This window comes from Niallia sp. MER 6, assembly GCF_023714395.1.
Classification (GTDB): domain Bacteria; phylum Bacillota; class Bacilli; order Bacillales; family Cytobacillaceae; genus Niallia.
The window spans coordinates 115,343-169,887 of the sequence record NZ_JAMAUK010000004.1 but is presented as its reverse complement, the minus strand read 5'-3'; the positions used below and the strand labels follow the sequence as shown (position 1 = coordinate 169,887).

Here is a 54,545-nt window from a genome sequence, read left to right as displayed (position 1 = left end):
CTTCATCCGATTTTTGAATATTGAGGTCAGCTCTGCTTTTAATAAATTTTGTTTCATTGAAAACCACTCCATTTTACTGACCGTTTTGTTCATTTGGTCATTTTTATTTCTAAAAAAAGAGGACTATCTAGTAGACAATCCCTTTAATAAGGACCTTTCAACAGTTAAGGCGATCTCCTCTGACTGAAGGGGGGGATGGTTTTTTTCCCAATCAAAAATTAAGGAGATATACATTTTAAAGATAATAAATGAAGTCAGCTCAGGGTCACAAGGCTGTATTTCTCCTTTGCTGATAGCTTCTTGTACATGTCCCTTCATATAGCTAAGAATAGCGTTTTCCAGGCGGTTAAGTACTTCCTTCACTTCTAATGTTCCCATTTCCTTTTGCTCTTCAAACAACTTTATCGTAAGCTGATGCTCTTTTCTGTATTCAAGCATCCGAATTAGTGTCCGATGAACATTGTCCATAAAGCTAGAACCTGGATCAAAGGAGGCGTCTGCCTCTGCCTTCATTTCCAAAATAAGCCCTGTGATAATCTCATCAAAAAGCTGTTCCTTATTTTTGAAAAACGTATAAATAGTTCCTTTGCCGACATTTGCTATTTTCGCCACTTGGTCCATCGTTGTTGCTTTATAGCCAAACATAGAAAAGGACTTCGCAGCAGCTTCCAGTATCATCTTCTTCCGATCCATAGCCAAAATGCTTCACCTCAAGTCATGAAAAATAAGTCTGTATTTCTATTAAAAACTAAAAATGACCAAATGAGAAATTTGGTCATTTAGTACAGTTATGAATATAACATATCAAAAAAACTAGTGCAACAAGAAGCGGCTGAATTTTTCTAAGAAAAATATCAGCCGCTAAAAAATTACTTATTTAGAGTGAACAGACAAGCTGTTTAAAACAACCGTTGCCAGCGCATCAATAAATTCAGGCTGTGCATTCGGCATTTCTGGTCTGTAGTAAGACGCACCGATATCTTTTGTAACAACAAGGCACTCATAGTCATTATCATAAAGCACTTCAAGGTGGTCTGCCACAAAACCGACTGGCGTATAAACAAATGCTTTATATCCATGTTTTTCATAAAGATCTCTTGTTAAATCTTGAACATCTGGGCCAAGCCAAGGGTCTGGTGTGTTACCAGCACTTTGCCAGCCGATATAATAATTAGAAACACCAGCAGATTTTGCAATCAAATCAGCTGTTTCTTTCAATTGATCTGGATAAGGATCACCGTATTGAAGAATCTTTTCAGGCAAGCTGTGCGCTGAAACAATTAAAGCAGCATTGCTTCTTTCTTCTTCTGACATTTTGCTGAAAGTCTCCTGAACCTTTTTAGACCAATACTCGATGAACTTCGGCTCATCATACCAGCTTTCAACACTGTGAATAGTTAACCCGCCAAGCTCTTCGGCTGCTTGTTTCGCTCTGCCGTTATATGACTTAATGCTGAATGTGGAGAAATGTGGTGCTAATACAATACTTACCGCTTCCGTGATTCCGTCAGCATGCATGCTTTTAACAGCATCTTCGACAAATGGTTCAATATGCTTCAAACCGATGTACATCTTAAATTCAATATCTTCTTGAATGGAATTAAGATGGGCTTCGAGTCGTTCAGCCTGCTCCTGCGTAATTTTTGCCAGCGGAGAAATTCCACCTATTGCTTCATAGCGGCTTCTCAAGTCTTCCAACATCTCATCAGTTGGTCTTCTGCCATGTCTAATATGTGTATAGTATCTTTCGATATCTTCTTCTTTATATGGAGTTCCGTAGGCCATTACTAACAGCCCCATTTTTTTTCTGCTCATTTATTATCACTCATTTCTATAGTTTGATTGTCTATTAGGCTTTTTTTGCAGCTGAATACTCATGCACAAAGCTTGTCAGTTTTTTCAAGACAGCCGGGTCTACTTCCGGGAATACACCATGACCGAGATTAAAGATAAATCCGTCCTGCTGCATGCCTTGATCCAGTATTTCCTTCACTCTCTCTTCAATGACATTCCATGGTGCCAGTAGTACCGCTGGGTCAAGATTGCCTTGAACTGCTTTCGTCACTCCTAAGTCCCGCGCTTCTTTAATAGGCAGTCGCCAATCAAGCCCTACAACATCTAACGGGAGGCTGTTCCATTCAAGGGCAAGATGGCTAGCACCAACACCGTGCATAATAAGCGGTGTGTTTTCGCTTCTTAAATCAGTAAATATCTTTTCCATGACTGGCTTAATGAAAGTACGGTAATCCGCTACATTCAGTGCACCTACCCATGAATCAAAGATTTGAATAGCACTTGCTCCTGCATTTATCTGGGATTTTGCATATGTAACGACCATGCTTCCCAGCTTTTCCATCAATAAAGCCCAAGCCTCTGGCTGTGAGTACATAAAAGCTTTTGTCTTATGATAGTTTTTTGAAGGTCCGCCTTCAATCATATAGCTGGCAAGTGTAAATGGCGCTCCTGAAAAGCCGATTAACGGTACATCCAGCTGCTCTTCTGTCAATAATTTAATTGTGTCCAGCACATATTTAATATCTTGCTCAGGGTTTAACACACCGAGCTTTGCTACGTCTTCCATTGATATAATAGGATTATCAATAACAGGGCCAATACCTGATTTAATCTCCACATCAACGCCGATTGCAGGAAGAGGTGTCATAATATCCTTGTATAGTACCGCCGCATCGACATTGTACTGATCGACAGGCAGCTTTGTAACATATGCACAAAGTTCTGGCTGATGGGTTATTTCAAAAAGAGAATACTTTTCTTTAATCGCTCTGTATTCTGGTTGGGAACGCCCAGCTTGACGCATATACCAGACAGGTACGAAGTCCGTTTTTTCCCCTTTTGCCGCCTTAATGAATGTATCTTTCAATTCCTTGCTCATTCTTAATATGTCCACCTTTCCATTGCTTATGTTTTCCATTGTAATATATAAATCATAAATTCAAAAATAATTTAACTGTAATCATTATTAGATTATAATATTTATAAATAAAAAAGCAATAAAAAAGAATGTCTTTTTACAGACACTCACTATTTCCTTTTAATCTACAGTACTTTTGGATGTATAAATTAAATATATAACTTTTTCACTATCGTTGTATACAAAACTTGATAAATTGTCACAAAATAGACTAATTTACATCTTCTATCTTATTCCCATTTCGCTCTTGACCCAAACGCCACCAAGTAAATTTTGCGTATATTTCTTTTTTAGTCAGCCATTATAAAAAAGTATTACACCAATACAATTAAATTCCAAGGGAGCTTACAAATGAGAATAGCCGCACATGAAGCAAATGCATTGAATGAATTAACATTGAGCTGTGTCAACAGCATCACAAATATGGGCTATATGCTGCAGCATGTCCAAGATCCAGAGTTTAAATCCATCCTGCAAAGGCATTTCCCGCTTCATATTCGCGATTATAATATGAAGGTTGAATTCCTCAATAAAAGAGAAGGTGCAACGAAGGAGCTTCCTTTATTAAAGGAAGAAGCGAAGATGAATCAATTTACAGAAATGATTGCCCCGCAAGCTCCTCCTGTTCAGCCGAGAACGCTTGTAGAGAATATGAATGACAGAGAAATGGCCACTGCCTACCTGCTTACTTTAAAGCGTGCCGGCAGAGAATATGCTTGGAATGCAATGGAAATGGCAAATCCAGAAATACGCTCTTTTTGCCAGACAGCTTTCATGATGAGCTGCTCCCATGCCTATGACATGTGGCAGTATATGGTTAAAAAGGGCTATTATGTATTAGAACCAGCAGATGAAATGGCTGTTCAAAAAATGGGATCAATGTACTTGCTTGTCCCAGAAACAGACCAGCAAATGAACGGGTATATGATGAACCAAAATCCAACTGCAGGCCAAAGCAACCAACTGTACCAATAATACGAAGACAAGGCTGTTTGCAACTACAAGCAAACAGCCCTTGCTTTTTTGTTTCTTTAACATGCGAACTATAGTATCCTTGAAGCATGAAAACGCACTTTTCAAAAGGAAACTCACGAAGGAGGCTGCCATGAATATTTATTTAGCAAGCGGGACGTATGATTTTTTAGTAAAGAAATACGCTGCCAAAATTGATCAGCAATCTCTGATTGCGATGCAGGTACTAGGCAGTGACAGCGCTTTATTAGTGCATGAAACTTTGTCATCGTCTATCTTTGCTGCCCCGAGAAAATATGAGACAGCAGGAAGCAACGGAGATTTTTCCGGGAAAAGATTTGCCGTTATGAATCATATTCCTGTCACAGATGAGCATAAGCCATTATTTGAGCAGAATATGAAGCGGTCATTAGAACAAATGGGACAGCAAATAAGTGCATACCGGTTGCTGCGCCCTGTAAAAGGAGATACCTATATCATCCTGTCACTTTGGGCAGAAAGACGTGACTTTATCGTCTGGAAGCAGAAACATCAGAATCCTGATTCACCTATCACAGGCGATCCGACAAACGGCGGAATCCTCCAGCATACTATGTTCAACGGCAAGGCCTATTTGCTCGAGCTTACGATTGCCGAAAAAGGAGCAGTTTAGCTCCTTTTTTTGATAACTCCATTCCTGTTAGCATAAACAGCTGCCTGTGTTCTGTCGGATACATTTAGCTTTGCAAGAATATTGCTTACATGTGTTTTCACGGTTTTAACCCCAATGTAAAGCTCCTCACTGATTTCTTGGTTTGTCATTCCTTCTCCAAGACACATCAGCACCTCAAGCTCCCGCTCTGTTAAATCATCATGCCGTTTCTTTTCACTCGGCCGCAGCTTTTTCAGCATAACACTTGCTACTTTCGGTTCAATAACTGTTTCTCCGGCAACTGCTTTACGAATTGCCTGGACAATCTCATGAGCACTTGCTGTTTTTAAAAGATAACTGAACGCCCCTGCTTCAATGGCTGGAATAACTTGTGCCTCATCATAATAGCTTGTAATAATGATTATTTTGCAGCCAGGATATTCCTTCAGTATCCCTTTTGTCGCTTCAATTCCATTTCCTTTTTCCATTAATAAATCCATCAAAACGACATCCGGCTTTTTCATCACTGCAAGCTTGACTGCTTCCTGTCCGCCAGTCGCTTCAAAGACAAGCTCTATTTCCTTTTCTGTCTGCAAATACGAAATCAAACCTTTTCTTACCATATCATGATCATCTACTACAGCTACCTTAATCATGCTTTCCCCCCTTTTAAAGGAACACGAATGTCAATATATGTCCCGCTCCCAACTTTAGATCGTATTTCCATGACACCGCCGATTTCTTCACATCTTTCACGCATAGTTTTCAAACCATAGGAAGTGATTTTTTCTACAGAAAGATCAAAGCCATGTCCATTATCACTAATATGTAAGTAAGCGTAGTTGCTTTTGTCTTCCAAGATAATTTGCACCTTGCTTGCATGGGAATGGCGCAGCACATTTGACAGCGCCTCCTGCACTATGCGAAAGAGATGCTCCTGCCCGGCAGTCGACAAATCATCTATTTCATCAATGCTTGCTGCAAACTGTAAACTCGTTTTTCCCTTCAGCTCTTGTATCAGCTTTATAATACCGTCACATAAGCTGTCATTGCTAAGTTCAATCGGCCGTAAGTGCAGCAATAATGCCCGCATCTCCCCTTGTGCCTTGCCCGCAATTCCGATGATTTCCTCCAGCTGTTTCTTAGCAAGCGCCGGATTAGAATCAAAAACTTTGAAGGCAGCTGATGACATCATGTTTAGTGCAAACAACTGCTGGCTGACTACATCATGAAGATCCCTTGCTAACCGCTGTCTTTCCTCCATGACGGCAGCGGTATGAGCAGTCTGTGCCAAGTTTATTTTTTCATCAGCAAGGCGTTGCAGAGAATTTGCTTGTTCACTCATATGAACTGCCAATCGGTTAAGTTCACCCCTTATATCTTCTGGCATACCGTTTTCTTCAGCCGCTATCCTTTCCGTATACTTTCCTCTGCTTAATGCTGACACAAACAATAGGATATTTGCACACTCTTTATTAATGATGCTGTTTGCTTTAATAGAGAAATAAATGCCGACTGCAGTAGTAAAGGTGAAACTGCACGCGAATATAAGCAGTATAACGGTCGTAGAAAACGGAGCTTGCGGGTTTAAAAATAAATAGAGCTGCATACCAATAAACAGCAGCAAAGAACTAATAACACTAGTCATAAAATAGCTGTAAAACTGCCCGTACAGAAAACCTTTTCTTTCTCTCCACATCAGATTAGCACCTCTACACTTTCTTTACTGTTACATCGCCGATATTTAAATAAATATGCAAGCTGAGTTTTCTAACAGCCTCATCATAATCAGGAGACTTGTAGACTAGTTTATTTCCTAAGCCATCCTTGCTTTGCTCCAAGATTTGTAAGTCACCGATTTTCACTTCCCCTTCAATCCGCACTGGCAGATTATCAGGAATAATAATCTTAACATCGCCTATCCATCCGCTGATTTCTATATGTGTTTCTTTATCTGGTATATATGCCTTGCTGAAATCAATAAAGTAATTACCGATTGTATTATGCATTGTCATCGGCTCAGCAGGCCAATTTTCTGTATTGATTTTGACGTCTCCTACTAGAGAAAAAGCTCTTTTTTTCTTTCCTTCCGGCTTTTGCTTGATATGGATTGATGGTTTTCCGAAAACCTTATCCTCTTTCGCCCAATTTACATTAGTGACAACAAGAAATTTTGACTTCTTAAACATCATACTTAAAGCAGCAATGATCATTATAAGCGGCCACAGCTTCCAAAAGTCCATAAAAGCAAATGTAAATAAGTGCAGCCGGTCAAGGCATAATAACCCGGCAAAAACAAGGATGAAAATGGCCAGAAAAGTATTAGTCGCTCTTTTTCTTATACCGCTGATTAACAATACAACTCCGTAAACAAGCAGCAGAAATGGGTATAATACGACAAAAAGCTGTTTTATTTCCAAGGAAATGACACCAAGGTTAACAAGAAGAAGGACTATGCCGACAACAAGCAAGCAGAATGAAAACATGATTTGTGCTAAAGATTTCCCCATATGTACCCTACCTTCTATATTGAAACTAGCAAATAACTGCTAGTTTTTAAGAAATTTTTCCAGTCAATAGCATTATTGTACTACTAATCTCTCTTTAATTGTTCAATCCTGCGGCGTTTTTTTCTCCAACTAGAGAAGGAGATTTTAGAGATACCATTTTCTTCCTATAAAAGAAAATGATTCTCTAATCACCCAATCCTATCCTCCTTCATAATCTGTAATTAAATCCGGTCTTAGTCATTTGCCTAAGCTTCATGTCGGATTAGAAGGGAGTCTTCGTCAATGGGTATAGAATTAACGGCACTTCATTGGATTTACGTTTTATTTATTCTATTCATTATAGGCTTCATGATAATGAGAAGAGACACTACAATCGTGTGCATTGTCGGAATTTTTTTATTGGCACTTACTGCTACAGGTTCTTTAAGCGGCTCTATCAGCACGATATTTAATAGTTTCATTTATGCCATAACAGAATTGCTACCAACCATAGCCGTCATCTCCATCATTGTCGCTATGAGTAAAATCCTCACCAAAACCGGAATAAATGATGTGATGATTTCACCGTTTGCAAAATGGATACGAACCCCCAGTTTAGCCTACTGGGTCATCGGCTTACTTATGATGATTATTTCCTTTTTCTTCTGGCCGTCACCTGCAGTCGCACTGATTGGGGCTGTTCTTCTTCCTGTTGCTGTCAGAGTAGGTCTTCCTGCGATTGCAGTGGCAATGGCCATCAAAAGAAACTATTATACAGACATGATTTAGACTGTATTTTTTTGTATTTAATGTCTTGACTTGAAATATAACCACTTTCCTTTTCCTATACTTTATTGTAGTGAAAAAACTTAAACATTTCTATTGCTTCTACCCAACTCAGGAAAGTTATATCAGCACCAAACTTCTCGAAAAAGACATAACCATCCTTTTCAACTTTAACTATCATGCTATCTTTACCATGACTGTAATATTGCGTAACCATTAATCCTAAGGAAGGATATACCTTACCTTGGATTGTAGTGTTACGTTTTTCTTTTTTTACCTTTGAAAACATAATGATTTTTCCAGACTTTTTCATTTTACGTCCTCCTCTAGTTGAGTTATTAAACAGCATTTCCTATCTGTTTTAATACATTTAAAATTAGTGGAGAAATTTGAATTAATACATAACCTAATCCAGCATTTTGAATTGTGGACCAAGCTTTTTCGCTATTCCCTAACATGAAAAAGAAACATCCTCCCACAATTATTACTGATGCAATAGGAAAGGATAAGGCAACCAAAACATCGACTAATGGATCTAAGGCATGAGCTAATGCGGATATAGTCTGTTCCCCCATCCATTCTTTTGCACTGGCTGGTACTGCCTCCACATTACTTGCTGCAAAAGCAGGTTTCGCCATAACTAAAGGAATTGCAATTGAAGTTCCTATCCTTCTAACAACCTTACCTACATTTACTTTATTCTTTACTTCTTTTTTCTCCTTTTTATAGCTACCTGACATGAAATCGTTAAATGCTATTGTTTGCATTCTAATCACTCCTCATTTAATGTCTTCAATCGTGTAAACAACACAAGGTATATCCTTACACAGTTCTTTTAGTTGTTTCTTTCTTAACTCTGTTGTAGTTAACCATATAAGTTTAGGGAAATATCCAAAATGCTTTGATAAGTGGCCTGCCTTATATAAAGCAGCGTAATTTTTTATTTTCATTCTGTTTTCCTTCATCTTTTGAAGGGAGTCCACTTCTAAAAAATTATACTTCCCACCAGCCTTAAACCAAGTATCTGTATAAATAGTGGTTATGCCATCGCTCACTTTAACTTCGTTAGCCCATTCTGTGGGAAACTTAGCAAAGATATAGAAATCATTTCGCATGATTGTGTGATTAACAAAAGGGTTTTTCCGTCTAACCTTATTAGAATTTATATAGGCTCTACCTTCAGCATTTAAGTAATAAATTGTGGAGTATTCTTCTCGATAACTTTCTAAGTATGGAGATAATTCTTTTAGTATTCGGTTCGTATTGCGTATCTTCCCAAGCCTGTGGATAGTCTGCAGTTGATCACGATTAAGAAAGTCCAGTTTTTTCAATGATAATAGGATTTGCTCTTGTCTCTTGTTCAATTGCTTCAACTGGCTTCACCTCTCTTATGTGTGGTTCTATGGTGGATTCAATAACATCTGATTCTGTTAATGGAGTTTGAACAATAATTTTGTTATCAGCAGTTTGATATATGGCACGACCTTTTATTTGTGGCAGCTGCTCCGCACCGGGACCATCCAGGACAACATTTGAAGCTGTGGAAGACTGGACTCGGAAACACAACTTGGCATCACTGTTTTGCTTACATTGCCGCGGAATGACATCCCCTGTTGGGTATTGGGTTGCAAGTATTAAACGGAAACCTAATCCGGCTCCTAACCTTGATATCTGACTCATGTATTTTTGACACTCTTCTTTGATAGTCTTTTCACTTTTGTGAACGAGGACACCATTCTCTTTTATGTCTTTCTTATCAACGGCCTCTGCAGGGTTTAGCTCCCCGACTTCATCAATAATAATAAAATGCCTTTCTAGAATCCCAGCTTCCTGTACATTCTTCTTTCCAACTGCTCTTACACGTTGCTGCATTCTTCTCATTTCTTTATAAGCATTAGATAAGACTTTAAGTGCTTGCTCAGGTTCATAGGCAATGTTCACTGTTTGCTCAATGTTTTCATAATCACATAGCTCTACTCCGCCTTTTAAATCCACAAGGTGAAGTTTCACTTGCTTTGGTCGCTGCTTAATTAAAGAAACAATAATTCCATTTATTAAATTGGATTTCCCATACCTTGTTGCACCACCTAATACAAAGTGCGGAATTTTTTCAAAGTCATGTAGCACTCTTTCGTTTTTCTCTCTTGTTACACCGATAGGCACAGCCCACTTATTGCCTTCATACATGTTCACCAAAGTCGGCATGGGCTCTTCATAAACTCTAATCACTAACATGCCATCATAAGACAATTCTATTTCCTTTTTTTCTGTTAACTTCTTTTGGTACAGACTTCTTATATTCGATATGATTTGTTTGTCTAATTTGAGCTGTTTTAAATCACCTAATTGTATCTTTACTTTCCGTATATTTAAGCCAGCTTCAATAACTTGTTGCTTGTTAAGGTAATCTTCAAAGCTTCTCCCTAAAGGAATGCGATATTTGTATTCCGTTCCCCAAGAATAATTTCTTTTCTTCATCTGCTGAGCAGTTAATGTCTGAGTGCCGTCTTTTACATTTAATCCAGACAGTGCAAATATTTTATTTAATTTCTTTGAATCATTCCCTACTCCACTTTTTGAAAAATGAGCTTGGAGCGCAAGGCTTCCCATCAACAAAGTTGTGATTGCTTCAAAAAACATAATATCCTCCTTCCACACGCCACCTCTTTATAGATTCTTGAGAATCTATCCCAGCAATCTAGCATTCTAAATATTAGTGTTCAGCCCTTGATATATAAGCATCTGGCATATACCCGAACTAGCTACTAGGGTGGCAATTCATTTGGTATAGTAAATGGTATTTGATTTGGAATGAAATTATGCAAGTCTTTCCAAAATAATTTGGAAAGGTTTTAATAACACCTTTGGAGAATGATTTATTGAGGTGATTAATTTGTTTAAATGTAAAATTGGAGAATTACTTAGAGTTAGTAAATATAAAAGAGAATACATAATAAAAGAATTAAATATAACGCATAATACATTATCTAATTGGGTAACAGGGAAAACATTCCCAACAGCAGACAAACTATTTATTTTAGCGGATTTATTGGAGTGTAAAGTCGATGATTTTTACGAATACAAGAAATAACTTGTCTAATTCTGTCGAAACTATAGTAAAAAAATAACACAAGCATTAAAATTAATTCCGGTATTAGATATAAATGAGGGGGAACTATTTTGAAAAAGAAATTATTATTAGTTTTAGTTTTAGCAATTAGTATGGTTTTAGCCGCTTGTGGAAGTGATTCTAAAACAGAGAAAACGAACACAAACCAAAAAGAAGAGACAACTACCGAGAGTACAGAAACAGCTAAATCAGAAGAAGCAAATGAAACAGTAGACGGTAGTGAAGATACTGGTGAGTTTCATGAGGAAGGCTTTGGAACAATGAAGACCGTTGGTGTAGGATATAACGATGAAGTAGGCATTGATGGTACTGATGCCGAAGTTAAACCTATTCAGATGGGCTCTATGAACCTATATATAAACGGTGTTGGCATATTTGAAGTAGAACCAGAAGAAGATGCAAAAACACTTCTATTCAATGAACAAGATAAAGTAAAGGCTATTGTTGTGGATATGAAAGTTGAAAATACATCTGAAGAAGATATGACTTTCCAGGCTAATCAAGCAATTGTTGTAACTGATACTGGAGAACAATTAGAGTCAGAAATCGGATTGATGGGAGAAGCTGGTGGTGACTTTTTAGGAAAAGTAAGTAAGGAAGGTCAAACTTGGTATTTATTAAAAAACCTTGATGAAGATGTAAAAAAAGTAACTGTTATTTTCCCTGCTCCATTTAAAACAGAAAGTTGGGAAGATACTGGAGAAGAAAAAAGAATTGAGTTTGATATTCTTAGCTGGGAAGAAGCACAGAAAAAAGACGGAAAATAAAAAAAGCCCTTCTCAAAATGAGTTGGGCTATTTCTTTGCATATCGATTATAAAGCTCCAGGGATTTATCCGGCAGCCACTCTCTCTTCCTTGGATCTTCGTAATAATTCAGGAATGTTTCTTTCTCTTTTTCATCATAGGACTTAGCCTGCTTATAATGGTCTTCGCAATACGAATGTACTTCTTCAGGTTTATCCCATGGTTTAAACGGTAGCAACTTATGAGCCCCTCTGACTTTACAAGCTATCCCTTCACAACCTTCTTCAAATTCCATAATTACTCGTCCTCGCTTTGAATAATAATTGGATTATAACATAAAAAAAGGCCCTACTCCGAAGAGTAAGGCAGTTAGAGAGAAGGAGCATGACCTTCATAATCATTTTGCTTCAAAAAATATATTTTATTCAAAAAACTTAACAAAGGTTGCAGGACCAACAATTCCATCGGCAACAAGACCATTTGCTTTCTGGAAAGCCTTCACTGCAGCTAAAGTGTCATTGCCGAATACTCCATCAATCCCTTGAGGATTAAAGCCATTATAGTAAAGCATTCCTTGAATAAGCCTTGTCCACTTGCTCCATGTAGTTCCCTTTTTAAGTGTTGGAGCAGCTGCTTTCGATTTCTTACCGAATACCCCATCAATAGTTACATCAGAAAAGTACTGGAACACTCGAATAGCAGCTGTCTTTGTTTTAGGACCCTTATATCCATCCACAACAAGCTTAGTGAAGTTCGCTTTCTTTGTGTACCCATTTAGGAAGGTTTGTAGCTTCTTGATATTCGTATCTCCATCTGTGTCCGGCTTATTTGGCGTAGTTACAATGACAGACTCAACCTTCGTTTCTTCTGGCTCCACAGTAATCTTGCCTGTGTATTCAAGGTGTGGATTATCCACAAATCCTTTCCAGTCTCCACCCCATTCAAAACCTTTTGATTTCGCAATGGCAGCCACACGTCTCCAATTGCTATTAACAGTATAATTAGCAATTGTCCCTTTTTCATTCGTCAAGCAGAAATCAACAGCAATACCGAAGTTGTGATTAGATTGACCACCTTTAGCATTGGTTACAATCTTTCCTGGCTTCGTTCTACCTTGTGCATATAAAGCATCCTGTTCAGCTTTAGAACGGTACCCATCGGTAATTAAAACATAGATACCCTCTTTATAAGCCTGTTCGATAATTTCTAATACTTTAGTTAGGACAAGAGCTTTCATGCCTGCGCCCATTCGTTTAATTGCTTTCTCTTTTAAGATTTCAACACTCATTATTAATTCCTCCTTAGTATTTTTCGTTTAATAAAATGTCTTGCTCTTTTGGATCAACCTTGCTGAAGAACCATTTGATTTTCTTTAACACTGCTGTCACCTCCAAATAAAAAAGGCACCTTGTGGAAGGCACCTCATTTTGCGTTTGTTAAATTGTTTACTTTGAGCACTTCTTTTTGTTGTTTACCTTTAGCTGTCACATAGTTGTTTTTAAACCATGCAATAGCAGCAGTGGCAACAGTGAATCCATTTGTCAGGAAAATTGTCCAGTCTTCACTCGTTCCAGGTATTTCGTAAAGACCAAAACTCACTAAGAATTGGTTTACCAAAGCTATAAATAAAACGATAGTTCTAATTAACGTACCTTTATCCAACATAACCACTCCTATTTAAAAATGTTTTCAAATAATAAATAAAGAACCCCACCACTACCGGCTAGGATTCCGAGGAACTTCCATATTTGTTGTTGAGTGTATCGTTTTCTACTGTCAGCTGATTTACGTGAGAAAGTATCATTCTTTAAAACATGGTCTAAAAGCTTTTGGGTCATTTCTTGTTGCTTTCCAGACTCTTTTAATACTGTGTTTTCCGTCTCAGTTAGTTTATTTCTGATGTCTTGGTTCAATTTCTCCTGTTCTTTTTGGCGTTCCTCGAGAACCTTTATCCTTTCCTCATGATTTTCAACTTGTTTTTCCAATGGTGTTACCTCCTGTGTTGGCATTTTCCCATCCCCCTTTTATCTCTATATACAAACGGATTCACCTCCTTAAAGGTAATAAAAAAGAGCCCTAAAAAAGGACTGAATAACGCTATATCGCCAGTTGAATAATTAACTCGATATTCATTTTCAGCTAGCTTAGTTAGATCAGTAATATCCACTTCTTTTAAAACTTGACCGTCCTTACTTTCTATAGATACTTTCGTACCATAATCAGGTATTTCAAGTAATTTCACTTTGTTGTATTTGACTGTTAGTTCCTGTGTAATTGGGATAAACGGGTCCTCTGGTGTATTAGCCCGCCTAAATAAATGTATTTCATCTACACCTGAGTAAAAATCATATAATTCAGCCATATTCCCCTCACCTTTCTTATGAAATCAGAACATTTTGGAAGGAAACTGTTCCCCATTTTCTGCCGAAATGTAAAAAACCATTACGGAATTGTGAATCATTAACCGTAATGGTTGCATCATTAGTTTTAAATGTAATTGATGTAGCATTTACAATAACGGTGAAATATTTAGTAGCTCCATCAGTCATATTGTCAATATTTGATGAACTTGCCAATTTAGTACTTGCTCCACCCACAATCTTATAAATGTATATACCTGCAGGACTGAACAAAAGATGATAACCGTTTGATAAGTTTGATTTGTTGTCATCGAAGTAATCAATAGGTGTACAGATTGCAAGACTACCCCATCCGTTATTACGTTCAATAAAGCTTGCATTGAATGTTAATGTGAAGGAATCTGGCAATTCACCTGTCCACCCCTGTAAAACAAAGTCTCTATCTTCACTTTGTTCTAGGAATCCCCATTTATGATCGCCTGTAAATCCTCCCCTATAAGAATTATAGTGAGGAATAAAACCACTGCTGAATACTATTTCCGAAAAGGGAGCATCCTCCCTTGTTGGATAGTTATTCGAAATGTAAAAAGGATCATCACTAAAGATACCGAATACCCCTAAATCTAAATATTTCTTAACTAAGTACTGATGATTTACTGTGTAAACAAATACCTTAATACCTGCATTTTTCAATAAGTTAATATACAAATCTGAAACGTTTGTACTGCAGCCAACATATTCAATGTTATTTGCCAATAAAGTTGCTGGGTCAGATACGTTATCGCTTAGTAACAATAATTCAAATCCCCTATCCTTTATTGCAATAAGTTCTGCCTGATTAAAGGACTGTATAAGCACATGGTCCTGCAGTTTATATGCTTCAGCTAAATCTGCAATGGCAGCTGCACTTCTTCTGTCTTTCGATTCGATCGCATAATTTATTTTATTTCCGAATGTCTGAAAAACTTCTTCCAAATAAGGGATAGGTTGTGCTGGGTAATTAGGAAGCAATCCTTCCACATTTATTGACCGTACATACGGAGTGTTTAGATACTTAATCTTGTCTGAACCCTTATGATTAATGCCGGTAACTCGTATTACCTCTTCATCATGAAGTACACACAAAGCTCCAGATCTGTCTTGCCTAATATCTAATTCAATAAACAAAGAACCATTCATTTTGCTCATTTTGAAAGCTTCTAATGTATTCTCTGGATATAAAAAAGAACTCCCCTTGTGCGCTAAATATTGTGGGGAAGTTAGTTCATTTATTTTGGCAGTTCCATCTAATTGTTCCATTATACCTACCACCTTTAATTGTTCTGCTATTAATAATTTTCTCAGAGTATCGAATGGTACTCCTTTATAATTTATACGTGCATCCACAATTTCTGAGGGTTGAGGATTCTTTGTTATCAATTCATTGATTACAGTTATAGCTTCTTCGGAAATTTTCCCGCTTAATTCTAACGATTTTGCAATGGCTTCTCTGACTTCGCTTCCGTATTGTGCATATTTTACTAAAGTTGCATATTTTATAATTTCATCATAAATAGTATCGGCCATTAAACAGTTTCTCCTTCCGTTGGTGGGCTTTCTAAGTTAGTTACTCGTTGATTTAATTCTTCAAGAGCTTGATTAATGATAACCAATTGCTCATTTATAGTTGTTATACCGTTAGCATTATTGCTAATACCTTGCTGCATTAATTGGATTTGTTCCACAGAAACAACACTTTCGATAGCTGTTATCGCTTGTTGTAAGTCCTCCACAACACCAAGCAAGGATGATACTTGATTACTTACCTCAGATAAATTAGTTCCTGTTGTACTCTGGTAACTTTCTAATGTTTGCTTAGTTGTGGATAATTCCTGTTTTGTTGTGGACAAATCATTTGATATTGTACTTATTTGCGTGCTCTGCTGGCTAATAGTATTGGTTAACTGCTGTATGGTTTTTTGCGACTTTTTGGCATCACTTAAATATTTAGATGCCGTCTTAAAGGTATCCCCAATTGTTAAACTGTTTTGATTTGGATTAATGATGTTGATGTTCTTTTCTATAACTCTTAAAGACTCATTAATCCCCATTACAGGGTTTATTACTGGATAGTAATTCCCTACTTCAAAACTATCTGCATCTAAATTTATTAAAGCTAGATCTAATGCTGTTATTGAATACTTCGTTTGTACCCGGTTGTTTTTATTTAGAAAACTCTTTCCCCTTGCCATCAGTACCTCTGGAACTTCAACATCGTCCCATACTTGAGTTTTAACAATAATGCTAAAAGCTTCCTTTGCTTTTGAGTCCTCGATGTATTCTAATCCATCATTAACTTCTGCAATTGTTACTCGAGGCTGGCTGTCCTCTGAATCAGCGTCAGTAGATTCTCTCGCCTTACCAAGTGGGACTAATCTTGTTATGACAGTTGAAGGGTCAACTTCCTTTTGAATACTTTTCAAATTCTTTGCTAACCTTATTTCTGTTGGTTTTGTTTCGCCAATTCTATCTACGTAATCTAAGTAACGAACACCGTTTTCCTTTCTTATCTGTAATTCTCCACCCAATAAATCCAATAATTTTGTTTTTATCGTTTCTAAAGTACCGTCGTATTCAATAAAAGAATTTAAAGCTACAGTTGAATCTTCTACAGTTACGTTCCCTAATTGGAAGGTCTTATCATATGCGTCACTTGCTACATAGCGATTATGGTTCATAAGTATCCTCGCAAGTATAGTTCGTGCAGTTGGATTTGTGGACAACCTAGTAAAACGTTGCACAGAATCATTAAAATAACTTAGTTCTCCCTCGCAAATAAAACTCTTTGCAAATACACCAGCATCACTCATGGTCTCTGTAGGCATAACAATACGCCCCTCAAACTCCATATTTCCAGTTTTCACATTCTGGACATTAATCAAAGTTTTGAGTGGGCGTATAAGGTTGTATCCTGGATTATTTGGTAGAATGCTAAATGTAAAACCAGAAGCAGCGTTTATTCCAATTCTCACATCACCCGTTACAGCTTTGATTCCATTAAAGTCTGGATGATGTATAACCGTCTCTTCTCCATCATTAATGATTGTAACTTTGTACATTAAATCAACTCCTTATAAAACTCAAAGGAAATTGAGCCTGTACCAAGAATTTTGATTTTATTTTCTCCCGGTATTAAGGAAAAATCATATGACTCAGTTGTTCCAGATGGAATTGTGTATGTCCTGTTACCTAATACAATCTGCATTTCAGAAGATGCGATTATTTTAGGATAAACCTTCTTGACTCCCGCATTATAAAGGTTCGTTTCCAATACCCCTACAACATTGAAGTTTGTATCTTGTGCATAATCTAATAAGAAATTGAAGGTATCCCATATATCGTTTCCTTCTCTCATCTCAGCAATTTTAAATGGGTATGCAGTAAAATTGACTGTTAATGAACCACCAACAAACTTGAACTCATTATCTGGACCTGTCACCACTTCAGCCAAAAAATAATATCCAGGAATTCGATCATCCTTTAATACTGTTTTTCTATTTGGTGTCATAAGCCATCTTAGTACTTCCGTTTGATATATATAAAAGTCTGGAGCCTTATCTCGGTAGGCAACGTTAAATGTATAAGACAAAGTACGCTCATCATATCCTTGCTCACCATAGATTTCGCTAAAATCATACTTAACATTTGAGAAAGGTATGCTTTCCTGAATCTTTACTTTTGATGGGTTTCCGATGTTTTGATTAGAAATAGTTAAACCAAAATCTTTATAGCTGTGTTTACCATCAAATTCAATCCCATAAAACATCAGTAAAGCACCCCCCTTTCTTCCATCAGTGTTCGTAATGCTTGCTCTTGGTCCATTTCTGAACCAACCTTTTGTCTTCCTAAGAAGATATTTGTGTTTTTCTGCAATAAAGCCATTAACAGTTCATTTGCTTTTTGCAGATATTCATTTTGTTGTACCATAGCATTTAGTAATTGTTTCATTTCGGAATCTCCGCTGTTGCTGCCACCTACATTCGGCAATTGACTAGGACGTTTATTCCCTTGAATTTCTTTTCCAGCTAACGCTAAAAGCTTCATAGCATCAGTTCTTCGACTTGGATCAGTAGGAATCACAAATTCAGGCCATCCCTCTTCTGCTAACTGATAAAGCCCAGAAGACTTAATTAAGCCACCTGTGGCATATCCATGTCCTTTACCTATCACACTTAGCATATTTGAACCATATCTCGATTTAGCATAGTTTATACCGGCTAATAAAGAATGAAGTCCATTAAAAGGGTCATTATAACCTGGGAATTTATAAGCACTAAATGTTGGTGGTATCACCTGAACAAGACCTCTTGCAAGGTTTCCTGTACGAGCATTAATATCATTAACAGCCATTGATTGCACAGCTTTTTCATTCCCACCAGATTCGCTTTTAATCTGTCTTAACCATGCGTTAACATAAGCTTCTGATGTAGGTAAACCATTCATCGCTAAAGCTTGCATTACAGTTGAACGCCATCTCTCTACGCCTTTTCCTGATGGAGAAGATCCGGAGAATGAATTCTTTAATAAATCTTTGATGTAATTAACGGCACCATCTTTTACCTTAGTAAATCCACCTTTAGCAATCTGAGCTGGAATACTATCTCCACCAGGCATTGAAACACCTAAGTTATCAAGAGCCTTTGACAACATTTGGCTTGGGTTACTTACGTAATCCCAAATATTTAATGCTGTATCTTTGACCTTCTTAATACCTTTTTTAACTCCATCCACAATGCCAGTACCCCAAGCATAATGTGGAACAATTTGCTTAGTGATACTCGCTGGAATAACTTCAGTTCCTTTTGGCAAATTCACCAATGATGGACTAGAAGGAGATAGAAATTGTTTTCCATCAGGTGTTTTAATAAGTTCGCTTCCAGCATTTGAACCCTTACCATCACCTACAACAGCTAGCCCTCCAGGATGCCCACTTGTGCCATTGGCATACTGAGGAACTTCCCATTCCTTAAGCTTCTTACTTACACCTAATTTATCTAGAACCCAGTTAACGCCGGTGATGATTCCATTAACACCTTTTCCGAGTGTGGAAGCCATTTTATTAGCCAATTCTTTAACACCATCTGCAGCTTTACCTGCCATGCTTTTTATTCCAGCACCCATCTTTCCTGGTAAAGCTTTAGCACCAGCAACCAATTCATCAAATCTTGCTAATGCATCATCTTTCAATCCTCTTATCCAGGATTTCGCATTTCCTGCAAAAGTTTTTATTCCACCAATGGCATTGTCCCAGCCGCCTTTTAAACTAGAACCAAATGATTTTACAAAGCCACCTACCCCTTTTAACAACTTTCCAAAGAAGGTAAGCTGCACAAAATTCCACACAAATTCAACGGCACCTTTAAAAACTTGCTTGATACCTTCCCACATTTTCGAGAAATCTCCAGTAAAAAGACCTGCGAAAACCTTAATTGCTCCCATGATGATATTTAGTGCTCCAGATATTACCCCTTTAATATTGTTCCAGATTGTTTTTATAATCGAAAAAATTAACGGCATTACAAATTGGATTACAGGGAGAATGACGTTATTAAAAGTATTTTTAATAAAATTACCTATATTAGTTAGTGCTGCCATAATAACAGTACCGTTTTCTTGCCAAAATTGTTGGATAAGTGCTAATTGTTCTTTAAAGAAACCGACAACTGCTTGAATAGCTGGTTGTAAAGCTGTCAATGCACTCTGTGCTAGTTCCTTAAGCTTTAATAGTAAATTCTGTACTCCGTTCCTAAAAGTTTCCGAGTTTTTATATAACAATACAAACCCTGTACCTAATAAGGTTAGTACTCCTATTGCTATACCTATAGGACCCATCAAAGCAGAGAACCCTAATTTCAACCACTTCAACAAGCCTCCTGCTTGAGCAATCTTAGGAAATAGTGTAGCAAGTCCAGTGGCTGCATTGCCTAAGAAACCAATTAACCCTCCACCTATTAGCAGTAATGGACCAATTGCAGCTGCAAATGCAGCAATACCTACAGTCATTTTTTGAACAGCTGGTGATGCATCAAGGAAGCGTTGAACTAATCCTTGAATTATTCCTGCTAAACTCTTTATATAAGGAGTTAGTATACTACCAATAGTAATTCCAGCAGTTTCGAAAGCTCCACCTAGTTCGTCTAATGCTCCTTTTAAGTTATCCTTCATTTGAGCAGCTGCTTTTGCAGATGCTCCTTCACTATTTTCTAAAGACTTGGTCATTTTATCGATTTCCTTTGGTCCTGCTTTCATTAACGAAAGCATTCCAGAAACAGCTTCAGTTCCAACTAAACTTGCTAGTGTAGCAGCCTTTTGCGTGTCTGTTTGACCTTCCATGGACTCAGATAAGTTTTTTACAAGGTTAGATAAGCCGACAAAATCGTTATTAGCATCTGTAACAGCAATCCCCATCTTGTCCATCATTTTGCTGTTTTCTTCTGATGGACTCAATAGCGAAAGGAGTGCAGCTCGTAAAGTTGTACCAGCCTGTTCACCTTCCATTCCTGCGTCAGTCATAATACCTACTGATGCAGAAAGTTCCTCTAGACTAACACCTAAAGCTTCTGCAGGTGGTCCTGCATACTTTAAGGCATATTGCATGTCTGTTATATCCGCAGCCGATTGATTTGCTGTTTGAGCTAAGATATCAGCAACTCTTGTTGCTTCAGAAGCCTCTAATCCGAATATATTTAATGCAGCTGCCATAACATCTGATGTTTGAGCCATATCTGAACCGGATGCCTCAGCTGCAGATATAACACCAGGCATCGCTCCTAGGATTTCATTCACAGTGAAACCCATTGCAGCTAAATTTTCTTGTCCTACAGCAATTTCACTAGCTGATTTGCTTGTGGAGGCACCTAAGTCTAAAGCTGATTGTTTTAATTGTTCCATCTGTTCTGAGGTTGCGCCTGATATTGCTCCAACTCGTGACATTTGCGCTTCGAACTCAATGGATGTTTTTGCAGCTACTACACCTATTCCTGCAAGTGGTGCAGTAATATGCATAGTAAGGGATTGGCCAATTGACTTCATCTTATCCCCGACTTTTGTTAAGCGTGTTCCAGTTTCACCAATAGCCTCACCCATTATAGTCCAATTGGAAGTAGCTATCCTTTGTTCTTCTCTAAGATTCACTAGCTCTTCCCGTGTATTAATTAGTTGTCTACTTAGGTTATTTAAGTTGGCCACTTCATTGTTGTAAGACCTTGCTGCTCTTTCGGCTTGCCTTGAGCCTTCTCCATGCTCCTGAACCATTCTTTCGTATTCTTGTCGAGCAGATCTTGTAACTTCTCTCTGCACTTCTAATCTTCGATTTAAACCATTAATTCGAGTTTCATAAGATGCAATAGAACGATCTCCTCGGTCGAAGGCTGAAAGGTTTGCTCTCATTTCACTAGCTACTGTCCTTAATCTATCCCTTAAACCTGTTAATCCCCTATTTAGGGCAGTGGTTTCAAGGTCAAGACCAATCGTTAAACCTTCAATACGTTCCATATTTTACCTCCCTTCTTAAAAATACGAAAAATCCTTAACCTCCAAATGCGGCAATTAAGGATTTTGTTTGTTTTGGTTTATTCTTCTCAGCTAATAACTCCAACATAAAATGAAATGGCATATTCAAAACTTCGTTGATATCTTTTCCATCCTTTATCAAATCAAGGACGAGTGTGTCCATATATTCTTTTTGCTTGGCTGGTGAAAAGTCCTCATCCGTTAACGTTTCTTCGCCAAGAACTTTTTTGTTTCATCTGTCTGCCTTCCTTCTGCTACAAACATAATTTGTTCTTGTAGTGTTTGGATAGCGTCTGGCGCATGAAGACCATTAAACAGCTGCTCTTTGGTAAATTGATTGTTATAAATTCTTGTAGCAACAAAGTTTAATAACTTATCAAATAATTCTTTCTCTGAAGTTGCCGTTTTTTCTTTTTCACTCTTATCAATTTCCTCTGTCATATCAATAGCTTCATATACAACAGAGAAAGGGATAAATACAGGAGTAAGGAACTTTTCTGTTACTAATTCCCCTTCTTTAACTTCTTTGACTAGCTCAATCATATTTCGCTTTAAATTTGCCATTTAGTATCCCTCCAAAATAAAAAGAACAGGAATTAATCCTGCTCTTTAATAAGTACTTTCCTAATATTATTTTTAGTTGATGCTAATTCATTGATTCTGTCTTCTTCCACAACAGCATCAGCTCGTCTTGGATAAATATCACCTTTTATATAAATCGTGTTATTGTCCTTTAAATCTCTAAAGTCATGGACAACTACATATCCCTTTTTAGGTTTTTCCTCCTCTTTGATTTCTTCAACTAACTCATTGTTTGTAGTTTCCTTTGGTTCTTCTGCCTGCTGTATTTCCAAGTAATCTTTTACTTCTTCTTTTTTAGATCTAGCCATTTACATTACGCTCCTTCCGGTACTGTTGTTTCAGTTGGATATGCTTTGCCAAAAATTTTCATAAACAAAGCATCACGATTTGTTGTAGAACCTTTTTTATCTGTTGCAAAAATAACAGATTTCTCTTTTGTGAAACCAGTAACTTCACGATCCATAAATTGAGCTTCGATTTCTTCGGAAGTAAATTCTGCACTATCTTCTTTTGTTTGCCCTTCAATGTTAGGGCGTGTAAATATCCCTTTTGGTAAACCAACATACTCACGAGATCCATCTTCAAATGTCTTGGCGAATACAACAGCCACATATGGTGAATAATCTTCACTTCCCATAGATGTCAGTCCATCAACTACCTCCAAGCCCAAAATTCGTTGCTTATCCTCAGTTGGAATTCTATGGAAGGCTGCTGTAACAGTGATATCACCACTTGAAACTGCCATTTCGGCTGTTTTATTATCTCCATATGCTTTTTGTATTTCCTGTGGCATTTCAACACTGATATTTTGTAAGAATTTTACTCTTTCGATATATGACGCTACAATACCATCGCCTACTTCTCCATAATAAAATTCGTCAACACCGGTAGATGAACGATAGCTTTTTTCTTCTGCCAAATTAATCACTCCTCTTTATTTAGTGAAACTGACACTGCAATTGTGTCAAAATCTTCTCTGTATAACTTTCCACGGAAACGTCTGGCTTCACGGAAAATTCCTGAATCATATTCAGATAGTCCACCATTCTGTCTAAAACCAAGCTTCCACAGAACTTGATGAACTCGTTCTCCTATTTGTCTAGTGGTTGTCCTGTTTTTTGTCCAAACCTCAATTTGATAAAGACAATCATATGTTAGCCATGTGTCATCAGCGAAATCAGATGGCTCAGGAACGTCTAGTGGATCAATAATAATATAGGGTTCTTCTACATTCCCGCTCTCTGGATACTCGTAATACTTAATCCTTCTAGATGCTTGTTCAGCAATGAATGCATCTGCAATAAGAGCGTTATAAATTTTAGCTAGGACATCCATTAGAGACCTCGCCTCAATTCTCGTTTTACTGTTTCTCGGTATGCATTCTCTGCATTCCTCATCGCTCTTGCAATGGCACCTTTTCCTCGCGTATTTGGATTTTTTACTGTTCCCCATTCATTCAAATGGATTATCCTATATCTCCCCTTCGGTCCCTTCCAATGGATTTTAACTGTCCTTGCTCCACCAACTGTCATAGGCTGAGATATCGTTATTTCCTCAATGGATTCACCAGTATCTTTAAAAGTCTCGAATTGTTGTTTTAGTTCCCTAACAAATACATTTGCGCCAGCCAATAAGGCTCTATCCACAATTTGTTGTGTCCTTTGTGAACCAAGTCGTCTCATCAATTCCCTTTCAAGTTGGCTATTCCCTGTAACACTAACTCCCATTAAGTTCACCTACAATCGTTATGAACCCAGTGTTCTGCAAGTCAGGCTGTACTTGTTTAACGTTGTATCGTTTCCCTACATATTCAGGGGCATCAATATCCATATAATGCTTATTGGTAGGGATGTAACCAGCCTGTGGATTACGGATAGTAATGGTTAGATCAGATAAAGTACCATTCGACTTAGCAAGCTCTAAATCTTTCATCCACACATTATCCACTTTTGCCCAAGCTGTATATAAAAGTTTGTCTTCTCCCTCTCCTGGCTCTGGGCCATTATTGGGAGCATATTGATAAAACCTTATTGGTGTACGTAAATCACCGGTATTAGCACGAGGTGGTGTGTATTTAAACGGCTGCATCTGGATCACTCTCCTCCGGTATAAGAGAAAGTGCAAGACCGGTTATTTGACTTAGAAAGTTGTTCTCGAAATACTCCAAAGCATCGTTATAGACATATCTGGTTCGTTCAAAAACTAACTCCTTTGCTCTATTGTCCGTCTCCTCATTTCCGTAAATATCAAATTCACCACAGCTATTTTTAATGGCTGAAACAGAAAAGGACAACAATCTTTTTAGGTTGCTGTCCTCCATGCTATTTGTAATATGCATTCTGTCTTTAAATTCTTGGAGTAGTTCTTCCTTGACTTCCAGCCCCAATCAAATCAACCCCTTATGCTCCTGCAGGTTCTGTTGTAGCTACATTCAATGTATAAATAGCTGCTGCTTTATTGTCATCAGCTTTTCCAAATGCAAATTGCTTTGCTGTGAAAAGGTTGCAATCTTCTATAGCTAATGTTTGGTCGAATTTTTTAATTTCAACTCCGCCGCCTGTATATGCATCATAACGGCTGTTTACAAAAGCCAGTAATTCACCTTGAGTTTGGAAGACAGATTCCACAATACGCAAGTTAAATGGCAGCACTGTTACGTATACTCCATTTGCATTTAAGAATGTGTATAGTGCTTTTACATCCCAAGCGTCAACAGGGTTTACAACCAACACCACTTTTCCAGTAACATTAACTGCTTTACCATTTGATTTTGTTGATAGGTTTTTCATAAGTGCTGATAATTCTTTTACCGTTACCTCTGGAGTAGCAAAAGTTAAAGTGTCTTTAATGGATTTTTTAGCATGTCCTTCTGTTGGACTAACTGAAGCTTCTAAATCCCTAATTAAACCAATTGGTTCATCTTTAGCCGGACCTGCACCATTAATAAAGGCTTTTTCCAAAGCAACTGCAAATGTTTCTTTAATTTGAGCGCGAACATAAGCTTCAACCCACGCTGGGCCAAACTTCTCCAGGTCTTTTGGAAGTACAACAAACGCAGTTAGTTTGGATTGTGAAATATTTTCTTCAGTAAATGTTGCATCTAGCTGGCCTTTGATTTCTCCAAAGACTTTACCCCAAACAGCAGCACCTTCTGTTTCTGATTTAATAATACGAGTAAGAAGACCAGCGTTTTGCAGGTTAATTTCTGCCAATAATGGATGATCTGTAGTTAAATCCTCAAAAATTCGGTCTACCGTTGTTTCTGGCAAAATAACATCAGAAGTGAATCCATCTGACTGAACAACTTCATTAAAGAACTTGATTTCTGTGGATGTTAAAACATTTGCTCCACGAGCTGCCAATACACTACGATCCGCATTTTCAATAGAGATTTGAGCAGTAATTTGGTTTTTCAGGGAATTTACTAGCTCCGCCTGCATTTCATTCCATGCTGTTTCAATTTGCTCTGGTGTAGAAGCTTCATTCTTCACAACCTCTGCATATTTCTGTTTTGCATTTTCATAACCCTCAGTATGATTGTTTAATTTAATTGGCATTCTTTTATTCCTCCCAGTTTCAATTAATTAAAAAATGAACCCTTTACGTTTCTGCGCAACTGCAGGAATCGGGGGTTCATTTGATGGTGGTTCAATATTCGCTTTTAAATTATTTGTTACTGAATCAATAATTTTTTGCATTTGTTCATCAGTTAATGCTGATGTTGATTGTGGGTTTTGATTCCCTTGTAAAACCACAATCTTATTATTGAATTCCTTGGCTTTATTCTCGAAGATGGTTGATTCTACCTCTTCGGGAACAGAGTCCACAATTTCATCAATTAAGCCACTTTCTAGAGCTTTTGTTGCTGACAGGTATGTTTCATTATCCAATAACTTTTTCGCTGTGCTGGCGTCAATTCTGTGGGTATAAGAAGCTAATACAGACTCATTTATACTTTCTAAATCGTCAGCTACTTTTCTTAGCTTCTTTGCATTACCCATAGCATAAGTCCAAGCGTTATGCAGCATTAATTGAGTGTTGCTGTAAGCGCGAATAACATCGGCACCCATTACAATTACGGATGCAGCACTAGCAGCAATTCCAGTAATTGTTACAGTAACGTTGCCTTTATGTCCCCGAAGAGTGTTCATAATATCAATGCCCATAAAGACATCTCCACCATAACTGTTAATTTCAAGCTCGATATCCTCGTCTTCTTTAATGGATCTCATTTTATAATTGAAATCATAAATACTGGAATTCCAACTGATAATGTCTCCCTTTATTTTATGTTTCATTCTTTCTCACCTCCTTCAACTGCACCTATGCCTTGGTAATTTTTCGTAATAACAAACTCGTCTAGTTCAGGATTATCTGAACGTTCCATACCAAACAACTCCCTCACCTCATTTCTATTGAATGCGCCAGAAGCAACAAGCTTATCAACTGCTTCCGCTTGCTCAATTACGTCTCTTTCTGTAAGTCCAAATACTTCAACTCTGTCTCCCTTGAGATAGTCGTCTTTTTCTAATAACTTCGCATTAAGTTCGTTTTTAATTTTCTTTAGAAAAGGGCCAATGCAAAATCTTACATATGCTTTTATACTTGTTTCATATTCAGCTAGGTCTCCATGAATTAAAGCATTGGGTATACCTAAAATATTTGAAACATCGTCAATTAAAGATCTCTTTAACTTTGTTAGTTCCTCCACAGATTGACCGTTATTCTCTCCGCTATAGACTTCGTTATAATCAAAACCCTTCAACTTTGGAACCAAGGCAACTGAGTTATTTTTAAAAGAACTAAAAAGTTTATCGATAAAATTCTGTAGTTTAGTTTGTTTGTCCTCATCCAGTGCCTGTGTTGCATCAACCCCCACAGTTCCACGGATTTGGTTTTTCCGAAGGCTGACTTCTAACATTCTGCTAAACAAATTAGCATAATCATCAAACATTGCATCCATATATTTAGTTAATTTTTCATTATTGTAAGTAATGTAAATAACCTCATCCATGTTAAATGACCGTTGAAATGTATAATCTTTGACTGTTACATCACTAAACTTGTCTGGAAAAACAGCATATTCTTCACGATAAAAACTATCCGCAATCAAAAAATCATCCGTATCAGTCTTTATTACTAATACTTCATTTTCATAAATCAATGTATGGATAAATTTCTGCCAGAAGTCTGCAGCACTTTGATCAGTATTAGGTCTAACATTTAATAGATAATCCCAATTATTAAACTCGCGCTTTTTATTTTTCATGAACCTAAACTCAGATTGACTAATGGTTCTGCCAATAAAATTTATACATGTTTCTAACGCCATCTTTTTTAAATAGGCGCGGTGAGTGGTTTCATTTGCAAAGTCCAAATCATATAGCCATTCCAATTCGCTATTACGCTTTAATACATTACTTATCCAACCCATTTACATAATCACCCCCTCCCTAAAAGTTCAATGCACTTAAAACGTCTAATGCATCTGAAACATCGTAATCCTCTAAATCTCTTGAAGCCCACACTGCATATAGAAACATCATAAAACCATCCGTTTTCCGTTTAACTTCTTCTTTTTTACGATATACTTTGTTACCGTTAGGAAGCCGCTTAACAAGTACATTGTTTATATACCAACGCATTAATGGATTATCCCCGAAAACAACTTGCTCATTTTCAAAAGCAATTTCTATCCGTGGAGCTAATAACCCACTAGCAGCATCTGGATTTCGTATAACTTCAACCTCAAAACCACATTCCTCAAAGATTGGTTTAAGAACATCCATCTTGAAGTTATCTCCGATAATTTTTTTAATGTTCCAACCCTCTTCTCGTTTTGTTACAAACCACCTAACTACTAAATGCGGATCCATAGTCTCAATGTCTAAGACAGTCAAAAGACCATCATTTTCCCACTCACGAATTGGAGCGAATTTCCGATGGTCTTTCTTATTATTATTCTCAGACTTATTCTTGCTATAGGCATAATGTTTATCAGCAAATGGCTTGCATACATATGAGTGAGTTAATTCCTTAGGTATAAAGAGAATGTCATTCTTTTTAAAAAACAATCCCGCTGATACAAAGTCTCGAACTGAAGCATAGTCTAATGACCCAATACATTCACGTTTTTTTAACTCATCTAAATTATATGATTGATTAGTTGCTTTGATTTTCGACCAAGACGTTACACTCTTTTCCAAATCCACTTTTGGCAAATTCATCCGTTTTGTAACAAACTCTTCATAACCATCAGGATTATGTTCCAATTTGTTATACTGTTTCACTACCGTTCTTAACAGTGTTTTTGCATAACTCGTTAATGGTGGATGAAATTGCGAATTTGCCTTTTGCCACATTTCTTTATTATGCATTTCTTCCTCTTCATCCAAACAACACATGAAAGGAAATAATCCATCGTCACGAATACTTACTGATCCATTTAACAGATTATCCGCTCTTTCTAATAACTTATCCAAGAATCCTTCGCGGACATATCCATCCGAACCGACATAAAATATTCTTGGATTCCGCACCTTACCTAGACCCGATGTAAAGACATCAACTGTGGACGAGTTTTCATACTGGTGAATTTCTTCAAAAATTACACAACCATCACGCAATCCATCTTTGGTATTTGCATTAGAAGTATGATATTGAAACTCAGATTTCGTGATTCTAGATTCAATTAAAGCCTTCTTATGGCGAAAGTGAGATTTCAATCTGTCATCTTTATCAATCGTGTTAAACACTTCTGTAAATGACATCTTCGCTTGCTTTTCACTGTTTGCAACAACAGATACATTGTAATTATTTATACCATGTAGCTCACTAATGAAATAATTCGCTAGTGTAGAAATACGACCTGTTTTCCCACCGCCGCGACCTTCGTAATCTAAATGTTCATCAAATACTAAAGAACCATCATTGTAATACAAAAAGATAAAACAGGTTTTAAATTTCTGTGTCAATGTAAGTGGGAAATAATACTTTTCTGTGAACTGAATATAGCTTTCGATTTGTTCCTCATCAAAATACATATCCTCAGAAGTAAGTATGTCACGTTCAATCAACTCAATTAACTTAATACGTCTTTTGTTTAAAGTGATATCGCCATTTCTCCACTGGCGAATATACTCTTCAACGTAGCTATAAGTAATCAAATTAAACTACCACGCTTTTGTTGGCCATCCACAGTTGGTGCAGGAGGAGGAGCAGGCGGTGTTTTCAGTTTAAATTTAATGGATTTCTCAAGAGCAATCTTCTGAGCATTTATTTTCATTTTCTCATTCATACTGGGATGGCTCTTTATGAATTTTTGCTTCCCATTTTCAATAGTTATACTTACTCCATCGCGATCAATCACTGTATCACATTCTGCATCTAATTCATGTAGCCGAATTAAATCATTTATTTTTTTTACTTCCAGCAAATCATCATTATCAATTCGTAATAATAATTGCTTTCTTAATTCATCTAGGTTTATTTTATCCATACTACCCCCTCCCCCCTACACCCCTAATGTGAAGGACTTGTTTTTTAAATATTTTTAGACGGTTAGGGCCTCCTACCGGTCCCCGCCAACAAAATAAACCCTCCATCCTGAGATGGGGGGCTATATCTTTTTCACGATTCAATGACTTTATCTTGTTTAATGGAATTACATTGCCTATGCGCTAACTTCACGTTGTCCCATTGATGTAATCCTCCGTTAGCAATTGGAATCACATGGTCAATAGATGGGTAGCGATTTCCGGCAATGAAGTAATCTTCATTAGTAACAATAAAGTCATTGTAATCAACATATTCATTACAGAGATGACAAACACCTTTGTCTCTTTCGTATAACTTATCCAATGTAATTGAATAATTTATTTTCCCATTCTTATTCAGACGTTTATCTTTATTGATTCTTCGTTTTCTATTGTTAATTCTTCTGTTCTTTTTATAACCCTCACACTTGCACTCTTCGCTACAATATTTAAAACCAGTTTCATTCTTTTTGAGTATGTATTGATTACCACAATAGGAACAAAACCTAATCCTGCTACTTATAAGATTAAGAGTGTTTACTAATCTAACAATCTCTTTATCTTTTCGATTCATATCGCTCAAAAGATTTCGTTCTTTTCGTTGCTCTAATTCATGTTTCGTTCTGCATTCAATAGAACAATGGCTGCGTTTTATATACTCTTTAAATACTTTTCCACATTGCTTACATGTTTGGTCATGCCCTCGATGTTTCCCGTTGTATTTTCTCCTACAACTGTCACTGCAAAACTTGGCTTTAGTACTATTCATCCTTTTTGTGTTTCCGCAATTGTTACAGGTAATTAAAAAAATCTTTTCCTTTGTATTTCTTTTTCCTCTTTCTCCATCTAAATTATTTAATCTACAAAAGCTCCTTACTTGATCTCTTTTTACTTTCAACTCATTAGCTATAGCAACATAGCCATTACCACTTAATCGTAATTTTTTAATTTGTTCCTTTTGTTCTAATGTTAATGGCATTTACCTCATCTCCAATGCAATACTTAACCATATATATATTGTACAATAAAAGTATTGCACTTACAATATAAGTATGTTATTATCTTATTATTGCTAGGAGGAAACCTAATGAAAAAAAGAATTACGTTTACTCTCGATGAAGAGCTAATTGAACAACTAAAAAAGATTTCAGAAGAAACAATGATACCTCAAGCGAGATTAGTCGAACAAGCTATCAAAGAAGTAATTGAGAAGTATAATAAATAATGCCCTTTGAGTACAACTCAACTGCGGTCCTAAAAAATTTCAAAGCCTTAACGGCAAAGGAAAAGTCACCATTTATTATGGTGACTTTTTACGTTCACTACCACCGTTCATCCTTTGCCCATTTATTAGGCATCTTATTAAAACCAAATCGATTATGCCGTAAATTATGGTGATGTTTACATAAAGTACGCAAGTTATTTAGTTCCTCTGCTAACTCCGGATTGGTTTCTATTTCTGCAATATGGTCGACCTCCAACGTAACATGCTCTTTAGTTGTGACCTTTCCTTCATCTCGACACCATACACATTCATAGTTATCACGTTCTAAAGCTTTTAACCTCAGAGACTCCCAACTTCTCGACTTATAGAACTTACTCTTTTGTTCCTTGGTTTTATATTCAGTCACACGCGTGACCTTTCACTCTACGCTCTATTCTGTTAACGATGCAACCAGGTTCAACATGTTCAATCAAATATGTTAGTCCACCAACATTATAGTCAGTAGTTGATTCCCAATGAAATGATATCTCTCGTTTGAGTTTAATCTCTTCACCTTTGTAGAATACTTTTGGTACTCCATTCTCTTCATCCAGTTCAATACTTAGAAGAGGTACTTTCTTCACTCCATCAACAGTTAAATGTTTACTTATAATTTCAGAAACATTACGAGTAAATTCTTTGATTGCTGCTTCAGAATCAAGTCCTAGATTAACTTTCATTTTCTTCACCCTTCTTTCTCCAATTGAAATCATTAAACCAATTCAGTTATAGATTCGGCTTCTCCATACGTGAGACCAAACACTTTTACTTTGCTATTCATAACATGGACAAGTTCATCACTGTATGCATTGTTATAGAACTTTTCTTTAGCATCAAAAGATACTTTCGGAACTGCAATTACTTCTTGGATTCCTTCTGCTTCTATTCCTACAAAAACAAAAGAAGCACCATTTTCACGTGCTCCCTTAAAAGTATTAGTTAAATGTTGTTTAGTTAATTTCATTTTGATACACTCCTTCTTTCTCAAAAATAAAAAGACACCTAAAATAGGTGCCTAACTGTTAGTTGCTAAAAAGTATATTGTTTTTGCGAATCCTAATAGAGTTTGTATGGTTTCTACATCTTCAACTGTTGATGTTATTTTATTCATAACACTTCTATATTTACTTTCAACAACTTCCTCTGTATCACCTGTACTAATAGCAAGTATCTCGGTGATCAATCCTAATACTTCTTCCTGTTGTTTATTATTTGTTTTGAGTAATTCAACAACAACATCTAAACCTTTTGTATTTTCATTAATGCTTCTCAACAATTCCAAAGACTCATTCTGATAATCTATCACTCTTTGTTTTTCCAACTCCTTTTCTTCCCACTGCTCTTCCAATGCTGCTTCTAGTTCTGGACTAATAGTTGGTGGTTCAAAGGTTGGTGGTACAATAGGTTTAACATTTAATTTTATTCCTTTGAAAATATTATCGCTCATTTAATCTCCCCTTTCCTCCTAATTATCAGAGAAAGGAAATAAGTGGACAATCTTTATATTTCGTCAAATAGCGACATTACTTTCTTCTAATAGCTCCACCACGGCCACGACTATATCTACCCCTGTCCATGCCCATAATGTTAATCCAATCAACCTTTTCTTCCTTAGGCTGCTGTTTCTTTCTTTTCTTTTTCTTCCCCATCTTTCCAAGCTGCTTTAATTGTTCTGTTTTAAGATGATCTTTAAGTTTCATATCATCACCTTCTTATTAGTCTGTCAGACTGCCAGAATTGGCGTATTTCGCGTTTTATTTAATCTTTCGACTAAATAGTCACAAACATAGAAAAACGCTCCTATAAAGCTAGGAACGTTTCCTTTTTAATAATCAATATGTGAGTAAGGATTTGCACCTTACATAGTTAACATCTCATTCGGTTGCGCCTCTAAGTAACAGATATTTGAGTGGGCAAAAGCAAAGTTAACCTTACCGAATTGTCGAATGTGTTTAAAACATTCTAAGCGTCTACCTATTCCGCCATCACATATTGTTCTTTTAAATATTTTCTTGATGATATAAATATAACATGTGTAAAACCTAATATCTTAAAGCTTTGTTAAATAATTTTTCTATAATTTTTAAAATAAATTGAAAGCTACTCGTCTTTTGTTACAGCGATATTTAAGTTAAGTGCTAACCGATAAAAAGCTTTCCAACGTATTTTGTTATACGTTACATGGCTAATTGGTGGTTGGAACTTAAAGCAATATACATTGTGGTCTGTTAAATACTCCGATTCATTCGTCATATAACGTTCCTCAATTAGAAATCGTTCCATCTTAGGCAACCTTGCTACAGCTCTTTCTACTCGATTACAAAAGTTTTTTCTATATGCTTGTTGATCTGCGTTGTATGTAGCAATGTTAGAAGTCTGGTCACTCGTTTCATTAGTTGGACCATGGTATCTTGGTTCTGAACTAGCTGTAATGCTCGCTTCTCTTTCCTCAAACTCCAAGTACTTAAATAGTCGATATTTCTCTAATTCGCCTTCCACAGCTAATTGTGTGGCTTTTCTATCTATTTCAGGAAGCACAAAGGACAATTGATTCAACATGACTCCCCCCATTTAGTGGTATAATTAATTTGCTGATTAATTAAGAGATGGGAGAAATCCTGTCTTTTTTTATTCATCATCTTTAACTAAAACTTTTGCATCTGCCCATTCTGCCCCACAAGATATACATACTCTATCTCCAGCAAGTTGATTAATTCAGCTAATTCTTGATTAGATTTACCCCAAGTATTATCCCTAAGGAATTTTTCTTGTTCTCCAGTAAATAATCTAACCATTGGTTATCCCTCCAGCATTCTTGTTTTAGGGATATCCTTTGACTGATATTCTGTATGAAACTTTTGAGCTTGAAGCACTAAAGTACCGTTAGAAATGATTTGGTTTGCTACGGTAGTAACAGCTTTAGCACGTTCAATCTCTTCGGATAACTTTTCACCTTCTAGATCCTCATCGCTTAAACGTTCTAACTGTGCAAATAAATGGTTGTTTAAATCACCTAGTGTATTTTTCATATAATCAACTTTCCTTTCCACATATTAGTTTCGTTTGGCGCAGTATATCAATCACACGTTTCGCTATAAGCAATTTCGCATAATATCCCACATTCGCCCATAATTTCATCTTCTATTCGTCCTCGTTCTGGATCTAGTTCATCTAAAAAACAACCCTTAATACACGATGCGCCAATTTCACGTTCTAAATCTGCCATTTCTTTAAATCGTTCTGGGAAATGTTTGCGTATCTTGTTCCAGTAGCCCATTCCACCTTTAACACATCCAACACAATTATTATTTCTGAAACCCAATTCGTACATAATAGGACGTTTAATGCCTAGACGCTCTAGTAAGCCATGTACTTCATCTTTTGTCAGCATGGCATTAATTAACGGGAATACATGCTCATGCTCTGGTGTTGTTTTTAATAGCCGTTCAGCACGATGTTTTTCTTCGCTGTCATAACCCCATACATAACGTAATATATCTTCTTGCGTTTGTTCCCACCGTTGACGTACTTTTCGTTTCAACTCACTTGTACAAGGTGCTCCAGATGGGCCATTTATATAACGACGTTGTTTCATAATATCCATCGCACTATTGGTCTTTTCATTTTTAAGAATTATAATTTCGCGACCTAGCACTTTTTCACAATCTGTTAAAAATCGATAAGTATCTGGATGTTGTTCTTGTACATCTAGGTAATAAATTTCGTCAATTTCATCTTTAAATAGATAAATTGAAATGAAACTACTTACACCACCGCTAAACCATGCCACAGTTTTCATTTCTCCACTCCTTACCGTACAATTGTTATCTACTCTGCTTCTTCTCTTGATGTCTGAATCCTAAATAAATAACCACAAACAGAAATGCCTGACCGGACCAAAAACCTAGAAGAAAGTATTGCATATTAAACCTTTTGCAAATTAGTATCTTCAGCATTTTTTAACCTTCTATATTCTTTATAGACACGAGTAAGATTCGCATCTTCCCCATACACCCAGTTACGGTTATATTCATTATTTGAATTTAGGCTTTCGTACGAAACTTCTACTCCTGATGATCGATGAGCAAATATGCGAATTGCGGTCATATCTTGTACAGGTTCGCCATCCACAATCAAAGAAGTATGATTGATGTCACTATCTGTATGGAATAAGACTCCTTGGTTTAATTTATCTAGTTTGCTTTGTGCTGCTAACAACATGGAAGCTAATTCTTCTTTTTTATGTTTTTTCATTAACGTTTGTATTTTCATAATGAGCAGCTCCTTAATATCCAGAATTTTGACGTTCGTGATTCACTTTGTTCTTTTCAAAGTAAGCCTGTTCTATTTGCTCCCATGTGAAGCCAAGCATATCACCTAAACCAATATACAATTCAAGTCCTTCGTGATAATATCCACCATGCCCTTCTTCGTATATATCCCAATCAGTGCTCATTAACAATGAAAATTGTTGAGTAATAGTGGAGCAATTTATAATTTCCAGCGCTAACCCATTAATCAATTCATCAATTCCATGTTCCAATCCTAATTCCAATACAAAATGTAATCCGTCTACATATTCTTCAAGGAGTAAGTTTTTATATAATTTCCCATAACATCCAATGCAACTTTCCTTACCTAGGCGGTTACAATGTCCACAAGTGTTTATGTTAGTTCTCGGCTCCTGGTCTTTACTCCAAAACTTAAAACCGCGCCATTCATTCGCACATTCGCCAATTTCAACTTGAAGCGCTAGAACTAACTTTTCAAGACGATCTTCACCTTCATAACCGATTCTATCCCTGAGCACCTTTTGTGTTTCAAATAACTTAGCTAAGTTCATCTTGTTTTTCCCCCTTAGATTCCAATTCAATTAATTTATCAATATAAAACCTATCTTTCTTTAAATCTTCTACGCCATTCTTATTTTTATATCTGCTTGTATACTTAAGAACATTTGCGATATAAAACCCTTCTGCAACTGTGTAAGAACCTTCTTTAGGAAAATGTTTCTCCAGATACCCATTTACATCAATTTCATTTTTATGATAATGGGATGGTTTATTAATAATATCTTCGCTCACGTATAATCCTCCATCCATTCCTCATTCGACTCTGCAGTTCATACTTTTGCAACGGTTCGTATAAATAAACTGGTCTCCCCTCCTCCAATCGGAAAAGGAGAGTCCATTTTGGCTTTCGTTTAGCCATTGTTTGCTTCATCTGCGACGGAAACATTACCTTGGCCATCCACAGAATAAGGAATGCCTTCATGGTCATCTATGCTCATTTGCCCTTCTGGAGCATCATCCTTTTGTGGTTTGCTCTCCATGACTTCTTTAGGAGTTTGAAAAGCGTATGTTAAATCGATTAGGAAGTACTGTCCGAACTTGTTGTACTTCTCTGAGATTTTATGCATTTGAAGATTATTGTTTTCTTTGGCTGTTGTAACAATTTCTTCTGCTTCTTCACGAGTATCTGCATAATGTTGTTCCTTTTGATTAAGTTGTACTTTTGCCATTTTATTAGCTCCCTTATTTTAAGATTTTTGATTATAATGCTTTTGTTAAACCCTCATAGGCTTGTTTAATTGTTTTATTTTCTTCCTCGAGCTTCCGTACTTTATCATGGAGCTCTAAGTTTTCTAATCCTACTTCTATATATCTTTTGAAACGACTGTTTCTCTTTGTCTCTCTAAGTGTTTTATCCTGCTGCACAATAAAATCATGTAATTTTCTTAGAAACATTTCTGATTCATCAGTTGGCCCATTGTCTATAAGATCACGCAGTTGCTTCTTAATTTCATAAAACTCCTTCATGCTTTTTCACTTCCTTCAATATGGTTTCAAGCTCCTCAACGGACAGTTCATACAACTGTTTTCCATCTGGAGTTTTAAAATAGTTCAACTGGATTAACTCGCTTTTAAGTTCATCCTTTTTTTGTTCATTAGTCATGTTTGTCCACCTTTAGGCATAAGAATTAAAATATACCTGTCTTAAGATAATGTTTGGCTTGATAATAAAAATGATGATATATCCAATTCCCACTGAATCTCTGGTCCAGATAAACAATTTCGAAATTGTATTTTGCTTTGAATGTGTTCAGCCTGCCGAGTAAAGCCAATGGATTATATTTTGAACGATAATCACCTTTAAGCATTTTTTCATAGCCGCGTAGGTCCTCCACAATTAAAGTAAAGGGAATGTCCTTTGACCGAATTAATTCATTTTCAAATGCTGTTTGCGTATCCTTTTGCAAATTCCCTGTAATTTCATCAATATGTGCTTTTCTTTCTACAGCACTATCCAGATAAATATCACGCTTAATCCCTAATTCATCGTTTTTAGGGATTAAAGCGGAATAATCACCAACATTTAATTTTTGAATTTTAATTGGCACGTCTTTCTGCCGTAAATACGCTAATATGTGACCATTTACGTTTTCCCTTGTATCGCATATTATCGTTAAGGTTTTCAGAATTTTATTTATCTCTGCATCCGTATAATGATAATGAATCATTTATCTCTCTCCCTAGATAACTAAGAATCTTTATTTCTCTTTCGAGAGAATAATATTTTTGTTGTTTAAACCATTCAAAAAAATCTCTATCATTTTTACTTGAATTACATGAACTGCAAGCAGGAACAATATTAGTTTTTGTATACTCTCCATTTTTCGCTACTTGAATAAAGTGATCTTGTTGTAATTCCTGACTCTTACCCCCACAATAACAACACTCATTATCGAAAAAGGTTTTACATTTTTCCCATTCAATTAGAGTAAAGTTTGAAACCGCACTTCTTTTTCTGTGATGTCTTATTTTGCGTAATTCCGATTTATATTTTCTGTACTTTTCGCTTTTCAAATAGAGCTTTCTTTCGTTTGCTCTTTTGCGTTTCTTATTTTTTTGATACCACTCTTTATGATATTGGCTTCTTTTTTCTTTGTTTTTTTCTTCCCACTCTTTTTTGCATTCGTCTGTTTGATTCAACATTATTTTCTCTGGATTTCTTTGCGTATTCCTTAACCTTTTCTGTATTTCTTTTATAGTATTCTCTTCCGTATTCTCTAATTTTTTCTTTGTTTGCTTCACGATATTTTTTCGATCTTTGCTTAGAACACTCTTTACATTCAGGTCTGAATCCGTCTTTACTACCTTTTGACAAGCGAAAATAATCTCTGTTTAAAGGTTTTTCCGAACCGCATTTACTACAAATTTTAGTTTCACCCACAATAATCACCCCGTTTATCTGTTACTATAATTATACCAAAAACTACATGTAGTTACCACCAACTAACAGTAATTGATAGTAATTAATTGTTGTAGTAAACTTGACTTAAGAGGTGATTAAATCCATGACTGAAAAAAGAGGGTTAAAAAACAGAAAACCATTATCTAATGCTGTAAAGATTGAACTTTATGATGCGTTGAAAAATTTATCAGACGAAACAAAGATCCCGATGAGTAAACTTCTCGATGAAGCACTAGAAGATTTATTAAAGAAATACTCGAACTCTGCTGAATAGTAGAGTTCTTTTATTTTGACTTCGTATACTTGATGGCTCGTTCATAAAATTCTCTCGCCATACGGTTTGATTCTGTATTTTCGTAATTTCTAAAGTCATCATAAATATTGATCCAATTATTTTTTGCTAAAACAACAGTCCAATCGTGAAGTAAAAAAAGAGAATCTGTATCATCACATAGCCATTTATTAAGCTTTTCATTTTGTTCCCATCCGCAAAATACGTGTAAAGCTTTACGAATCGTAATTTTATCTGCGCTTTCACCCTTCCAAGACTTAAACCAATCATCAATTTGTTGAAAGTTCTGTTCAGCTGCTTGCATTACTTCTACTGGAATTAAATCTTTCTGTTTTATCGCAATACGGTTATCCGTATTATCAAGATAAATATTGGCTCCTGATTTCCAAATAGCACTCAATATTTTTAATACTTGCATGGCAGCAACTTCACTCCCCATCTTCCGACTTTACCTTGGGAAAAATGCCTAACACCTACATTTCTTTTTCTAATTTCAAAAGCAAACTTTCTTCTGCTAATTGGAATAAGATTATGAAATTGGCAATATATTAAGTAACGTTTATATAGACAATCTGTAGTTTCAAAACTTTTTATATCTTTTGCGATGTTTTCAGTTAAAAAGCTTTCCAATTTTTTCAACTCCAATTCGTTACTAAAAAACAGGTATTTTCAGTGGGTAGTTACTAATTAATAACTCGTTAATCCTTACAGCCCCAAGGGTTTGGGATTAATAGTTACAAAAGTTATCGGCTCCGGGGTATTAACGCTCCTAATATATATATATTTATTTTTTTATTTTTTTATTAATATACCGAGACAGTAACAAAAGTAACTAAACAAGTAATAAAACTAACTTGAACCCTTGGTGCATAAAGGTTTTTAGGTTACTTTAAAGAAGTTACTTTTTAACTCTCCACCCTGTTTTTCCTCGTTTTCCAGTAACTCTTGCTGTGAAAAACTACTTCTACGCTCGATTAAAGTAATTCCATGGACAAAAAATTTGTTCCCGGTGCCTCGTTCTCGTTTAAAACCTTGAGATTCGAGCGTGCGATAAAATTTCCTATTCGGCAGTGAATGTTCACCATTTTGGAAACACCAATCCGAATAAACTTTATATAATTCTTTTGCTTCAATTTTTACTGAATCATTTTTATAGCATCTTTCAAATAAAAACGGACCTAAGATATCCATGTCTTCTTTATAATCACCAGTTGATTTTTGTACGATAGCTGGTTCTCTCAATCCTGACTGCTGCCACTTCAAGCACCCTTCGAGCGCCCAATTCAAAATGCCAGGCATTTCTAGTGATAATTTTTCCGGCAGCTTTAAATCCCGTTTATGTTTCGGGAGTTGTAAATTAAATGGCACAAGTTTTACACGGCGCCATATCCCTTCATCTACACCTTTAATTACCGGCTTGTGATTTGTTGTAAAGAATACCTTAAACTCAGGGATAAACTCGAAATATTCTTGTCTAAGAAACCGTGCCAGCACCGGCTCTCCACCAGTTATTTGCTTAACGAATGCCTCAGATAACTGTTCCCCGTCTTCACTTTCAATCGCTGATACAAAGCGTGAACCTACTAATCTGGCAATATCGTTATTCGCACCTGTTTCCTTCTTTTTGATGAAAGTATCCGACTTTGCTTGTTTTCCGTACTCACCCATAAGATCCTTAATGGTATTTATAAAAGTTGATTTACCATTAGAACCACCACCGATAAGGAAGACCATGATTTGCTCGGTAATTTCACCAGTTAGGGAGTAACCGATTAATCGCTGCATGTATTCAATTAGCTCTTTGTCTCCTTGGAATATTTGGTCTAAAAATTTTAGCCATTCAGGACATTGAGTATTTTCATTGAATTCTACATTTGTGATTTTCGTTAATCCTAGTTCACGATCGTGGGGCTGCAGCTTGCCTGTTTTTAAATCAACAATCCCGTTCTCAACGTTGAATAAATATTTATGTCGGTCAAAATCTTCACGTTCAGCTGGAACAAGTGGCATCAAGTCTTTTATACTGTTCATTCTTATGTTTCTTCGTTCGCACATTCTAGCCCATTTTGTTTCAGATTCATCTTCTGATTTATAGAGACCGCGAAGTACTTTTGCTGTTATTCTTTCAATCTCTTTTTTGTTATCAATTTTCCACCGTTTACCGTCCCATATAAGCCAGCCCATATCTGAAACGTATTTGATTACGTGGCCATATTCATAAGCAATCCGTTCTGCATTTCCTAATTCAGTTAATCTGAATTTCTTTTTCGGCTTCACTTCCTCAACTTCTTCTGTTTCCCCGGTACTGAATTCAAAGGAAAATTCTTCGAATTGCTCCCTGTTGTCTAGAATCGTTGTAGAAGTGGAAGAAATAGCAGTACCGATTGTTCTTTCACCGTATGTTTCATTTGTTTCTCTAAAGTGGATAACATCCCACTTATCACGCATAAGACCAGTTTCTCTGAACATAGCATCCATACGTGTTGCTGATTTTCCAGTCCAGAATGCTAGGTGATTACATAGTGCTAAATCACTTGCGGAATGGTCATCATTTATTAGGTTTCCGTTGTATAGGCTACGTATTTCATCACCATTTTTCGAACGGAATATCCTTTCCCAAAGTGTTTCATTGGATATCTTAATTTCGTCTTTCTCAAACTCTGCAAGGTTCACTCTTCCTTGAATATCCGAATCATCAAAGTACTGTTCAAATACTTCTGCAAGTTCATCTGTACGATCATATATCTCGTTTGAATTTTCTCTGTTACCTGTAAAGGTAAAATACCGACCGTATGAATAAATTTCTAATCCATGCTTTGTATTCTTCCTCCCAGTACCTAAAACAGATTGTGGAAGGTTACCTTTGATAATGATGTGAATACCTTTTTCCGATGGTGAAAATTCTGTATAACTATCTAAAGTGTCGATAATCTCTGTTGCAAAAGCATTAGGCCTGCCTTCCACAACACACTTATCAATATCAATTCCGATATAGTTATCCTGACGGCTAAAAACAAATCCAATCCCGTCATAATCTCCTTCAAGATAAAACTTTACTGCTGTTGCAAAAGTACTCCAGGTACTCCGGTTATTGGCTTGTGCCATTTCTCCATTTACTTGACAAGGAACTTTTGTGTATCTTCCGTTTTTCTTTTCCGACTTCCATAAAATCCATTGAGGCAGGGCTTTTAGTTCGGCAGGGATTTCGTTAAAATTGTATGGATTTTCTTTCATCGCGCCCTCCGATTAACGTTTTTTCTCTGTTTTTGGGTATAAAAAAGAGAAGCTAGTACAATACCAACTTCTCTATTCAGTTTCTTAGAATGGTAGATCTTCATCTCCGATTTGAATTGCTGGACCTACTTGTGCTGGCGGATTTGCTGTTGATGGATTGTAATAGCTTGCTTTTGCATAGTTGTTTCCATCATTGCCTTTTTCGTGTTTTACTCCAATTTCTAAATTCTTACCAATCAGTTGTTTTGCCATATCTTCACAAGAAGTGAATACATGGTTATTTGCAAATCCAGCAGCTTTGCATAAAGATTTCACGATACCTTGAGCTGTTGGGTGTTCAAAGGTGAAATTGTTGTACAGTATCTTTGCACCTTGTGATTCTTGCGGAACATCTGAACGAATTTCAAAGTCAACAACTAACATGTCTTTTTTAGCTTGTGTTAATTTAGCAACTGCATTGATAATAACTGCTTCATATTTACCTGGCTTTGGTAATTGGAATCCTTTTACTTCTTCTACTTCTTCCATTTTGAAAAATGACATTATTTATTTCCCCCTGTGTTTTCATTTGTGGATTGCATAAGTAATTCGTTTTGAAGACAACCTTTACGATCATCTAAATGGTTCTTAGCAAAAACGCTTTGATTTCCTTCCAGCATAAAACCTCGTGTACCGTCTGCTTTTTTTACTAATTGGGCCACTACATGAGAAATGCCCATTATGTGGTTTACAATTTTGTCTCGGATATCAGGAATAAACTGATTGTATTTAGTACCATTTTCCTCTGTAATTTCTCGGGTTGTTTCCCAAGCAGTGAAAATGATATTTGCATCTAAAGTGTTAAATGTCTCAACTAACTTCAATAAATGATTATCCAGCAATGCATAATCCTTTAATTCAGGTAAACCACTTTTAGTGTTTTCACCTTTCTTAAGCAGCCACAATTTTTGATAGTGTGTTAGATTATCAATAAAGATGTTGTCGTAATTATTAATGTTTGCTTTGGCATGTCCAAAGAATTCTAGAATGCTATCATGTGGCTTTCTACCATCAATGATTGCTACATCTACATTTGAATATCCGGATAAGACTTGGCTCGTTCCATCAATATCAAGCACTAAAGTTTTACCTTTTAATAAACCTGCAACTGTTGTTTTACCGTTACCTGGCTTTGAATAGATAATAATTTTCGCTTTTTTACTTTTACTTATTTGGGCACCGTTTGTTGTTTGCATTAACTTACTCCCTTCTTTTCATCTAACAGACCAATTCGGTATGCTTCTTTTGCTTCTTTATGGTCTACAAGATGACCGGCAACTGTATTTGCATAAGGAGATATTTTTCCTTGGTAATAGCCTGTTTTCAGTTCTGTTTCAGTGAATGGATGACCTGGTTTTAAAACTGGACCTCCAATAAATTTCATTTTCTTTTTCGCCCATTCGTAATATTTTGTTTTTGCTGTAAGGTATATTGTTTCTCCTTCTCTGTCCTTGTAATACCAATCGTGCAATTCGGGACCTATCTCACTAGCGTTGCAATTATTACAATGATATGGACCACACTGCACCATTCCTACACCAACATCTACAAAATCGGCATACATATCGTTTTTGCAATATGGACATTCTTTTGTAGGTTCATCATAAGCACCCATACTTAAACCTCCACACTATAACTAACGGATGCCGGCTTTACTGAAACGCCAGGAACAATCTGCCCATTGTCATCCACAACTACCTTTTCACCACTGATATCCACAATCTTGAATGTCTTTTTAACATCTGCCCATTTCACAGACTGTTTTACGAATTCATCAAGACCATTTTCTAGAACATAATCGAGCAATTTTTCTTCATCAGCTTTCTCAGCTGCTTCTTTACTTGCTCTTGTTTTGGACTTCCCATAAGGAGTACTGATTGTTTTAGCTTTAGGATCTTCTGCAAGTTTCCCAGAATGATATTTTTGTATTAATGCTTCAAAGAAGCTTGTGCTATTTGTGATAGAAGACAATTCGCCTTGCTCCCACTGGGAAATGCGGTCCCGTTCAACATTGGCCAGCTGCTTAATTTCTTTTTCTTTAGTTTTCAATGCAGCCAATTTGCGGAATACCCAGTTAAGGCTATCCAAATCAGTGATTTCAAATTTACTTTCTGTTGACTCCAAAGACTCAATATCCTCAACTTCCATCAATTCGAACTTTTGCAATGCATTCATTATTTTTCCTCCTGTTTATAAATTGTTTGATTGTTTCTTATAACTTCGCTTATAAACCATTTGCCTACATACTGTTTCCATCCATCACCATGGACTTCTATACCGTCTTTATAAATATTGTCACTTTTGACTATCCCTTCATCGATGAGGAATTTTCCATTGTCAAAGTTATAATAGCGAACAATATCATTCTCCTTTAAAGTGGAAACATCCAATATTTTCGGCTCCTTTAGGACTTGGTCCAGATATTCATATATTTCAACAAGATCATCATAAAAGTTACTGCCACTCAAGGATTGCTGATGTTGCTCTAAAAATTTAAAAAGTGGCTCAAGCTTATCGTTCACAGGGCTAAAAACGGTTCTGTTTTTGGCATCAAAATAAGGCATTTGTCCTCCCCCTGTTGATTTTTTATTTGTTTATGTTTAAACTTAAATTACAAAATTTGTTTTGAATTATCGGACCTACGTTGGCGCGTGGGTCTTTTTTTATACTGCTTCATAACATTGCACATGCTGTTTTTCGATTAAGTATTGTTTTACATTGGATTGAAGAACAGTATCTTTACCAAACACAAAGTAAGTATCCCCTTCGCAAATTTCATCTCCAAAAACATCTTCAATTGGATAATCTTCAACTTTTCGCATATGTATCACCTCCTTCAAGTAGAACATTTACCTTTCAACAATTTCTGCATTGTGGGTAAAAAGGAATGCGCCTGTTTGACGCAATAGTTAATTGCTATGTTTTAATTCCCAAATACGATTTAAGGTCTTCTCTATAAAAGAAATTTCGTGAATGGTTTCTTTATATATATCAGGGTTATATTCATCACCAGGTTGAATATCATCGATATCTTCTTTCAAAACCCTCAGACAATCTCTCAATTCTTGTTGCAAGGTATTAAGATTCTTTACTGACATTAGTTACTCACACCCTTCATTTCCAATTGATAATACTGATGACTTTTCCTTGTAGCCCAATTAGCAACCAATGGTCGATTCTTTATAAGCATTTCCCCAGCAAATTGAAGCATCATTTCTGCTTTTTGAAAGTTTGACATTTAGCTCACATCCTTTCTATGTAACTCTCTTTCTATCATTGGAAGGATGCCAACTTGTTTAAGCAAATCGTAAATGAACAATCTGCCCTTTTGAGTCCACTTTGTATGCACTTTAGATTTTTCTTCATCAATGATATGGGTGGTTGTTTGCGTATATCCTTTATCCTGGTGTTTTGAATAAAGAAGCCATACTCCACCTTGTTTATACTGGACACCTAACTCATTTAATTTCTTATTCAGTGTTGGTGCACCCATTCCATAATCCTTAGCTATTTGCGTAACTGAAAGTAACGATTTACTTTGAAGAACAAGATCATAATAAGATGCTTTGGGTTGAAACTCATTTACCTGCTGTTCGAGTACCAGATTCTTTGTTTCCAGTTGCTCATTCTTTTCGACTTGGTCCACTAGTTGCAATAATGCTTCCTTGTATGTAGTCGGGAGCCTGAATGGCTCTTTCAATTGTTTCTCCATTTCCTCGAACTTCGTTACATAGGCTGCGGTGAATAATACTCCTTTTTCTCCTGTGAGCTTGTTTGCTACCATGTCACAACCTTTTTTGGTTATTAGGAAACAAACTCTTTTCTTTCCTTGCGCATCGTTATAGTTAGTTTCAATAAAGAAATCCGTCAATCCAAAATTGGATTTACCTAATACTTCTTGGTAATTTCTGATATCTCTTAGGAGATGTGCGTGGTCTTTCCCAACCATTTCTGCAACTTCGCGACTTTCGACCAATAGTTGATTGTTAGCTTGGATTATTGTTAAGTTCATTACTCTACTTTCTCCTTTCATTTATGAAGTTCTTTTATCGCTATCCTTTTTTAATACTTTCTCTTTAGCAAGATTACGAATTACTCCAGGTAACAGATGTTTGTTTACTGCTGCAGCTAATTTATCCGCAGGAACTTTTATCATAAGATCGCCTCCTGATAAAGTTTATGAACCATTGATTGTCTGTTATGTTTTCGGAAAGACTATCCTGTAGAAACTTTATCGCTGTCCGACTGTAAGTTCGATACAACACAGTCAATAAAAAAAATATCTCTGGGATCCATATTAAAAAAAGAAGAAATTTTTAATAATAATTCTGCCGAAGGTGCTCTTCCTTTTTCTAACTCATTGATAGTTTGTCTAGAAACTCCAAGTTTTGCTGCTAGTTGTTCTTGTGTTAAATCAAATTTTTCACTTCTTCTAAGGTACTTAATTTTATTTTTCAACATTTCGTGTCACCCCTTCCTGACGTTGTATCAATCTTACAAACCCTATTGTAGTATCAATCTTACAGTTCGTCAAGTAAAAACAACAATAAAATATTATTATTTTTGTAGGGTGTATTTTACAATATGTAATATGGAACATACATTAAGTGGGAGAGATTTTATATGGAAAATGATTTGGGGAGATTTCTTGAAGGACTTAGAGGCAAATTAAGCCTTAGAGATGCAGCTAATAAAAGTGGTTTAAGTCACACATATATTCGCGATTTAGAATTGGGTATCAATAGAAAAACAAAAGCTCCAATTAGACCTTCTGCAGATACTTTAAAACAATTAGCCCAGGCGTATGATTACCCAGTAAATGAATTATTGAAAAAAGCTGGATATATTGAAGATGTACAAGTTAACAAAGAAATGACTGAGGAACGATTTGACCCAGAAGTTAGATCCTTAGCTAGAGATATCAAAAATCTCCAATCAAGTGATAAAGAACTATTAAAAGGGTTAATAAAATCGATGCAGCAAAAGGGAAAGAAGGCTTTAGATGAATGAATTATTTCCCTCGCACAGCTAGATATGACAAGGTAATGCTTCAAGTTAATAATTTGTTCTTTCGTGAAAAGATAACTTTTTTCCCATTTGACCCTTTTCAGATAATCAAAAACAATAAATGGGGGTTAACAACCTACTCCGAATTGGCTGAAGAATACGGGGTCACTGTGAAAGACATTGAAACTGCTTTTCAAAGTGAAGATGGTTATACGATTTATGATGGGATTAATCACACTATAGCCTACAACGATACTATTCAAGTCCAAGGACGCGTTAGATTTACTCTAATGCATGAAATTGGTCATATTTATATGAACCACCTAGTTGATTTTGATGAAACAATTTTATTACGTAGTACTCTTACGAATGCAAAGTATAAAGTTTTAGAAAATGAAGCTAATTCTTTTGCTAGAAATAGTTTGGCACCAGTAATGGTAGTGAAGGATCTCAATATTAATTCAATTAGTGATATTATCTCGAAATTTGAAATATCCGCAGCCGCTGCTAAGGTTAGATTAGATACATTGATATTAGATTATAGACAAATTTTTTCTCAATACATTAGGTTTCAAAGAGAAAACTTTAAAGACTTCATTCATTTAAGTTTACATTCAAAAACTTGTTTGCAATGTTTTCATTATTTTATCGAAGAAGATGCACTATATTGTCCAGTCTGCTCTTCAGATAATTTTTATAAGGGGAAGGGAATATTTGAAATGATATATGATGGATATAAAGTTGATGGTATGGGAAGAGCTATTGAATGTCCCAGATGTGGAAATGAGGAAGTACATTATGACGGAGACCATTGCAAAACTTGTGGCTTATTTTTGATAAATAAATGTACAAATCAAGATACTTGGAATGGCGAAGTACAATGGGAATGTGGAACTATTTTAGATGGAAACGCAAGATACTGCGTAAAATGCGGCAATAAATCAACGTTTTTTGATCAAGGAATATTAGACGATTGGAGTATAGAGAAAGAACAAAAGGAATATCGAGAAAAGCTTCCTTTTTAATTTTTTACTTTTTCACCAAACATACATTCTTTTTTAGATAGAGGTGATGTTATGAAAGCAGCAATATATACACGTGTCTCTAAAGACGAGCAATTTCGAGAAGGTTATAGTATAGAGTCCCAAAAGGAACACTGTATAAGCTTTACAAAGTCGCAGAAATGGCTTTTATACGATACTTATGTGGAAGAAGGAGTAAGTGCAAAGAACTTAAATAGACCTGCCATACAAGCGCTTATAGCCGATGCAAAGGAACGTAAATTTGAAGTTGTTGTTTTCTATAAGCTGGATCGTTTAGTTCGATCTGTTCGAGACCTGGATGATCTTCTAAAACTCTTTGATGAAAATAATATCGCAATTAGGTCTGTCACAGAACCATTCGATACCACAACTGCTATAGGACGTTTCCTTATTACTTTGGTTGCAGCTATAGCACAATGGGAACGCGAAACAATATCAGAACGTGTAGTGGTTAATATGACTAAAAAGGCTATGTTAGGTGAACGTAATGGAGGGAAACCACCATTCGGATATGAGTATATAAATGGAGAACTTGTTATTAAAGAGGAAGAAGCACGTTTTGTAAGGGACATATTTAGACTCTACAATAACGGAAAAGGAATGCGTACTATTGCATTATTTCTAAATCAGTTTGGGATTAAGAAGGATATCCGTACAATTGGCAAGATGTTAGACAATCCAGTTTATACAGGTAAATTAAGATGGGGTAATAATTCAAAATTAGATGTGATTGTCTCTGATGATATTAAGCATCCAACCATTATTGATGAAAATATTTTCAATCTTACTCAACAGTATAGAAGACTAAGAACCGTAGAAGGAAAAAAAGCTACTTCTCCATTCCATTTTTCTGGAGTATTGCGGTGTGCAAGATGTGGAAGTGCGTTATCTGGATATACTAAGAAGTCCCGTGGAAGCAAGCATTATATATGTATTGCTAAAAAGAATAGTGGGACCTGTGACCTTCCGATGTTCACTGAAAAGGCACTTACAACTGAGTTCTTTTTAAACCTATCAGCAGATGATCCAGAACGTTTTTTTCAACTATCCCAAGAAGACTTAAAAGCACACCCAATTGAACAGCAAGACCAATCACAAAAGATTGAAGAGTTAAAAAAGGAATTGTCAGCTATAAAAAATCGAAAGAAAACTTGGTTAATGGCACTCGGTAATCAAGTTATATCACAAGATGAGTATCTAGAAATGACTCAAGAAGATACAAAAAAAGAAACAATTCTGTCTGAGGAACTAAATAATATCGTAGAAGACTATTCACCTTTAGACTATGAATCAGTAATATCCCTTTTGAATAATATTTCAGACATGTGGAATAGTGCAAATGACTTTGAAAAGAAAAGTTTTATTAATGAATTGTTTGAGACAATTACAGTTGACATACCTTCTGATTATCGAAGGGCTCCTGGGAAATCCCCGTCTGTAATTATCGAACGATTTAAACTCAAATAAAAGATTCCTTTGATGGCTATACCAGTTGCAATGGCAATGAACCTGTTCGGTCATGGCATTGCCTTATCCGGTGACTATGTCATTCAAGCAGCACCAAAGCTGACAGCAGACGCAGCAGGCATTTCTGTCGAATCTGTCATGCAAGCAAGCATTCCCCTTGTCATAGTCATGGGGCTTGTGACAACACTCACTGCATTTTTCTTAATAAAAAGAGATATAAAAAGCGGCAAGCTTACACATAAAACAGGCGTTACCAGCTCTGAGACAACAATCCTTCCAAAAAAAGAGAGCTATTTACTGTCCAAAACACAAAAACATTTTTTCTCCATTCTAATCCCCATTCTCTTTGTGCTTGATGTTGTTGCAATGTATATACTCAATCTCCAAGGCGGTGATGCTACAGCCTTAGTAGGTGGAACGTCTATTTTTATCCTTGTTCTTATTACCCTTGTCAGCTATAAAAACAAAGGACTTGAAAAAACAACAAGCTACTTAATTGAAGGGTTCCAGTTTGGCTTTAAAGTGTTTGGTCCTGTTATTCCAATCGCCGCATTTTTCTATCTCGGCGACTCTGGGTTCACTTCAATCGTCGGCGACCATCTTCCCGATTCCTCACTAGGACTCGTCAATGACCTTGGTGTCGCATTAGCCTCAACCGTTCCACTCACAAAAGAAATAGGCGCCATTACTTTAACAGCAGTAGGTGTCATCACAGGTCTGGACGGCTCCGGCTTCTCAGGCATTTCCCTTGCAGGTTCCATTGCCGGCTTATTTGCCCATGCGATTGGCACTGGTATTAGCACTTTGACAGCGCTTGGGCAGATTGCAGCGATTTGGGTTGGCGGAGGTACCCTAGTTCCCTGGGCCCTAATCCCCGCTGCTGCCATCTGTAACGTCGATCCGTTCGAGCTTGCAAGACGGAATCTTATCCCCGTTGCTGTCGGCTTATTCGTTACGACGATTGTGGCCATAATACTGATATAAAAAAAGCTCCATCTATGTGAAGGATAGATGGAGCTTCTGCTTGTAAGAAGCTAAAAAATTATGTTCTTATCTTTACTCGCTTAGTAAGTTTTACCTGTAGCACTTCATAAAGAGCAATCCACAAATACAGCCAAATTAGCCCTAATGCGTAGCCGCCGATTACATCGGATGGAAAGTGGGCGCCGAGGACTACTCTGCTTACTCCTATCAGCAGGATAAACAGAAAGGCGGCAGCGGTAACTAGCCATTTTTGTGTGCTTCCTTTTAATTTCCTTGCGATTAGGTAGGCGATAAACATATATAAGACAAAGCCAACCATTGCATGGCCGCTTGGAAAGCTCATGCTGTCTGCGTCGGCAATATCATGAAAATGCGGTCTCGGGCGGGCGATTGCGTCTTTAACGATTTTGTTGAATTCATTGCCAAGACCAACGCTAAGCACAAAGGCTGCCATTCCTAAATAATCCTTTTTTCTTATCCATAGCCATACTAGAACAATTATCGCGATTGCACCAATGCCTATTTTATCACCAAATGCTGAGATAAATTCAAAGAAAGAATGAGTGCCTTCAGGGAATAAATCCATTATAGTCTTTTGGATGCTTCCATCAAAAAACAGGTCTTTTCCTTTTGCTATTACAGAAACAAAATAAATAAAAATAAACAATGATAATGCCACTAAAGCCAAAGCTGTTTTCGATTTCCTGATGGTCATTTTTCCCTCCGTAAGTAAAGATTGCTTTTTATTGCCTATTTTATCAAATCTTTCTTTTCGTGGAAATATGGTTTACAGGTAATTTTACTTCCTCCCAATATGAGGGTATCACTCGTGATTTTTGTTAAAATGCCTAATTCTGTAGCAGTTTTTTGCCGTTTCCCCAAGCTGTTCCAAAAGATTATAATTAGCCACTGCTCCAACAGCAGCACCAATTACTGGAACTAACTGCAGCATCTTCACGAAATCGATATAATCTCTGTATTCTTGCTGAAGCTCCTGCCAATTTAGCTTTAGCACTTCTTCCTTCTTTGCATCCCAATTTTCAATAATTTCTATTAATTCCTGTTTTCTGTCTTCACTAGAAAAGGCAAGTTGAAAGACATACAGCGAAAACACTCTTTCTTCATACTCCTCTGGATCATGTCCATACAATGATGCTGACTCCATTAAGAATTTCATCTTTATTGCTAACAGCAGCGGAAAATCAGCCAATCCGACAAGAATACCACCTGCTCCAGTTCCCGCTCCTTCTACTGCTGCTGCTTTTTGAAACTGAGTGATTTTTTTGTCCATCTCTTCATCCAATGCTTTTAATGTTCTTTCAGAGGACGATGGTTTCTTCGTTATTTTATTTGTGCCGGCAAGTGTGCCTGTTATCATCTGCTTAATTGCTTCCGTTATGACTTGATGAACCTTTTGAGGAATATAACCATTCATTTTGGTCTGTGCCTTTTTAGATACTCGGTTAAGCATGGTAGGTCTTTTTAGAATACGTCTTTTCCAGTCCTTTACTTCTTGTCTGACATTGCTTTCATAGTCCTTCATCTGTTTCACTCCCTTTAACCTATACATACGTATTATTCATTTAATTGTTCCCTATGCCGTAAACTTCGCAAAAAAAAACTCCTAGCTGGAGTTTTTAAAGCAGACATCATGCCTGAAGTTTTTTATTCATATAGAGAGAGACAAAGACAAAGGTGAAAACAACACTTGCGATAAGCGTCATAAGACCTGCCGTGAAATCTCCCTTTAATGCTACAACAGCTGACAATATAATCCCTTGCAAGTAAAGAACAGTGCTGATTGTCTTTTTAAAGGAAGATTTACGCATATCAATGGACAGCGGATAAAGACTGATCCATAACTTATCTTGATAGGCGTTCCACAATGGCATAAGCTGAAGACCTGTCAAATATAAGAACAAGACCGCAAGCAACACTTGTCCCATTCCAAAGGAAAGGAAAAACAACGCAATTCCGCCTATAACTGTTAGCCTGACGGACAGACCTAAATAATCACCTGAACGGAAGAAGGTCCGCCAATACAGATGGCTGAATACAAGCTCTTGCTTATAGCTTATTTTGGATACGAAAACATCTAAAAGCTTCCTTCTCTTAATTCGGTTACGCAGATGAGGCACATCTGTGAACATATTTGCCAACTGGTAAAAACCAGCCATACGCTTTTCATCTTGTGCGATTAAATATTCCCATTTAATACCCATATGTTTTGTTGCCTTCTGATAATAGACAAGCAGTAGAACAGGGATTACAAGGACAGCCAGCACAAACAGAGGCGAGGCATTAGAGAAAAGCAAAAACAAGATAACTAAATTTATGCAAAAACGGATAAGTGTGTCTGTTGTATGATGACTCGCATTAACAAAATGCTGAACTTGCCAGCGTATTAGTAAGTTTACACCTTTTACAATACTTAAAATAAGGAAGAAATACCAAAAACGATTAAACTGCCCATCGTTCACACTGGCATACAGCGGCATTAAAATGCCAAGACCCATTAAAAGGATATAAACTTGGAAAATAAAGCTGACCAGCATGCAGTTGATAAAGTATTTCCTCATTCTTGACTCGACAGGAATCAGAAAGATTCTGTCAGCATCCTTTAAAAACGTATAAATTGGGCTTTTTGTTACGAGTAATGCGAGCAACAGGCTCATGATTATCGCAGCCGGAAAACCTTTAGAAATCCCTTTAAGCCACTCTTGATAATAATAAGAACCCGCCCCTAATAAAAATACAAGGACTAGAACTAGATGCCCATTTAAAATATAGCGTAAATAGCGAACATATTCCTTCACTGTAGAGCTTAACCTGTCTCTCCACAGCTGCTTCTCACTGAATTCAATCATGGCTCTCTTCCTTTGTCAGCCGGATATATATATCATCCAGGGTTGCATTTGGCATTTGGAATTCCTGCTTTAGCTCATCCATTGTCCCGGCACATTTAATTTTGCCTTCATGAAGAATGATGATTCTGTCGCAATATCGCTCCGCTGTGGCAAGGATATGTGTCGACATAAGGATGCCTGCTCCTTCTTCCTTCATTCGCTTCATCATGTCAAGGAGCGATTGAATTCCAAGAGGATCAAGTCCAACGAAGGGCTCATCGACGATATATAAAGAAGGCTGAACTAGGAAGGCACACATAATCATCACCTTCTGTTTCATCCCTTTGGAAAAGTGAGCTGGAAACCATTTTAATCTTTTTTCCATTCGGAATTCTTTAAGAAGCTTTGGCATTCTTGCTTTATATTGCTCTTCCGAGATACCATATGCCATCGCCGTCATTCTTAAATGCTCCTCTAATGTCAGCTCATCATATAAAATCGGTGTTTCTGGAACAAATGTAAACTGCTTGCGGTAAGCATCCTTGTCACTTTCAAAACTGCTGCCATTTATTTTTATTTCTCCTTTATGCGGCTCCATTAACCCGATTATATGGCGTATTGTCGTGCTCTTTCCCGCCCCGTTTAATCCAATCAGGCCAACAATCTCATTTGAAGCAATCGAAAAGGAAATATCTTTTAAAACCGGGTTACGGGTATAACCCCCCGTTAAATTCTTCACTTCCAAAAGCGTCATCAATAACGTACCTCCACTTATGTATTACCTATAGTTTATCAACAAACAGCGTTAATTTGAAATTTTTCCTTGGCTTTTTATTTTTTTGTGTATATATATCTCCATAACGGACATTCTAATTATTGAAGAGGGGCACCACTTAAATATTGTTGAACCAATTCAATAATAAAAATGAGGTGTTTGCAAAAGATTATTTAGATTAAATAATCAACTGAAACTTCCATTCGTTCAAAACAAGGGGATGGTTAGCTTGCATTATTTGTTAAGTATACCAGAAGATCAATACACCAATAGTTGCTTATCCAAGTAGTTAAAAATTCCATTACGGAATGAGGTGTGGTGTCGCAGACTGTCATCTATTCTTTATACGTTAACGCATATAAAGACCTAATTTAAGGGGATGGTTCGTTTGAACAATGATCGATTTTTCTCATAGAAAACAATTCATTATTAAATGAGGTGTTTATCAAAGAGAATGACCTTTAATCGAGCGCAATAAGAAGTTCCTCTTCAACGAGGCAGGATCTCTTGATCCTGTCTCTGTTTTTTGTTTTTAGAATTTCCTCTCTATGATAAAATAAATAGAAAAATGAACAGGAAAAGGAGAAATTGTTAATGAGTGATTGTATTTTCTGCAAGATTGTCGCA

At 36.5% G+C, this 54,545-nt stretch carries 79 protein-coding genes and 2 pseudogenes (2 of these 81 running past the window's edge); 12 read left to right on the top strand and 69 right to left on the bottom strand.

Annotated features, from left to right (window positions below; translation table 11 throughout):
• The 4 genes from M3600_RS07780 to hemE all read right to left on the bottom strand — a co-directional run.
• On the bottom strand, positions 1-57 hold the 5' portion of the coding sequence (locus M3600_RS07780) for a YhgE/Pip domain-containing protein (protein ID WP_251645263.1). It extends 2,151 nt beyond the left edge of the window; 57 of the gene's 2,208 nt are visible here — the first part of the coding sequence; the start codon lies at positions 55-57; the stop codon falls past the left edge of the window.
• Positions 58-123: 66 nt separating this feature from the next.
• The gene (locus tag M3600_RS07775; RefSeq protein ID WP_233316643.1) at positions 124-699 is read right to left on the bottom strand and encodes a TetR/AcrR family transcriptional regulator; all 576 of its coding nucleotides are present in this window, start codon (positions 697-699) and stop codon (positions 124-126) included.
• A 174-nt stretch (positions 700-873) separates the two neighbouring features.
• The gene (hemH, locus tag M3600_RS07770) at positions 874-1,815 is read right to left on the bottom strand and encodes a ferrochelatase (RefSeq protein WP_233316642.1); all 942 of its coding nucleotides are present in this window, start codon (positions 1,813-1,815) and stop codon (positions 874-876) included.
• A 34-nt stretch (positions 1,816-1,849) separates the two neighbouring features.
• Positions 1,850-2,893 carry a uroporphyrinogen decarboxylase gene (gene hemE, locus M3600_RS07765; protein WP_233316641.1) on the bottom strand — a complete coding sequence of 348 codons (1,044 nt, stop codon included), beginning with the start codon at positions 2,891-2,893 and terminating at the stop codon, positions 1,850-1,852.
• A gap of 390 nt (positions 2,894-3,283) precedes the next feature.
• Between hemE and M3600_RS07760 the strand changes: the two genes are divergently transcribed.
• Both M3600_RS07760 and M3600_RS07755 read left to right on the top strand, forming a co-directional pair.
• Entirely contained in the window at positions 3,284-3,907 is a 624-nt protein-coding gene (locus M3600_RS07760; protein ID WP_233316640.1) for a spore coat protein, read from the top strand.
• Positions 3,908-4,037: 130 nt separating this feature from the next.
• A complete protein-coding gene (locus tag M3600_RS07755; RefSeq protein WP_233316639.1) occupies positions 4,038-4,556 on the top strand; it encodes an antibiotic biosynthesis monooxygenase family protein in 519 nt (172 codons plus the stop codon).
• Here M3600_RS07755 and M3600_RS07750 read toward each other — a convergent pair.
• From M3600_RS07750 to liaF, 3 genes are read right to left on the bottom strand one after another with little or no spacing between them, the layout of a single operon-like run.
• Positions 4,553-5,191, bottom strand: a complete 639-nt coding sequence (locus M3600_RS07750; protein ID WP_233316638.1) for a response regulator — start codon at positions 5,189-5,191, stop codon at positions 4,553-4,555. The genes M3600_RS07755 and M3600_RS07750 overlap by 4 nt on opposite strands.
• Positions 5,188-6,234, bottom strand: coding sequence for a sensor histidine kinase (locus tag M3600_RS07745; RefSeq protein ID WP_233316637.1), 1,047 nt, complete (start codon positions 6,232-6,234; stop codon positions 5,188-5,190). Before M3600_RS07745 ends, M3600_RS07750 begins: the two co-directional genes overlap by 4 nt.
• Before the next feature lie 13 nt (positions 6,235-6,247).
• Entirely contained in the window at positions 6,248-7,045 is a 798-nt protein-coding gene (gene liaF, locus M3600_RS07740; RefSeq protein ID WP_233316636.1) for a cell wall-active antibiotics response protein LiaF, read from the bottom strand.
• Positions 7,046-7,327: 282 nt separating this feature from the next.
• On the opposite strand from liaF, the pseudogene M3600_RS07735 reads away from it, so the two are divergent.
• A pseudogene (locus tag M3600_RS07735) lies at positions 7,328-7,783 on the top strand (hypothetical protein); the annotation flags it as partial.
• Between the two features lie 85 nt (positions 7,784-7,868).
• Here the strand turns inward: M3600_RS07735 and M3600_RS07730 are convergent.
• Genes M3600_RS07730 through M3600_RS07715 form a run of 4 tightly spaced genes read right to left on the bottom strand, consistent with a single transcriptional unit; the run spans position 7,869 to position 10,450 of the window.
• Complete coding sequence (locus M3600_RS07730) at positions 7,869-8,123, bottom strand: hypothetical protein (RefSeq protein ID WP_251645261.1); 255 nt, start codon at positions 8,121-8,123, stop codon at positions 7,869-7,871.
• A gap of 25 nt (positions 8,124-8,148) precedes the next feature.
• Positions 8,149-8,577 (bottom strand): hypothetical protein, encoded by a 429-nt coding sequence (locus M3600_RS07725; protein WP_251645260.1) that lies wholly within the window; start codon positions 8,575-8,577, stop codon positions 8,149-8,151.
• A gap of 12 nt (positions 8,578-8,589) precedes the next feature.
• Positions 8,590-9,183: a replication-relaxation family protein gene (locus M3600_RS07720; RefSeq protein ID WP_251645259.1), complete on the bottom strand. Its 594-nt coding sequence runs from the start codon at positions 9,181-9,183 to the stop codon at positions 8,590-8,592.
• Positions 9,119-10,450, bottom strand: coding sequence for an FtsK/SpoIIIE domain-containing protein (locus M3600_RS07715; RefSeq protein WP_251645258.1), 1,332 nt, complete (start codon positions 10,448-10,450; stop codon positions 9,119-9,121). The genes M3600_RS07720 and M3600_RS07715 overlap by 65 nt, the downstream gene beginning before the upstream one ends.
• A 253-nt stretch (positions 10,451-10,703) precedes the next feature.
• Between M3600_RS07715 and M3600_RS07710 the strand changes: the two genes are divergently transcribed.
• Positions 10,704-10,901, top strand: a complete 198-nt coding sequence (locus tag M3600_RS07710; RefSeq protein WP_251645255.1) for a helix-turn-helix domain-containing protein — start codon at positions 10,704-10,706, stop codon at positions 10,899-10,901.
• Between the two features lie 89 nt (positions 10,902-10,990).
• The gene (locus M3600_RS07705; RefSeq protein ID WP_251645253.1) at positions 10,991-11,707 is read left to right on the top strand and encodes a hypothetical protein; all 717 of its coding nucleotides are present in this window, start codon (positions 10,991-10,993) and stop codon (positions 11,705-11,707) included.
• Between the two features lie 27 nt (positions 11,708-11,734).
• Here the strand turns inward: M3600_RS07705 and M3600_RS07700 are convergent, their stop codons facing one another.
• From M3600_RS07700 to M3600_RS07590, 23 genes are all read right to left on the bottom strand, one after another.
• Positions 11,735-11,980 (bottom strand): hypothetical protein, encoded by a 246-nt coding sequence (locus M3600_RS07700; protein WP_251645252.1) that lies wholly within the window; start codon positions 11,978-11,980, stop codon positions 11,735-11,737.
• A 126-nt stretch (positions 11,981-12,106) separates the two neighbouring features.
• A complete protein-coding gene (locus M3600_RS28890) occupies positions 12,107-12,973 on the bottom strand; it encodes a peptidoglycan-binding protein (RefSeq protein WP_285854746.1) in 867 nt (288 codons plus the stop codon).
• Positions 12,974-13,107: 134 nt separating this feature from the next.
• The gene (locus tag M3600_RS07685) at positions 13,108-13,350 is read right to left on the bottom strand and encodes a phage holin (protein WP_285854745.1); all 243 of its coding nucleotides are present in this window, start codon (positions 13,348-13,350) and stop codon (positions 13,108-13,110) included.
• An 8-nt stretch (positions 13,351-13,358) separates the two neighbouring features.
• Positions 13,359-13,670, bottom strand: coding sequence for a hypothetical protein (locus M3600_RS07680; RefSeq protein ID WP_251645249.1), 312 nt, complete (start codon positions 13,668-13,670; stop codon positions 13,359-13,361).
• 5 nt (positions 13,671-13,675) lie between these two features.
• A complete protein-coding gene (locus tag M3600_RS07675; RefSeq protein WP_251645247.1) occupies positions 13,676-14,047 on the bottom strand; it encodes a hypothetical protein in 372 nt (123 codons plus the stop codon).
• A gap of 16 nt (positions 14,048-14,063) precedes the next feature.
• Positions 14,064-15,611, bottom strand: a complete 1,548-nt coding sequence (locus M3600_RS07670; protein ID WP_251645246.1) for a glycerophosphodiester phosphodiesterase — start codon at positions 15,609-15,611, stop codon at positions 14,064-14,066.
• On the bottom strand, positions 15,611-17,143 hold the full coding sequence (locus tag M3600_RS07665; RefSeq protein WP_251645245.1) for a phage tail spike protein: 1,533 nt from the start codon (positions 17,141-17,143) through the stop codon (positions 15,611-15,613). The genes M3600_RS07670 and M3600_RS07665 overlap by 1 nt, the downstream gene beginning before the upstream one ends.
• On the bottom strand, positions 17,143-17,850 hold the full coding sequence (locus M3600_RS07660; protein WP_251645243.1) for a phage tail family protein: 708 nt from the start codon (positions 17,848-17,850) through the stop codon (positions 17,143-17,145). The genes M3600_RS07665 and M3600_RS07660 overlap by 1 nt, the downstream gene beginning before the upstream one ends.
• Positions 17,850-21,578: a phage tail tape measure protein gene (locus M3600_RS07655; RefSeq protein ID WP_251645241.1), complete on the bottom strand. Its 3,729-nt coding sequence runs from the start codon at positions 21,576-21,578 to the stop codon at positions 17,850-17,852. Before M3600_RS07655 ends, M3600_RS07660 begins: the two co-directional genes overlap by 1 nt.
• A 34-nt stretch (positions 21,579-21,612) precedes the next feature.
• Complete coding sequence (gpGT, locus tag M3600_RS29325) at positions 21,613-21,759, bottom strand: phage tail assembly chaperone GT (RefSeq protein WP_275009152.1); 147 nt, start codon at positions 21,757-21,759, stop codon at positions 21,613-21,615.
• Positions 21,760-21,797: 38 nt separating this feature from the next.
• Positions 21,798-22,160, bottom strand: coding sequence for a phage tail assembly chaperone G (gene gpG, locus M3600_RS07650; RefSeq protein ID WP_251645233.1), 363 nt, complete (start codon positions 22,158-22,160; stop codon positions 21,798-21,800).
• A 32-nt stretch (positions 22,161-22,192) separates the two neighbouring features.
• The gene (locus tag M3600_RS07645; protein ID WP_251645231.1) at positions 22,193-22,486 is read right to left on the bottom strand and encodes a hypothetical protein; all 294 of its coding nucleotides are present in this window, start codon (positions 22,484-22,486) and stop codon (positions 22,193-22,195) included.
• A 5-nt stretch (positions 22,487-22,491) separates the two neighbouring features.
• Positions 22,492-23,097, bottom strand: coding sequence for a major tail protein (locus tag M3600_RS07640; protein ID WP_251645229.1), 606 nt, complete (start codon positions 23,095-23,097; stop codon positions 22,492-22,494).
• 5 nt (positions 23,098-23,102) lie between these two features.
• Positions 23,103-23,513 (bottom strand): hypothetical protein, encoded by a 411-nt coding sequence (locus M3600_RS07635; protein WP_251645226.1) that lies wholly within the window; start codon positions 23,511-23,513, stop codon positions 23,103-23,105.
• Complete coding sequence (locus tag M3600_RS07630) at positions 23,513-23,905, bottom strand: hypothetical protein (protein WP_251645224.1); 393 nt, start codon at positions 23,903-23,905, stop codon at positions 23,513-23,515. Before M3600_RS07630 ends, M3600_RS07635 begins: the two co-directional genes overlap by 1 nt.
• Positions 23,895-24,266 (bottom strand): phage head-tail adapter protein, encoded by a 372-nt coding sequence (locus M3600_RS07625; protein ID WP_251645222.1) that lies wholly within the window; start codon positions 24,264-24,266, stop codon positions 23,895-23,897. Before M3600_RS07625 ends, M3600_RS07630 begins: the two co-directional genes overlap by 11 nt.
• Positions 24,253-24,558, bottom strand: coding sequence for a phage gp6-like head-tail connector protein (locus M3600_RS07620; RefSeq protein ID WP_396953796.1), 306 nt, complete (start codon positions 24,556-24,558; stop codon positions 24,253-24,255). The genes M3600_RS07625 and M3600_RS07620 overlap by 14 nt, the downstream gene beginning before the upstream one ends.
• Before the next feature lie 19 nt (positions 24,559-24,577).
• Entirely contained in the window at positions 24,578-25,735 is a 1,158-nt protein-coding gene (locus tag M3600_RS07615; protein ID WP_251645220.1) for a phage major capsid protein, read from the bottom strand.
• Between the two features lie 27 nt (positions 25,736-25,762).
• Positions 25,763-26,476: a head maturation protease, ClpP-related gene (locus M3600_RS07610; RefSeq protein ID WP_251645218.1), complete on the bottom strand. Its 714-nt coding sequence runs from the start codon at positions 26,474-26,476 to the stop codon at positions 25,763-25,765.
• Positions 26,473-27,612, bottom strand: a complete 1,140-nt coding sequence (locus tag M3600_RS07605) for a phage portal protein (RefSeq protein WP_251645216.1) — start codon at positions 27,610-27,612, stop codon at positions 26,473-26,475. Before M3600_RS07605 ends, M3600_RS07610 begins: the two co-directional genes overlap by 4 nt.
• 19 nt (positions 27,613-27,631) lie before the next feature.
• A complete protein-coding gene (locus M3600_RS07600) occupies positions 27,632-29,344 on the bottom strand; it encodes a terminase TerL endonuclease subunit (protein ID WP_251645214.1) in 1,713 nt (570 codons plus the stop codon).
• Entirely contained in the window at positions 29,341-29,676 is a 336-nt protein-coding gene (locus M3600_RS07595; protein ID WP_251645212.1) for a terminase, read from the bottom strand. The genes M3600_RS07600 and M3600_RS07595 overlap by 4 nt, the downstream gene beginning before the upstream one ends.
• 131 nt (positions 29,677-29,807) lie before the next feature.
• A complete protein-coding gene (locus M3600_RS07590) occupies positions 29,808-30,692 on the bottom strand; it encodes an HNH endonuclease (RefSeq protein WP_251645210.1) in 885 nt (294 codons plus the stop codon).
• A 108-nt stretch (positions 30,693-30,800) separates the two neighbouring features.
• Between M3600_RS07590 and M3600_RS07585 the strand changes: the two genes are divergently transcribed.
• Positions 30,801-30,938 carry a ribbon-helix-helix domain-containing protein gene (locus tag M3600_RS07585; protein ID WP_251645208.1) on the top strand — a complete coding sequence of 46 codons (138 nt, stop codon included), beginning with the start codon at positions 30,801-30,803 and terminating at the stop codon, positions 30,936-30,938.
• A 97-nt stretch (positions 30,939-31,035) separates the two neighbouring features.
• Here the strand turns inward: M3600_RS07585 and M3600_RS07580 are convergent, their stop codons facing one another.
• The 18 genes from M3600_RS07580 to M3600_RS07495 form a co-directional block, all read right to left on the bottom strand.
• Positions 31,036-31,344, bottom strand: a complete 309-nt coding sequence (locus M3600_RS07580; RefSeq protein WP_251645206.1) for an HNH endonuclease — start codon at positions 31,342-31,344, stop codon at positions 31,036-31,038.
• Positions 31,337-31,666, bottom strand: a complete 330-nt coding sequence (locus tag M3600_RS07575; RefSeq protein ID WP_251645192.1) for a hypothetical protein — start codon at positions 31,664-31,666, stop codon at positions 31,337-31,339. The genes M3600_RS07580 and M3600_RS07575 overlap by 8 nt, the downstream gene beginning before the upstream one ends.
• Before the next feature lie 23 nt (positions 31,667-31,689).
• The gene (locus M3600_RS07570; RefSeq protein WP_251645190.1) at positions 31,690-31,941 is read right to left on the bottom strand and encodes a hypothetical protein; all 252 of its coding nucleotides are present in this window, start codon (positions 31,939-31,941) and stop codon (positions 31,690-31,692) included.
• A 51-nt stretch (positions 31,942-31,992) separates the two neighbouring features.
• The gene (locus tag M3600_RS07565) at positions 31,993-32,424 is read right to left on the bottom strand and encodes a hypothetical protein (RefSeq protein WP_251645189.1); all 432 of its coding nucleotides are present in this window, start codon (positions 32,422-32,424) and stop codon (positions 31,993-31,995) included.
• Positions 32,425-32,500: 76 nt separating this feature from the next.
• Entirely contained in the window at positions 32,501-32,677 is a 177-nt protein-coding gene (locus tag M3600_RS07560; RefSeq protein ID WP_251645187.1) for a hypothetical protein, read from the bottom strand.
• Positions 32,678-33,077: 400 nt separating this feature from the next.
• Positions 33,078-33,536, bottom strand: coding sequence for an ArpU family phage packaging/lysis transcriptional regulator (locus M3600_RS07555; protein ID WP_251645185.1), 459 nt, complete (start codon positions 33,534-33,536; stop codon positions 33,078-33,080).
• Positions 33,537-33,622: 86 nt separating this feature from the next.
• Positions 33,623-33,772, bottom strand: coding sequence for a hypothetical protein (locus M3600_RS07550; protein ID WP_251645183.1), 150 nt, complete (start codon positions 33,770-33,772; stop codon positions 33,623-33,625).
• A gap of 3 nt (positions 33,773-33,775) precedes the next feature.
• Positions 33,776-34,006 (bottom strand): hypothetical protein, encoded by a 231-nt coding sequence (locus M3600_RS07545; protein WP_251645181.1) that lies wholly within the window; start codon positions 34,004-34,006, stop codon positions 33,776-33,778.
• 47 nt (positions 34,007-34,053) lie between these two features.
• Positions 34,054-34,776, bottom strand: coding sequence for a phosphoadenosine phosphosulfate reductase domain-containing protein (locus M3600_RS07540; RefSeq protein ID WP_251645179.1), 723 nt, complete (start codon positions 34,774-34,776; stop codon positions 34,054-34,056).
• Positions 34,777-34,901: 125 nt separating this feature from the next.
• Complete coding sequence (locus M3600_RS07535) at positions 34,902-35,249, bottom strand: hypothetical protein (protein ID WP_251645170.1); 348 nt, start codon at positions 35,247-35,249, stop codon at positions 34,902-34,904.
• A gap of 13 nt (positions 35,250-35,262) precedes the next feature.
• Positions 35,263-35,820: a dUTP diphosphatase gene (locus tag M3600_RS07530; protein WP_251645167.1), complete on the bottom strand. Its 558-nt coding sequence runs from the start codon at positions 35,818-35,820 to the stop codon at positions 35,263-35,265.
• Positions 35,807-36,061 carry a DUF3310 domain-containing protein gene (locus tag M3600_RS07525; RefSeq protein ID WP_396953789.1) on the bottom strand — a complete coding sequence of 85 codons (255 nt, stop codon included), beginning with the start codon at positions 36,059-36,061 and terminating at the stop codon, positions 35,807-35,809. Before M3600_RS07525 ends, M3600_RS07530 begins: the two co-directional genes overlap by 14 nt.
• Before the next feature lie 119 nt (positions 36,062-36,180).
• Positions 36,181-36,498, bottom strand: a complete 318-nt coding sequence (locus M3600_RS07520; protein WP_251645164.1) for an organic solvent tolerance protein OstA — start codon at positions 36,496-36,498, stop codon at positions 36,181-36,183.
• A 31-nt stretch (positions 36,499-36,529) separates the two neighbouring features.
• Positions 36,530-36,796 (bottom strand): hypothetical protein, encoded by a 267-nt coding sequence (locus M3600_RS07515; protein ID WP_251645162.1) that lies wholly within the window; start codon positions 36,794-36,796, stop codon positions 36,530-36,532.
• Positions 36,780-36,932: a Fur-regulated basic protein FbpA gene (gene fbpA / locus M3600_RS07510; RefSeq protein WP_251645160.1), complete on the bottom strand. Its 153-nt coding sequence runs from the start codon at positions 36,930-36,932 to the stop codon at positions 36,780-36,782. The genes M3600_RS07515 and fbpA overlap by 17 nt, the downstream gene beginning before the upstream one ends.
• Before the next feature lie 25 nt (positions 36,933-36,957).
• Positions 36,958-37,497 carry an ERCC4 domain-containing protein gene (locus tag M3600_RS07505; RefSeq protein WP_251645152.1) on the bottom strand — a complete coding sequence of 180 codons (540 nt, stop codon included), beginning with the start codon at positions 37,495-37,497 and terminating at the stop codon, positions 36,958-36,960.
• Positions 37,460-37,972, bottom strand: coding sequence for an HNH endonuclease (locus M3600_RS07500; protein WP_251645150.1), 513 nt, complete (start codon positions 37,970-37,972; stop codon positions 37,460-37,462). Before M3600_RS07500 ends, M3600_RS07505 begins: the two co-directional genes overlap by 38 nt.
• On the bottom strand, positions 37,899-38,210 hold the full coding sequence (locus M3600_RS07495) for a hypothetical protein (protein WP_251645149.1): 312 nt from the start codon (positions 38,208-38,210) through the stop codon (positions 37,899-37,901). Before M3600_RS07495 ends, M3600_RS07500 begins: the two co-directional genes overlap by 74 nt.
• A 124-nt stretch (positions 38,211-38,334) precedes the next feature.
• Between M3600_RS07495 and M3600_RS07490 the strand changes: the two genes are divergently transcribed.
• Positions 38,335-38,505: a ribbon-helix-helix domain-containing protein gene (locus tag M3600_RS07490; protein WP_251645147.1), complete on the top strand. Its 171-nt coding sequence runs from the start codon at positions 38,335-38,337 to the stop codon at positions 38,503-38,505.
• Between the two features lie 10 nt (positions 38,506-38,515).
• Here the strand turns inward: M3600_RS07490 and M3600_RS07485 are convergent, their stop codons facing one another.
• The 13 genes from M3600_RS07485 to M3600_RS07430 form a co-directional block, all read right to left on the bottom strand.
• Positions 38,516-38,941, bottom strand: coding sequence for a hypothetical protein (locus M3600_RS07485; protein ID WP_251645368.1), 426 nt, complete (start codon positions 38,939-38,941; stop codon positions 38,516-38,518).
• A gap of 461 nt (positions 38,942-39,402) precedes the next feature.
• Positions 39,403-41,757 (bottom strand): phage/plasmid primase, P4 family, encoded by a 2,355-nt coding sequence (locus M3600_RS07480; RefSeq protein WP_251645145.1) that lies wholly within the window; start codon positions 41,755-41,757, stop codon positions 39,403-39,405.
• A gap of 84 nt (positions 41,758-41,841) precedes the next feature.
• Entirely contained in the window at positions 41,842-42,300 is a 459-nt protein-coding gene (locus M3600_RS07475; protein WP_251645136.1) for a DUF669 domain-containing protein, read from the bottom strand.
• The gene (locus M3600_RS07470; protein ID WP_251645134.1) at positions 42,300-42,992 is read right to left on the bottom strand and encodes an AAA family ATPase; all 693 of its coding nucleotides are present in this window, start codon (positions 42,990-42,992) and stop codon (positions 42,300-42,302) included. The genes M3600_RS07475 and M3600_RS07470 overlap by 1 nt, the downstream gene beginning before the upstream one ends.
• Positions 42,992-43,411 (bottom strand): hypothetical protein, encoded by a 420-nt coding sequence (locus tag M3600_RS07465; protein ID WP_251645132.1) that lies wholly within the window; start codon positions 43,409-43,411, stop codon positions 42,992-42,994. The genes M3600_RS07470 and M3600_RS07465 overlap by 1 nt, the downstream gene beginning before the upstream one ends.
• Positions 43,412-43,413: 2 nt before the next feature.
• Positions 43,414-43,971: a host-nuclease inhibitor Gam family protein gene (locus M3600_RS07460; RefSeq protein ID WP_251645130.1), complete on the bottom strand. Its 558-nt coding sequence runs from the start codon at positions 43,969-43,971 to the stop codon at positions 43,414-43,416.
• Positions 43,971-44,360 carry a hypothetical protein gene (locus M3600_RS07455; RefSeq protein WP_251645128.1) on the bottom strand — a complete coding sequence of 130 codons (390 nt, stop codon included), beginning with the start codon at positions 44,358-44,360 and terminating at the stop codon, positions 43,971-43,973. The genes M3600_RS07460 and M3600_RS07455 overlap by 1 nt, the downstream gene beginning before the upstream one ends.
• Positions 44,361-44,459: 99 nt before the next feature.
• Complete coding sequence (locus tag M3600_RS07450; protein WP_251645126.1) at positions 44,460-44,618, bottom strand: YqaI family protein; 159 nt, start codon at positions 44,616-44,618, stop codon at positions 44,460-44,462.
• A gap of 87 nt (positions 44,619-44,705) precedes the next feature.
• The gene (locus tag M3600_RS07445) at positions 44,706-44,894 is read right to left on the bottom strand and encodes a hypothetical protein (RefSeq protein ID WP_251645124.1); all 189 of its coding nucleotides are present in this window, start codon (positions 44,892-44,894) and stop codon (positions 44,706-44,708) included.
• Positions 44,894-45,034 carry a hypothetical protein gene (locus tag M3600_RS07440; RefSeq protein WP_251645122.1) on the bottom strand — a complete coding sequence of 47 codons (141 nt, stop codon included), beginning with the start codon at positions 45,032-45,034 and terminating at the stop codon, positions 44,894-44,896. Before M3600_RS07440 ends, M3600_RS07445 begins: the two co-directional genes overlap by 1 nt.
• Entirely contained in the window at positions 45,035-45,808 is a 774-nt protein-coding gene (locus tag M3600_RS07435; protein WP_251645120.1) for a phage antirepressor KilAC domain-containing protein, read from the bottom strand.
• Between the two features lie 21 nt (positions 45,809-45,829).
• Positions 45,830-45,952 (bottom strand): hypothetical protein, encoded by a 123-nt coding sequence (locus M3600_RS28885; RefSeq protein WP_285854744.1) that lies wholly within the window; start codon positions 45,950-45,952, stop codon positions 45,830-45,832.
• Positions 45,953-46,011: 59 nt separating this feature from the next.
• Positions 46,012-46,257, bottom strand: a complete 246-nt coding sequence (locus tag M3600_RS07430; protein WP_251645117.1) for a helix-turn-helix transcriptional regulator — start codon at positions 46,255-46,257, stop codon at positions 46,012-46,014.
• Positions 46,258-46,419: 162 nt separating this feature from the next.
• Here M3600_RS07430 and M3600_RS07425 point away from each other — a divergent pair, with 162 nt between their 5' ends.
• The 4 genes and pseudogenes from M3600_RS07425 to M3600_RS07410 form a co-directional block, all read left to right on the top strand.
• Positions 46,420-46,806, top strand: a complete 387-nt coding sequence (locus tag M3600_RS07425) for a helix-turn-helix domain-containing protein (RefSeq protein WP_251645116.1) — start codon at positions 46,420-46,422, stop codon at positions 46,804-46,806.
• The gene (locus tag M3600_RS07420; protein ID WP_251645114.1) at positions 46,803-47,828 is read left to right on the top strand and encodes an ImmA/IrrE family metallo-endopeptidase; all 1,026 of its coding nucleotides are present in this window, start codon (positions 46,803-46,805) and stop codon (positions 47,826-47,828) included. The genes M3600_RS07425 and M3600_RS07420 overlap by 4 nt, the downstream gene beginning before the upstream one ends.
• 51 nt (positions 47,829-47,879) lie before the next feature.
• Positions 47,880-49,313 (top strand): recombinase family protein, encoded by a 1,434-nt coding sequence (locus tag M3600_RS07415; RefSeq protein WP_251645106.1) that lies wholly within the window; start codon positions 47,880-47,882, stop codon positions 49,311-49,313.
• A gap of 15 nt (positions 49,314-49,328) precedes the next feature.
• Positions 49,329-50,297, top strand: a pseudogene (locus tag M3600_RS07410) (hypothetical protein); the annotation flags it as partial.
• A gap of 58 nt (positions 50,298-50,355) precedes the next feature.
• On the opposite strand, the gene M3600_RS07405 reads toward M3600_RS07410, so the two are convergent.
• The 4 genes from M3600_RS07405 to M3600_RS07390 form a co-directional block, all read right to left on the bottom strand.
• Positions 50,356-51,012, bottom strand: coding sequence for a phosphatase PAP2 family protein (locus M3600_RS07405; RefSeq protein ID WP_237940782.1), 657 nt, complete (start codon positions 51,010-51,012; stop codon positions 50,356-50,358).
• 108 nt (positions 51,013-51,120) lie between these two features.
• Complete coding sequence (locus M3600_RS07400; RefSeq protein WP_233317298.1) at positions 51,121-51,840, bottom strand: EcsC family protein; 720 nt, start codon at positions 51,838-51,840, stop codon at positions 51,121-51,123.
• A 106-nt stretch (positions 51,841-51,946) separates the two neighbouring features.
• Positions 51,947-53,164: an ABC transporter permease gene (locus M3600_RS07395; protein WP_237940780.1), complete on the bottom strand. Its 1,218-nt coding sequence runs from the start codon at positions 53,162-53,164 to the stop codon at positions 51,947-51,949.
• Positions 53,157-53,897, bottom strand: coding sequence for an ABC transporter ATP-binding protein (locus tag M3600_RS07390; RefSeq protein ID WP_251645366.1), 741 nt, complete (start codon positions 53,895-53,897; stop codon positions 53,157-53,159). Before M3600_RS07390 ends, M3600_RS07395 begins: the two co-directional genes overlap by 8 nt.
• A gap of 615 nt (positions 53,898-54,512) precedes the next feature.
• Between M3600_RS07390 and M3600_RS07385 the strand changes: the two genes are divergently transcribed.
• Positions 54,513-54,545, top strand: partial view of an HIT family protein gene (locus M3600_RS07385; RefSeq protein WP_233317300.1) — the 5' end (the start) only. It continues 387 nt past the right edge of the window; only the first 33 of its 420 coding nucleotides appear in the window; its start codon is at positions 54,513-54,515; its stop codon lies beyond the right edge, outside the window.

Coding starts and splice junctions, on each gene's coding strand:
- M3600_RS07470 (WP_251645134.1), bottom strand. CDS start 42,992: ATGCAAACAACAAACGGTGCCCAAATAAGTAAAAGTAAAAAAGCGAAA.
- M3600_RS07755 (WP_233316639.1), top strand. CDS start 4,038: ATGAATATTTATTTAGCAAGCGGGACGTATGATTTTTTAGTAAAGAAA.
- M3600_RS07500 (WP_251645150.1), bottom strand. CDS start 37,972: ATGTTGAATCAAACAGACGAATGCAAAAAAGAGTGGGAAGAAAAAAAC.
- M3600_RS07435 (WP_251645120.1), bottom strand. CDS start 45,808: ATGAACTTAACAATAATCCAAGCTAACAATCAACTATTGGTCGAAAGT.
- M3600_RS07565 (WP_251645189.1), bottom strand. CDS start 32,424: ATGAGCGATAATATTTTCAAAGGAATAAAATTAAATGTTAAACCTATT.
- M3600_RS07530 (WP_251645167.1), bottom strand. CDS start 35,820: ATGAACTTAGCTAAGTTATTTGAAACACAAAAGGTGCTCAGGGATAGA.
- M3600_RS07725 (WP_251645260.1), bottom strand. CDS start 8,577: ATGCAAACAATAGCATTTAACGATTTCATGTCAGGTAGCTATAAAAAG.
- M3600_RS07475 (WP_251645136.1), bottom strand. CDS start 42,300: ATGTCATTTTTCAAAATGGAAGAAGTAGAAGAAGTAAAAGGATTCCAA.
- M3600_RS07760 (WP_233316640.1), top strand. CDS start 3,284: ATGAGAATAGCCGCACATGAAGCAAATGCATTGAATGAATTAACATTG.
- M3600_RS07615 (WP_251645220.1), bottom strand. CDS start 25,735: ATGCCAATTAAATTAAACAATCATACTGAGGGTTATGAAAATGCAAAA.
- M3600_RS07505 (WP_251645152.1), bottom strand. CDS start 37,497: ATGATTCATTATCATTATACGGATGCAGAGATAAATAAAATTCTGAAA.
- M3600_RS07455 (WP_251645128.1), bottom strand. CDS start 44,360: ATGCCTTATTTTGATGCCAAAAACAGAACCGTTTTTAGCCCTGTGAAC.
- M3600_RS07515 (WP_251645162.1), bottom strand. CDS start 36,796: ATGAAGGAGTTTTATGAAATTAAGAAGCAACTGCGTGATCTTATAGAC.
- M3600_RS07440 (WP_251645122.1), bottom strand. CDS start 45,034: ATGTCAAACTTTCAAAAAGCAGAAATGATGCTTCAATTTGCTGGGGAA.
- M3600_RS07745 (WP_233316637.1), bottom strand. CDS start 6,234: ATGTGGAGAGAAAGAAAAGGTTTTCTGTACGGGCAGTTTTACAGCTAT.
- M3600_RS07750 (WP_233316638.1), bottom strand. CDS start 5,191: ATGATTAAGGTAGCTGTAGTAGATGATCATGATATGGTAAGAAAAGGT.
- M3600_RS07605 (WP_251645216.1), bottom strand. CDS start 27,612: ATGGGTTGGATAAGTAATGTATTAAAGCGTAATAGCGAATTGGAATGG.
- M3600_RS07625 (WP_251645222.1), bottom strand. CDS start 24,266: ATGCAGCCGTTTAAATACACACCACCTCGTGCTAATACCGGTGATTTA.
- M3600_RS07545 (WP_251645181.1), bottom strand. CDS start 34,006: ATGAAAAATACACTAGGTGATTTAAACAACCATTTATTTGCACAGTTA.
- M3600_RS07480 (WP_251645145.1), bottom strand. CDS start 41,757: ATGAAAGAAAATCCATACAATTTTAACGAAATCCCTGCCGAACTAAAA.
- M3600_RS07425 (WP_251645116.1), top strand. CDS start 46,420: ATGGAAAATGATTTGGGGAGATTTCTTGAAGGACTTAGAGGCAAATTA.
- M3600_RS07405 (WP_237940782.1), bottom strand. CDS start 51,012: ATGACCATCAGGAAATCGAAAACAGCTTTGGCTTTAGTGGCATTATCA.
- M3600_RS28885 (WP_285854744.1), bottom strand. CDS start 45,952: ATGATAAAAGTTCCTGCGGATAAATTAGCTGCAGCAGTAAACAAACAT.
- M3600_RS07655 (WP_251645241.1), bottom strand. CDS start 21,578: ATGGAACGTATTGAAGGTTTAACGATTGGTCTTGACCTTGAAACCACT.
- M3600_RS07460 (WP_251645130.1), bottom strand. CDS start 43,971: ATGAATGCATTGCAAAAGTTCGAATTGATGGAAGTTGAGGATATTGAG.
- M3600_RS07590 (WP_251645210.1), bottom strand. CDS start 30,692: ATGCCATTAACATTAGAACAAAAGGAACAAATTAAAAAATTACGATTA.
- M3600_RS28890 (WP_285854746.1), bottom strand. CDS start 12,973: ATGAGTGTTGAAATCTTAAAAGAGAAAGCAATTAAACGAATGGGCGCA.
- M3600_RS07555 (WP_251645185.1), bottom strand. CDS start 33,536: ATGTTGAATCAATTGTCCTTTGTGCTTCCTGAAATAGATAGAAAAGCC.
- liaF (WP_233316636.1), bottom strand. CDS start 7,045: ATGGGGAAATCTTTAGCACAAATCATGTTTTCATTCTGCTTGCTTGTT.
- M3600_RS07490 (WP_251645147.1), top strand. CDS start 38,335: ATGACTGAAAAAAGAGGGTTAAAAAACAGAAAACCATTATCTAATGCT.
- M3600_RS07395 (WP_237940780.1), bottom strand. CDS start 53,164: ATGATTGAATTCAGTGAGAAGCAGCTGTGGAGAGACAGGTTAAGCTCT.
- M3600_RS07485 (WP_251645368.1), bottom strand. CDS start 38,941: ATGCAAGTATTAAAAATATTGAGTGCTATTTGGAAATCAGGAGCCAAT.
- M3600_RS07400 (WP_233317298.1), bottom strand. CDS start 51,840: ATGAAGGACTATGAAAGCAATGTCAGACAAGAAGTAAAGGACTGGAAA.
- M3600_RS07465 (WP_251645132.1), bottom strand. CDS start 43,411: ATGGGTGCTTATGATGAACCTACAAAAGAATGTCCATATTGCAAAAAC.
- M3600_RS07660 (WP_251645243.1), bottom strand. CDS start 17,850: ATGTTTTATGGGATTGAATTTGATGGTAAACACAGCTATAAAGATTTT.
- M3600_RS07670 (WP_251645246.1), bottom strand. CDS start 15,611: ATGGCCGATACTATTTATGATGAAATTATAAAATATGCAACTTTAGTA.
- M3600_RS07390 (WP_251645366.1), bottom strand. CDS start 53,897: ATGACGCTTTTGGAAGTGAAGAATTTAACGGGGGGTTATACCCGTAAC.
- M3600_RS07550 (WP_251645183.1), bottom strand. CDS start 33,772: ATGGTTAGATTATTTACTGGAGAACAAGAAAAATTCCTTAGGGATAAT.
- M3600_RS07560 (WP_251645187.1), bottom strand. CDS start 32,677: ATGAAACTTAAAGATCATCTTAAAACAGAACAATTAAAGCAGCTTGGA.
- M3600_RS07535 (WP_251645170.1), bottom strand. CDS start 35,249: ATGAAAATACAAACGTTAATGAAAAAACATAAAAAAGAAGAATTAGCT.
- M3600_RS07730 (WP_251645261.1), bottom strand. CDS start 8,123: ATGAAAAAGTCTGGAAAAATCATTATGTTTTCAAAGGTAAAAAAAGAA.
- M3600_RS07445 (WP_251645124.1), bottom strand. CDS start 44,894: ATGTCAGTAAAGAATCTTAATACCTTGCAACAAGAATTGAGAGATTGT.
- M3600_RS07700 (WP_251645252.1), bottom strand. CDS start 11,980: ATGGAATTTGAAGAAGGTTGTGAAGGGATAGCTTGTAAAGTCAGAGGG.
- M3600_RS07630 (WP_251645224.1), bottom strand. CDS start 23,905: ATGGGAGTTAGTGTTACAGGGAATAGCCAACTTGAAAGGGAATTGATG.
- M3600_RS07540 (WP_251645179.1), bottom strand. CDS start 34,776: ATGAAAACTGTGGCATGGTTTAGCGGTGGTGTAAGTAGTTTCATTTCA.
- M3600_RS07665 (WP_251645245.1), bottom strand. CDS start 17,143: ATGTACAAAGTTACAATCATTAATGATGGAGAAGAGACGGTTATACAT.
- M3600_RS07715 (WP_251645258.1), bottom strand. CDS start 10,450: ATGTTTTTTGAAGCAATCACAACTTTGTTGATGGGAAGCCTTGCGCTC.
- hemE (WP_233316641.1), bottom strand. CDS start 2,893: ATGAGCAAGGAATTGAAAGATACATTCATTAAGGCGGCAAAAGGGGAA.
- fbpA (WP_251645160.1), bottom strand. CDS start 36,932: ATGACTAATGAACAAAAAAAGGATGAACTTAAAAGCGAGTTAATCCAG.
- M3600_RS07685 (WP_285854745.1), bottom strand. CDS start 13,350: ATGTTGGATAAAGGTACGTTAATTAGAACTATCGTTTTATTTATAGCT.
- gpGT (WP_275009152.1), bottom strand. CDS start 21,759: ATGGACACACTCGTCCTTGATTTGATAAAGGATGGAAAAGATATCAAC.
- M3600_RS07420 (WP_251645114.1), top strand. CDS start 46,803: ATGAATTATTTCCCTCGCACAGCTAGATATGACAAGGTAATGCTTCAA.
- M3600_RS07610 (WP_251645218.1), bottom strand. CDS start 26,476: ATGAAACATAAAATAAAGGGAGACATTATCAGTTGGAATTCCAGTATT.
- M3600_RS07415 (WP_251645106.1), top strand. CDS start 47,880: ATGAAAGCAGCAATATATACACGTGTCTCTAAAGACGAGCAATTTCGA.
- M3600_RS07595 (WP_251645212.1), bottom strand. CDS start 29,676: ATGGATAAAATAAACCTAGATGAATTAAGAAAGCAATTATTATTACGA.
- M3600_RS07520 (WP_251645164.1), bottom strand. CDS start 36,498: ATGGCAAAAGTACAACTTAATCAAAAGGAACAACATTATGCAGATACT.
- M3600_RS07645 (WP_251645231.1), bottom strand. CDS start 22,486: ATGGCTAGATCTAAAAAAGAAGAAGTAAAAGATTACTTGGAAATACAG.
- M3600_RS07635 (WP_251645226.1), bottom strand. CDS start 23,513: ATGGATGTCCTAGCTAAAATTTATAACGCTCTTATTGCAGATGCATTC.
- M3600_RS07585 (WP_251645208.1), top strand. CDS start 30,801: ATGAAAAAAAGAATTACGTTTACTCTCGATGAAGAGCTAATTGAACAA.
- M3600_RS07450 (WP_251645126.1), bottom strand. CDS start 44,618: ATGCGAAAAGTTGAAGATTATCCAATTGAAGATGTTTTTGGAGATGAA.
- hemH (WP_233316642.1), bottom strand. CDS start 1,815: ATGAGCAGAAAAAAAATGGGGCTGTTAGTAATGGCCTACGGAACTCCA.
- M3600_RS07570 (WP_251645190.1), bottom strand. CDS start 31,941: ATGAAATTAACTAAACAACATTTAACTAATACTTTTAAGGGAGCACGT.
- M3600_RS07430 (WP_251645117.1), bottom strand. CDS start 46,257: ATGTTGAAAAATAAAATTAAGTACCTTAGAAGAAGTGAAAAATTTGAT.
- M3600_RS07675 (WP_251645247.1), bottom strand. CDS start 14,047: ATGGCTGAATTATATGATTTTTACTCAGGTGTAGATGAAATACATTTA.
- gpG (WP_251645233.1), bottom strand. CDS start 22,160: ATGGCAAATTTAAAGCGAAATATGATTGAGCTAGTCAAAGAAGTTAAA.